The organism is Acinetobacter sp. AOR12_HL (genome assembly GCF_027855275.1).
GTDB lineage: Bacteria > Pseudomonadota > Gammaproteobacteria > Pseudomonadales > Moraxellaceae > Acinetobacter > Acinetobacter baumannii.
Window position 1 is genome coordinate 57,672 of the sequence record NZ_JAKTIJ010000005.1, and the last position, 57,671, is coordinate 115,342.

Annotated in this window: 46 protein-coding genes and 1 pseudogene (1 of these 47 only partly in view); 21 read left to right on the top strand and 26 right to left on the bottom strand. The window is 41.0% G+C overall.

Translation table 11 applies throughout. From position 1 onward, the window contains the following. Window positions 1-200 precede the first annotated feature (200 nt). Genes rimP through MKL36_RS01400 form a run of 4 tightly spaced genes read left to right on the top strand, consistent with a single transcriptional unit; the run spans window position 201 to window position 5,358 of the window. Window positions 201-725, top strand: coding sequence for a ribosome maturation factor RimP (gene rimP / locus MKL36_RS01385; protein WP_000777730.1), 525 nt, complete (start codon window positions 201-203; stop codon window positions 723-725). Between the two features lie 37 nt (window positions 726-762). Then, window positions 763-2,247 (top strand): transcription termination factor NusA, encoded by a 1,485-nt coding sequence (gene nusA / locus MKL36_RS01390; RefSeq protein ID WP_000532248.1) that lies wholly within the window; start codon window positions 763-765, stop codon window positions 2,245-2,247. A gap of 10 nt (window positions 2,248-2,257) precedes the next feature. Then, entirely contained in the window at window positions 2,258-4,957 is a 2,700-nt protein-coding gene (infB, locus tag MKL36_RS01395; protein WP_000130326.1) for a translation initiation factor IF-2, read from the top strand. Next, on the top strand, window positions 4,957-5,358 hold the full coding sequence (locus MKL36_RS01400; protein WP_000897046.1) for a ribosome-binding factor A: 402 nt from the start codon (window positions 4,957-4,959) through the stop codon (window positions 5,356-5,358). Before infB ends, MKL36_RS01400 begins: the two co-directional genes overlap by 1 nt. 56 nt (window positions 5,359-5,414) lie before the next feature. Here the strand turns inward: MKL36_RS01400 and MKL36_RS01405 are convergent, their stop codons facing one another. The 9 genes from MKL36_RS01405 to hisIE form a co-directional block, all read right to left on the bottom strand. After that, window positions 5,415-5,819, bottom strand: coding sequence for a Na+/H+ antiporter subunit G (locus tag MKL36_RS01405; protein WP_001167533.1), 405 nt, complete (start codon window positions 5,817-5,819; stop codon window positions 5,415-5,417). A gap of 12 nt (window positions 5,820-5,831) precedes the next feature. After that, on the bottom strand, window positions 5,832-6,107 hold the full coding sequence (locus tag MKL36_RS01410; RefSeq protein WP_000154076.1) for a monovalent cation/H+ antiporter subunit F: 276 nt from the start codon (window positions 6,105-6,107) through the stop codon (window positions 5,832-5,834). Continuing rightward, window positions 6,104-6,631 carry a Na+/H+ antiporter subunit E gene (locus MKL36_RS01415; protein WP_001177205.1) on the bottom strand — a complete coding sequence of 176 codons (528 nt, stop codon included), beginning with the start codon at window positions 6,629-6,631 and terminating at the stop codon, window positions 6,104-6,106. The genes MKL36_RS01410 and MKL36_RS01415 overlap by 4 nt, the downstream gene beginning before the upstream one ends. Window positions 6,632-6,633: 2 nt before the next feature. Next, on the bottom strand, window positions 6,634-8,445 hold the full coding sequence (locus tag MKL36_RS01420; protein WP_000459273.1) for a monovalent cation/H+ antiporter subunit D: 1,812 nt from the start codon (window positions 8,443-8,445) through the stop codon (window positions 6,634-6,636). Further along, window positions 8,445-8,813 (bottom strand): Na+/H+ antiporter subunit C, encoded by a 369-nt coding sequence (locus MKL36_RS01425; protein WP_000624229.1) that lies wholly within the window; start codon window positions 8,811-8,813, stop codon window positions 8,445-8,447. The genes MKL36_RS01420 and MKL36_RS01425 overlap by 1 nt, the downstream gene beginning before the upstream one ends. After that, window positions 8,810-11,659 carry a monovalent cation/H+ antiporter subunit A gene (locus MKL36_RS01430; protein ID WP_000381591.1) on the bottom strand — a complete coding sequence of 950 codons (2,850 nt, stop codon included), beginning with the start codon at window positions 11,657-11,659 and terminating at the stop codon, window positions 8,810-8,812. The genes MKL36_RS01425 and MKL36_RS01430 overlap by 4 nt, the downstream gene beginning before the upstream one ends. 314 nt (window positions 11,660-11,973) lie before the next feature. After that, a complete protein-coding gene (locus MKL36_RS01435) occupies window positions 11,974-13,356 on the bottom strand; it encodes an AAA family ATPase (RefSeq protein ID WP_021511381.1) in 1,383 nt (460 codons plus the stop codon). Between the two features lie 23 nt (window positions 13,357-13,379). Next, window positions 13,380-14,882 (bottom strand): UvrD-helicase domain-containing protein, encoded by a 1,503-nt coding sequence (locus tag MKL36_RS01440; RefSeq protein ID WP_021511380.1) that lies wholly within the window; start codon window positions 14,880-14,882, stop codon window positions 13,380-13,382. A gap of 9 nt (window positions 14,883-14,891) precedes the next feature. Then, a complete protein-coding gene (gene hisIE / locus MKL36_RS01445; RefSeq protein WP_000073504.1) occupies window positions 14,892-15,659 on the bottom strand; it encodes a bifunctional phosphoribosyl-AMP cyclohydrolase/phosphoribosyl-ATP diphosphatase HisIE in 768 nt (255 codons plus the stop codon). 213 nt (window positions 15,660-15,872) lie between these two features. On the opposite strand from hisIE, the gene MKL36_RS01450 reads away from it, so the two are divergent. Next, window positions 15,873-16,139, top strand: a complete 267-nt coding sequence (locus tag MKL36_RS01450) for a hypothetical protein (protein WP_000357680.1) — start codon at window positions 15,873-15,875, stop codon at window positions 16,137-16,139. Window position 16,140: 1 nt separating this feature from the next. Here MKL36_RS01450 and MKL36_RS01455 read toward each other — a convergent pair. From MKL36_RS01455 to MKL36_RS01480, 6 genes and pseudogenes are all read right to left on the bottom strand, one after another. After that, window positions 16,141-16,527, bottom strand: a pseudogene (locus tag MKL36_RS01455) (VOC family protein). Window positions 16,528-16,553: 26 nt separating this feature from the next. Then, entirely contained in the window at window positions 16,554-17,867 is a 1,314-nt protein-coding gene (locus tag MKL36_RS01460; RefSeq protein ID WP_021511378.1) for an FAD-dependent oxidoreductase, read from the bottom strand. 124 nt (window positions 17,868-17,991) lie between these two features. Next, window positions 17,992-19,611 (bottom strand): ABC1 kinase family protein, encoded by a 1,620-nt coding sequence (locus MKL36_RS01465; protein ID WP_000612218.1) that lies wholly within the window; start codon window positions 19,609-19,611, stop codon window positions 17,992-17,994. A 12-nt stretch (window positions 19,612-19,623) separates the two neighbouring features. Then, window positions 19,624-20,292: a ubiquinone biosynthesis accessory factor UbiJ gene (locus MKL36_RS01470; protein WP_000269705.1), complete on the bottom strand. Its 669-nt coding sequence runs from the start codon at window positions 20,290-20,292 to the stop codon at window positions 19,624-19,626. An 11-nt stretch (window positions 20,293-20,303) separates the two neighbouring features. Next, on the bottom strand, window positions 20,304-21,251 hold the full coding sequence (gene ubiE, locus MKL36_RS01475) for a bifunctional demethylmenaquinone methyltransferase/2-methoxy-6-polyprenyl-1,4-benzoquinol methylase UbiE (RefSeq protein WP_000064213.1): 948 nt from the start codon (window positions 21,249-21,251) through the stop codon (window positions 20,304-20,306). Between the two features lie 148 nt (window positions 21,252-21,399). Further along, the gene (locus tag MKL36_RS01480) at window positions 21,400-22,107 is read right to left on the bottom strand and encodes an FFLEELY motif protein (protein WP_000039802.1); all 708 of its coding nucleotides are present in this window, start codon (window positions 22,105-22,107) and stop codon (window positions 21,400-21,402) included. 207 nt (window positions 22,108-22,314) lie between these two features. On the opposite strand from MKL36_RS01480, the gene pap reads away from it, so the two are divergent. Continuing rightward, entirely contained in the window at window positions 22,315-23,733 is a 1,419-nt protein-coding gene (gene pap, locus MKL36_RS01485; RefSeq protein WP_021511377.1) for a polyphosphate:AMP phosphotransferase, read from the top strand. Between the two features lie 22 nt (window positions 23,734-23,755). On the opposite strand, the gene MKL36_RS01490 is transcribed toward pap, so the two are convergent. After that, a complete protein-coding gene (locus MKL36_RS01490; RefSeq protein WP_000687235.1) occupies window positions 23,756-24,262 on the bottom strand; it encodes a hypothetical protein in 507 nt (168 codons plus the stop codon). Between the two features lie 171 nt (window positions 24,263-24,433). Between MKL36_RS01490 and MKL36_RS01495 the strand changes: the two genes are divergently transcribed. The 3 genes from MKL36_RS01495 (at window position 24,434) to recD (ending at window position 33,631) form a co-directional block, all read left to right on the top strand. Continuing rightward, on the top strand, window positions 24,434-28,069 hold the full coding sequence (locus MKL36_RS01495) for an exodeoxyribonuclease V subunit gamma (protein WP_086374130.1): 3,636 nt from the start codon (window positions 24,434-24,436) through the stop codon (window positions 28,067-28,069). A 3-nt stretch (window positions 28,070-28,072) separates the two neighbouring features. Further along, window positions 28,073-31,771 (top strand): UvrD-helicase domain-containing protein, encoded by a 3,699-nt coding sequence (locus MKL36_RS01500; RefSeq protein ID WP_021511375.1) that lies wholly within the window; start codon window positions 28,073-28,075, stop codon window positions 31,769-31,771. Between the two features lie 108 nt (window positions 31,772-31,879). After that, window positions 31,880-33,631, top strand: a complete 1,752-nt coding sequence (gene recD / locus MKL36_RS01505) for an exodeoxyribonuclease V subunit alpha (protein WP_021511374.1) — start codon at window positions 31,880-31,882, stop codon at window positions 33,629-33,631. A 716-nt stretch (window positions 33,632-34,347) separates the two neighbouring features. Here the strand turns inward: recD and MKL36_RS01510 are convergent. Further along, the gene (locus MKL36_RS01510; RefSeq protein ID WP_021511373.1) at window positions 34,348-35,646 is read right to left on the bottom strand and encodes an EstA family serine hydrolase; all 1,299 of its coding nucleotides are present in this window, start codon (window positions 35,644-35,646) and stop codon (window positions 34,348-34,350) included. A gap of 212 nt (window positions 35,647-35,858) precedes the next feature. Here MKL36_RS01510 and rpsO point away from each other — a divergent pair, with 212 nt between their 5' ends. From rpsO to MKL36_RS01525, 3 genes are all read left to right on the top strand, one after another. After that, window positions 35,859-36,128, top strand: a complete 270-nt coding sequence (rpsO, locus tag MKL36_RS01515) for a 30S ribosomal protein S15 (RefSeq protein WP_001229357.1) — start codon at window positions 35,859-35,861, stop codon at window positions 36,126-36,128. Window positions 36,129-36,385: 257 nt separating this feature from the next. Continuing rightward, entirely contained in the window at window positions 36,386-38,473 is a 2,088-nt protein-coding gene (pnp, locus tag MKL36_RS01520) for a polyribonucleotide nucleotidyltransferase (RefSeq protein WP_001985790.1), read from the top strand. Between the two features lie 84 nt (window positions 38,474-38,557). Next, the gene (locus MKL36_RS01525) at window positions 38,558-39,769 is read left to right on the top strand and encodes a magnesium transporter CorA family protein (RefSeq protein ID WP_021511372.1); all 1,212 of its coding nucleotides are present in this window, start codon (window positions 38,558-38,560) and stop codon (window positions 39,767-39,769) included. Window positions 39,770-40,015: 246 nt separating this feature from the next. Here the strand turns inward: MKL36_RS01525 and MKL36_RS01530 are convergent, their stop codons facing one another. The 6 genes from MKL36_RS01530 to MKL36_RS01555 form a co-directional block, all read right to left on the bottom strand. Beyond that, window positions 40,016-40,345 (bottom strand): chaperone modulator CbpM, encoded by a 330-nt coding sequence (locus MKL36_RS01530; RefSeq protein WP_000207459.1) that lies wholly within the window; start codon window positions 40,343-40,345, stop codon window positions 40,016-40,018. 11 nt (window positions 40,346-40,356) lie between these two features. After that, the gene (locus tag MKL36_RS01535; RefSeq protein ID WP_005133265.1) at window positions 40,357-41,313 is read right to left on the bottom strand and encodes a DnaJ C-terminal domain-containing protein; all 957 of its coding nucleotides are present in this window, start codon (window positions 41,311-41,313) and stop codon (window positions 40,357-40,359) included. Window positions 41,314-41,462: 149 nt separating this feature from the next. Beyond that, window positions 41,463-42,074: a LysE family translocator gene (locus MKL36_RS01540; RefSeq protein WP_001105725.1), complete on the bottom strand. Its 612-nt coding sequence runs from the start codon at window positions 42,072-42,074 to the stop codon at window positions 41,463-41,465. A 137-nt stretch (window positions 42,075-42,211) separates the two neighbouring features. Beyond that, complete coding sequence (gene hslO / locus MKL36_RS01545) at window positions 42,212-43,087, bottom strand: Hsp33 family molecular chaperone HslO (protein WP_001281765.1); 876 nt, start codon at window positions 43,085-43,087, stop codon at window positions 42,212-42,214. A 165-nt stretch (window positions 43,088-43,252) separates the two neighbouring features. Next, window positions 43,253-45,094, bottom strand: a complete 1,842-nt coding sequence (locus MKL36_RS01550) for a monovalent cation:proton antiporter-2 (CPA2) family protein (RefSeq protein WP_021511371.1) — start codon at window positions 45,092-45,094, stop codon at window positions 43,253-43,255. A 76-nt stretch (window positions 45,095-45,170) separates the two neighbouring features. Continuing rightward, window positions 45,171-47,399, bottom strand: a complete 2,229-nt coding sequence (locus MKL36_RS01555; RefSeq protein ID WP_021511370.1) for a primosomal protein N' — start codon at window positions 47,397-47,399, stop codon at window positions 45,171-45,173. Window positions 47,400-47,547: 148 nt separating this feature from the next. Here MKL36_RS01555 and gspF point away from each other — a divergent pair, with 148 nt between their 5' ends. The 4 genes from gspF (at window position 47,548) to MKL36_RS01575 (ending at window position 50,452) form a co-directional block, all read left to right on the top strand. Then, a complete protein-coding gene (gspF, locus tag MKL36_RS01560; protein WP_001112089.1) occupies window positions 47,548-48,753 on the top strand; it encodes a type II secretion system inner membrane protein GspF in 1,206 nt (401 codons plus the stop codon). Between the two features lie 23 nt (window positions 48,754-48,776). Next, window positions 48,777-49,358, top strand: a complete 582-nt coding sequence (gene gspG, locus MKL36_RS01565) for a type II secretion system major pseudopilin GspG (protein ID WP_000865310.1) — start codon at window positions 48,777-48,779, stop codon at window positions 49,356-49,358. A gap of 266 nt (window positions 49,359-49,624) precedes the next feature. Further along, the gene (locus MKL36_RS01570; protein ID WP_000643174.1) at window positions 49,625-49,969 is read left to right on the top strand and encodes a hypothetical protein; all 345 of its coding nucleotides are present in this window, start codon (window positions 49,625-49,627) and stop codon (window positions 49,967-49,969) included. 144 nt (window positions 49,970-50,113) lie between these two features. Next, window positions 50,114-50,452: a tRNA-binding protein gene (locus MKL36_RS01575; protein ID WP_000434938.1), complete on the top strand. Its 339-nt coding sequence runs from the start codon at window positions 50,114-50,116 to the stop codon at window positions 50,450-50,452. Between the two features lies 1 nt (window position 50,453). Here the strand turns inward: MKL36_RS01575 and lnt are convergent, their stop codons facing one another. Both lnt and MKL36_RS01585 read right to left on the bottom strand, forming a co-directional pair. Then, window positions 50,454-52,013, bottom strand: a complete 1,560-nt coding sequence (gene lnt, locus MKL36_RS01580) for an apolipoprotein N-acyltransferase (protein WP_021511369.1) — start codon at window positions 52,011-52,013, stop codon at window positions 50,454-50,456. Beyond that, window positions 52,010-52,849 carry an HlyC/CorC family transporter gene (locus tag MKL36_RS01585; RefSeq protein WP_001154809.1) on the bottom strand — a complete coding sequence of 280 codons (840 nt, stop codon included), beginning with the start codon at window positions 52,847-52,849 and terminating at the stop codon, window positions 52,010-52,012. Before MKL36_RS01585 ends, lnt begins: the two co-directional genes overlap by 4 nt. A 184-nt stretch (window positions 52,850-53,033) precedes the next feature. On the opposite strand from MKL36_RS01585, the gene tusA reads away from it, so the two are divergent. Both tusA and MKL36_RS01595 read left to right on the top strand, forming a co-directional pair. Then, window positions 53,034-53,291, top strand: a complete 258-nt coding sequence (gene tusA, locus MKL36_RS01590) for a sulfurtransferase TusA (RefSeq protein ID WP_000003406.1) — start codon at window positions 53,034-53,036, stop codon at window positions 53,289-53,291. 144 nt (window positions 53,292-53,435) lie between these two features. After that, window positions 53,436-53,816, top strand: a complete 381-nt coding sequence (locus MKL36_RS01595; RefSeq protein ID WP_021511368.1) for a hypothetical protein — start codon at window positions 53,436-53,438, stop codon at window positions 53,814-53,816. A gap of 86 nt (window positions 53,817-53,902) precedes the next feature. Here the strand turns inward: MKL36_RS01595 and MKL36_RS01600 are convergent, their stop codons facing one another. Beyond that, window positions 53,903-55,615: an electron transfer flavoprotein-ubiquinone oxidoreductase gene (locus tag MKL36_RS01600; RefSeq protein ID WP_000400008.1), complete on the bottom strand. Its 1,713-nt coding sequence runs from the start codon at window positions 55,613-55,615 to the stop codon at window positions 53,903-53,905. 186 nt (window positions 55,616-55,801) lie between these two features. Here MKL36_RS01600 and MKL36_RS01605 point away from each other — a divergent pair, with 186 nt between their 5' ends. The 3 genes from MKL36_RS01605 to MKL36_RS01615 all read left to right on the top strand — a co-directional run. Then, entirely contained in the window at window positions 55,802-56,413 is a 612-nt protein-coding gene (locus tag MKL36_RS01605) for a DUF1285 domain-containing protein (RefSeq protein WP_000248028.1), read from the top strand. Between the two features lie 48 nt (window positions 56,414-56,461). Beyond that, the gene (gene murI / locus MKL36_RS01610) at window positions 56,462-57,328 is read left to right on the top strand and encodes a glutamate racemase (RefSeq protein WP_021511367.1); all 867 of its coding nucleotides are present in this window, start codon (window positions 56,462-56,464) and stop codon (window positions 57,326-57,328) included. A gap of 120 nt (window positions 57,329-57,448) precedes the next feature. Then, a protein-coding gene (locus tag MKL36_RS01615) for a DUF4062 domain-containing protein (RefSeq protein ID WP_021511366.1) crosses the window boundary here: on the top strand, window positions 57,449-57,671 show its 5' portion. 782 nt of this gene lie beyond the right edge of the window; the window shows 223 of its 1,005 coding nt (coding positions 1-223); the start codon lies at window positions 57,449-57,451; the stop codon falls past the right edge of the window.

Here is a 57,671-nt window from a genome sequence, read left to right on the forward strand (position 1 = left end):
CTCACAGACAAGGTGGGCCTTTTTGCACAGTGGACTATTGTTTTCTGTGCTATATAGGGGCGATTAACGCCCTTTTTTATTGGTTATCGTATCGCTATCGTGTAGTGTCGACATCAATTGGTCAAATAGTCATGCTTCACTATAGTAAGTCTGTGTCGGTTAAAACAACCGATTGAATCGCACGAGAATGACGAGAGTAAATGAAATTATCAAATAAATCCCAAGCATTGTATGACATGATTGCTCCAGCAGTGGAGGCATGTGGTGTCGACCTTTGGGGAATTGAATTCCTTCCACAAGGTAAGCGTTCATTATTGCGTATTTATATCGATAGACCGGTTGATGAAAATGCTGAACCAGTGATTAATGAAGATGGTGAAGTAGAGCAAGGCCGCGGTATTGGTGTAGAAGATTGTGTTCGTGTTACACAACAGGTCGGCGCAATGCTGGATGTCCATGATCCGATTTCAGGTGAATATGCATTAGAAGTTTCTTCACCAGGTTGGGATCGACCATTTTTTCAACTCGAACAGTTGCAAGGCTACATTGGACAACAGGTTGCTTTGCGTTTGATTGCTGCAGTAGAAAATCGTCGTAAATTTCAAGCAAAACTCCTTGCTGTAGACCTTGAAAATGAAGAGATTCAGGTTGAAGTTGAAGGAAAGCATGTGCTTGATATCGACAGCAACAATATCGATAAAGCAAACTTGATCTATCAAGATTAAATTTATTTAAATTATATAAGAAATCGGTAGGTGACTTATGGGCCGCGAAATTCTTACCGTTGTTGAAACGGTTAGTAATGAAAAAGGTGTTAGTCGTGAAGCGATCTTCGAAGCTTTAGAACAAGCTCTAGTTGCTGCAACGAAGAAAAAATTTTACGAGGGTACCAATTCTGAAGAAGCTCAGCTTCGTGTAGAAATTGATCGTAGAACTGGTGATTACCGTACATTCCGTCAATGGACTGTTGTGGCAGATGAAGATCATGAAATGCCAGCATGCCAAGACGCAATTTCTGATGTTGATCCTGCAAAATGGTCAATTGGCGACGTTCGTGAGCTTGAAGTAGAATCGATTGAGTTCGGTCGTATCGCTGCGCAGATTGCGAAACAGGTTATCGTACAAAAAATTCGTGAAGCAGAGCGTGCATTAGTTGCTGATGCTTATGAATCAAAAGTTGGCGAGCTAATTTACGGTGAAGTGAAAAAGCAAACTAAAGATGGTTTCATCATTGACTTAGGTGACAATGCTGAAGCTTATTTAGCTCGTGAAGAAATGATTCCTAAAGAGATTCTTCGTCCAAAACAACGTGTAAATGCTATTTTATATAGTGTAAACCGTGAAGGCCGTGGTGCTCAGCTTCTATTATCACGCGCTAAGCCTGAAATGCTTATTGCTTTGATGAAGAAAGAAATTCCTGAAATTTCTGAAGAAATTATTGAAATTAAAGCTGCGGCGCGTCAACCAGGTGTTCGTGCAAAAATCGCAGTAAAAACGAACGACCACCGTATTGACCCTGTTGGTGCATGTATTGGTATGCGTGGAACACGTATCCAGGCTGTACAGCAAGAGTTAAATGGTGAGCGTATTGATGTTGTAGTTTGGTCTGATGATCCAGCTCAATACATCGCAAGTGCATTAGAACCAGCTGATGTATCAGGCATTGTGCTTGATGAAGATGCAAAAAGTGCAGACATCATTTTTGCTACCAACGATCAATTGGCACGTGCGATTGGTTCGCAAGGTCAAAATGTTCGTTTAGCTTCTGATTTAACTGGCTACAAACTCGACATGATGCTTGAAGAAGAGTATCGTGCTCGTCAGCAGAATGAAGCTCAGCAATATCTCGACATGTTCGTATCACGTTTAGATATTGAAGAAGACTTGGCAATGGCGTTAGTAGAGATGGGCTTCACTTCTTTAGAAGAGATTGCTTATGTGCCAGCTGAAACTTTTGACGAAATTGAACTTGACGCTGAGTTAGTTGAGTTATTGCAAAGTCGTGCAAAAGAAGCTGCATTAACTGATGCATTGAAACAGCAAGAAAATATTCAAGAACCGAGTGCAGACCTTCTCAATATGGAAGGCATGACCTCTGAGATCGCTTACTCGCTAGCCGCTCGCGGTATTATTACTGTTGATGATTTGGCAGATCAAGCAACTGACGATATTTCTGATATTGAAGGTCTTGGTCATGAAAAAGCAGGTCAATTGATCATGAAAGCTCGCGAATCATGGTTTAACTAGGAGATGAAATATGACGGACAAGTCGATTAAAGAGTTAGCTCTCAGCGTAGGACGTCCTGTTGAGAAGCTCCTAGAACAGGCTCGTGAAGCAGGTTTGCCTCAACGTACAGCAGACGACATTATTACCACTGAACAACAGGACACTTTAGTCAATTATTTGAAAAAGGTGCATGGTCAGGAAAGTGGTAACACAGGAAAAATTGCGTTGAAACGTAAAACAACCAGTACCGCTAAAGTTGCAAGTACTTCGGGTAAAGCAAAAACTATTAACGTAGAAGTACGTAAAAAACAGGTTTTTGCTAAACCAAACCCAGAACAAATTGCAGCAGAAGCTAAAGCGCGTGCAGAAGCAGAAGCTAAAGCGCGTGCAGAACAACAAGCGCGTGAAGCTGCAGAGCAAAAAGCGCGTCTTCAAACAGAGCAAAAAGCAAAAGCAACTTTAGATGCAATGCGTGCTGCTCATCAACAAGATAGCGCTGCACAGTCAGCTCCTAAAGCTGCTGTTGTAGTGAAAAAACGTGGTGGTGGTACAGTAAAACCTGCACCAAAACCAGCAGAAACATTAGAGCAAAAGAAAGCGCGTGAAGCACAAACAGCTCAGTTGAAAGCAACTGAAGAAGCTGCACGTCGTAAAGCGGCTGAGGAAGCTCAGCAGCGTACGCTTGAACAAATGCGTAAGATGGCATCTAAATATTCAAATGATGATGCTACTGCAACTATTCGTGTGATTGATGATTCTCCTCTTGCTTCAGGTCTTGTTGGCCAAGCTTATGAAGATTCATTTAATCAAGAAGACCGTGAAATTAAACGTGGTGGTGCTACAACTAACCCTCGCGCTGGTAAGAAAGGCGGTCGTCGTGGTCAAGAAGAGCAAAGCTTCGTTAACCATAACAAACGTGGTTTAAAATCAAGCCAAGCGAACAAGCATGGTTTTGAAAAGCCAGTTAAAAAGCAAGTCTATGATGTAGAAATCGGTTCAAGCATTGTTGTTGCCGATCTTGCTCAGAAGATGGCGATTAAAGTACGTGAAGTTATCAAGACACTTATGAAAATGGGTGAATTGGTTAACCAGAACCAGACAATTGACCAAGATACAGCTGCACTTGTTGTAGAAGAAATGGGCCATAACCCTGTTCTAGTTTCTGATACACAAGCAGAAGATAACTTACTTGAAGCAGCTGAAGAAGCACGTGGTGAACAAACTACCCGTCCTCCAGTTGTTACAATCATGGGTCACGTTGACCATGGTAAAACATCATTGCTTGACCGTATCCGTCGTTCTAAAGTGGCGGCAGGTGAAGCAGGTGGCATTACCCAGCACATTGGTGCATATCACGTTGAAACAGACAAAGGGATTATTACATTCCTTGATACACCGGGACACGCAGCATTTACCTCAATGCGTGCACGTGGTGCTAAAGCAACGGATATCGTGGTATTGGTTGTTGCAGCAGATGACGGTGTAATGCCGCAAACTGCAGAAGCGATTGACCATGCACGTGCAGCAGGAACTCCAATTATTGTTGCTATCAACAAAATGGATAAAGAATCTGCTGATCCAGACCGTGTGTTAAATGAATTAACAACCAAAGAAATCGTTCCAGAAGAATGGGGCGGTGATGTTCCGGTTGCTAAGGTTTCAGCACATACTGGCCAAGGTATTGATGAACTCCTTGATTTAATTCTGATTCAATCTGAATTGATGGAATTAAAAGCATCTGCTGAAGGTGCTGCACAAGGTGTTGTTATTGAAGCACGTGTTGATAAAGGCCGTGGTGCAGTAACTTCGATTCTTGTTCAAAACGGTACATTAAATATTGGTGACCTTGTTCTTGCTGGTTCATCATATGGCCGTGTTCGTGCGATGTCTGATGAAAACGGTAAGCCGATTAAGTCAGCAGGACCATCTATTCCAGTGGAAATTTTGGGTCTACCAGAAGCTCCAATGGCGGGTGATGAAGTTCTTGTCGTAAATGACGAGAAGAAGGCACGTGAAGTTGCTGATGCTCGTGCAGACCGTGAACGTGAAAAACGTATCGAACGTCAAAGCGCAATGCGTCTTGAAAACATCATGGCATCTATGGGCAAAAAAGACGTTCCTACAGTGAACGTTGTTTTAAGAACAGATGTTCGTGGTACTTTAGAAGCATTGAATGCTGCATTACATGAACTCTCTACTGATGAAGTAAAAGTTCGCGTAATTAGTTCTGGTGTTGGTGCGATCACTGAGTCTGACGTAATTCTTGCCGAGTCTTCAGAAGCTGTATTGTTAGGCTTCAACGTTCGTGCTGATACAGCTGCTCGTCAGAAGAGTGACCAAGACGGTATCGATATTCGTTACTACAGCATCATCTATGAATTGATTGATGATGTAAAAGATGCCATGAGCGGTAAACTTGCTCCTGAACACCGTGAAACTATCTTGGGTGTTGCTCAAGTACGTGAAGTGTTCCGTTCTAGTAAGTTTGGTGCTGCTGCGGGCTGTATGGTTATGGAAGGCGTGATTCACCGTAACAAACCAATCCGTGTCTTACGTGATGATGTTGTGATTTTCCAAGGTGAACTTGAATCATTACGTCGTTATAAAGATGTCGTTGATGAAGTTCGTGCTGGTATGGAATGTGGTCTTGCCGTGAAAGGTTATAACGACATCAAACCTCTTGATAAGATTGAGGTTTATGATGTTCAAATGGTTAAACGGAGTCTTTAATGGCGGGTGGACAGCGCTTAAAGCGAATGGCGGATTCAGTACAGCGCGAGCTTTCTGAACTTATCCGTCAGGAGTTGAAAGATCCGCGTCTGGGTGGTCTTGTGACCATCTCAGGCGTTAAAGTCAGTCCGGACTTAGGTTATGCCGATGTCTATGTGACCGTGATGGGTCGTGAATTAAGCGATGACCAAAACGAAGTGGCTCACCGTGAAACACTAGATATTTTGAATAAAGCATCTGGTTTTTTACGTCAGGAGTTGAGTCGTCGTATTAAAACGCGCATCACGCCTCGCTTGCGTTTCCATTACGATAAAACCAATGCATATGGTAACTATATGTTTGGTCTTATCGAAAAAGCGGTACAAGATTTACCGAAACGTGAGTCAGATGACGAAGAGTAATGAATACTCAAAATAAAAAAGCCACCTTGGGGTGGCTTTTTTATGTGTTCAAGTTTTTATTCTTGAGGAGGTTCCATGGGTGGTTTGTTTTGTGAAAAACGTTGCCCAATTTTATAACGATCCCACGGTAGAGGACGTTCAATAGCTTCAGGAACTTCACCACTCAATGAGCGTAAACGTAAATGTAGCGCGGCTTGAGCAATTAAGTTGGCTGATACAGGTGCAGTAATAAAAGCCAACAGTGTAATAAGTAACTCGGCAAAGCCAAATCGGCCTTGAAAAGCAAAAAAGATCATTGAAGCAATTAAAAAGCTACCTAAGCCTAATGTACTCGACTTGGTAGGTGCATGTAGTCGCATGAATAAATCGGGTAGACGTACCATACCGATAGATCCGACTAACATAAAAAAAGCACCGAAAACCAGAAAGATCGAAACAATAATTTCCATTGTAATTTGCATTTTGACCTTCCCCTAATCGATTACATGACCGGTTGTAAAATAACGAGCTAAAGCAGCCGTTGAAACAAACCCTAGCATAGCGACTAACAACGCCCCTTCGAATAAAGAGGTGGTTGTCCAATAAATGCCTAACACAATAATGAGACAGGTCGCATTTAAAAATAGGGTATCAAGCGCTAGTAGGCGGTCAACAATAGATGGTCCCATCACCATTCGAAATAAGCAAAGCAACATAGAGATTGTGATAGCAATCAAGCTAATGCCAAGAGCATAAGGTAGGATGGTCATGCGTTGTCCTCCGATTTGCTTTTCACATCAAAAATTTCCATGAGTGGAGCCTCATAGCGTTGTTTGATGTCTTGCACATCACTTTCAGTATTTTCTGTGCTAAGAGAGTGGACCAAAATATCACCACGCTCTTGATCAATACCGGCAGAGACCGTGCCAGGCGTTGTGGTAATAATCATTGCCAGTAAAGAGTTTACTTGTTCATGTTCTGTTTCTAATGGAACACGGTACCATTTAGGATGTAATTTTTTCGGTGACCCTAATACCAGTTTAGCAACCCGAAAATTGGAAACAATAATATCCCACAAGACAACAAAACACAGTTTTATGGCAGGTTTCCAATGGATATGCGGAGTTCTGGTAATAAAAGGACGAACTAGACGAGGAATAACAAGCCCCAAAATTACAGCCATAAGCAGGTCGCTCGCATCAAGACTATGCGCGAGCATTAACCAGAAGATGATAATCAAAAAAGAAACAAATGGATGCGGAAACCAGCGGTCAAGCAATTTAGATAGCTGCATTGTTATGGCTCCATAGGTTTCAGTTGACTTTCATCAGCAATGGTTGGGGTTTGCAATTTTTCTTGCTGCTGAATTTGGCGGTGTTTATATTCAGAAATATGCTCACCGTTGAAAGTATCTTTCGAAATAATGTTAGGAATAAGATAGGCATTATGATCTTCAACTTCACCACCATATTTTGTTTCTGGTAAATAAGTTGAGTCATATGGCTGAACGCTAATAACTTCGCCATTTTGATCAGTTTTAAGAATAGATTGCTGATACAGGGCATGATCTTGAATTTGCTGTGCGGTATTTGTGGTGTAGTGCAATACAGGTGAAGCAAATACTACATAAGCCACTAAACCGGCAAGCAAGATATAGATGACTGTATCGTTACGTGGCGGTGCTTTTTCAGGTAAAGCACGATAAATAATATAAGCAGGATTGATCGGGTCTTCTTCTGGTGGTGATGCACGCCAGAATAAAATAAAGCCGACACGTGTTAATGCAATAATACTTAATAGGCTCACCAAAAGAACAATACCAATAACCCAGCCTTGATATGCAGTTTCAACAGTAGCCTGCAAAATAAATACTTTTCCAAAGAAGCCACTAAAAGGTGGTAAGCCTGCGAGCATCATGGCAATCAGGAAATAAGTCAGCATGGCTGCTTTTTCTTGTTTAATTCTCGGTGCAATCTTTAAATGATCTTTAAAATCACCGCGCTGTGAAGTCATCCAGCCACAGAACAGGTAAAATGCTGCACCAATCAATGTACTGTGGACTAAATAGAATAATGCTCCAGACCACGCTTGTGTATTTGACATGGCAATTGCAATCAATAAAGTACCAATTGAAGACAGCACCATAAAGCCAACAAAACGTCTGAGGCGATCTGCACCAATTGCGCCAATCACGCCATATAAAGAAGTCACTAAACCAATTGGAAGCAACCAGCTTTTAAAGATTTCTTGGCTGAGTACATCATTAAATACAGTTCCATTGACACGCAAAATGGCATAGATCCCCACTTTGGTCATGATGGTAAAAATTGCTGCGACAGGTGTACTTGCAACGGCATAAGTTTTTGGTAGCCAAAAACCAACTGGTAGCATGGCCGCTTTAATACCAAACACGACAAATAAGAGTAAGGCACCTGCAACTGCTAATTTATGTTGATCTGCATCTAAAGTCGGTAGCAAACGTGAAACGTCAGCCATATTGAGGCTACCTACACTGCCATAGATCATGCCAAGACCAATTAAGAACAGGGCAGAGGCTAAAAGGTTGATAATGACGTAGTGTACACCAAGCTGAAATCTCGGTTTTCCTTGTCCATGTAATAAGAGGACGTAGGATGCCATGAGCAAGATTTCAAAGAAAACGAACAGGTTAAATAAGTCGCCTGTGAGAAATGCGCCACATAGCCCCATTAAAAGAAAATGGAATATGGCGTGGAAATAGCGACCTCTCGTATCCCAGTTTTCACTGGCATACCATAAAACTGGAACTGCTAAGGCATAAGTTAAAACCAGCATAAAAGCTGAAAGGCGGTCGAGTACCAGCACAATACCAAAGGGAGCTGACCACTCGCTCAACTGATAAACCGTAATTTGGCCAGTGTTTGCAACAAGCAGATAACTAACAGCAGTGATTAACCCAGCTATTGCTGAGATCAAACTAATGCCACGGCGCCAAGGTTGTCGCCAATCTTCTTTTAATGCACCAGCGCCAGGGTTACCTAGAAGCAATAGGATAAAACCAGTAAATGCCGGGATGAGGATACTGAAAATTGGTGTATTAGCTTGCCAAAAAGATAAAAAATCAAACATCACGGCTCATCCTCACGTGGGTCGTATGTTGGAGAAATATCTTCTTTGGCATCAACATGGTCACTACCGGATTCATAACGGCTACGTAATGCGAGCTGCACAATAAAAGCGGTAGTGGCAAAACCGATCACGATTGCTGTTAAAACAAGTGCTTGTGGAAGTGGATCTGTAATATTGGTGGTTTCGGTTAGGATGGCTGGTGAGCTGACTTGCAAACGACCCATCGCAAACAAAAATAAGTTAACCGCATAGCCCAGCACTGCTAAGCCCAACACAACAGGGAAGGTACGCGCACGTAAAATTAGATAAATGCCTGTCGCAACAAGTAGCCCAATGGCAGAGGCCAGTAAGAATTCTAAACTGATCATGATGATTTCTCCCCATGAGGTACAGGACCAGACATACTCGAGTGGCGAGAGTCCCCTAATACAGAAATGAGTAGCATGGTAGCGCCTACTACGGTGATATACACACCCAGATCAAAGCTCGCTGCTGAAGCCAGATGCAACTTACCTAAAACTGGTAATTCAACATAGACGTGCGCACTGGTTAAGAATGGACGTGCCCAGAACCATGCGGCAATGCCAGTAAGGCCTGCAATTGTTAATCCGGAGCCAATCCAGATTTCGTAAAGACGACCGGATTGGGCTTTTAACATTTGTTCTGCTTGATCTTGACCTAAAGCAATGTACTGAATAATCAGTGCCATTGAGGTAATTAGACCTGCAATAAAGCCACCACCCGGGTAGTTGTGTCCACGCATAAAGATATAGACACTTACGACCAATGCTAAAGGTAACACCCAAGAGGCCGTAATACGGAACATAAGCGGAGATGGGTTAAAGCGGTAGGTGAGGCCTTGTGTCATGGTGGTGCCATGTACGCGCATGCCATCCATGAGACATAGTGCACCAATCGCAGCAATGCCTAGTACTGTAATTTCACCAAAGGTATCAAAGCCACGGAAGTCCACTAAAATAACATTTACAATGTTTGAACCGCCGCCAAGTGGTAAGGATTGCTGAGCAAAGAACCATGAAATCGAATTATGATCACGCGTTAAAATAAGCCATGTAATCCAACCAATTCCTAAACCGCCAATAATTGCTAAAGCGGCATCTCTCCAACGTCTTGAGCGACGAGATTCATATGGCGTAAGTTGTGGGAGTAACGATAGGCTCATCAACAACAGAACAGTCGTAACTACATCTACCGTAATTTGAGTGAGTGCTAAGTCAGGTGCCGACATGGTGACAAATACCATGGTAACCACAAGACCAATTGCACCGCTAATGAGTACAGCCTTGATACGTTCATGGTGGAACCAAAGCATCATCCAGCAACCTGAGAATAAGGTCAGCCAAAGAACTACTGCAATCCATGGTGCGTGAGTCAGCTCACGTGTACCTGTGGTAAGGCCCTGATTGAACAAAGGCAGAGTAACCATGACGATGCTAAAAGCAATGATTAAGAACAGATAACTTTGCAAAGAACCATTTTCGGTTTTTTGTTTAATTTTTCGGCTTGTTAATAATAAATGCTTTAAGAATAAGTCAAATAAAATACGGCCTTGTAAGCGCCCTAAACGTGGGTCAAGGTCGATCTTACGAATCATGCCATCTTTTGCTAGGGCAAAATAGAAAAGCGTACCGCCAACCAGAGCAATAATACTCATGATTAATGGCGCATTAAATCCATGCCAAATTGCAAGATGAGTACCTGCAAAATCAGGTTGCATAAGACTTGCACGTGTCACACTGTTAACTAGAGGCTCGACCAGTAGGGCAGGGAAAATACCGACCAAAATACATAATGTCGCAAGCAATATAGCTGGTGCTCGCATGCCGATAGGTGGCTCATGGGCATTTTTATTTGGAACTTGTTTACCTACGGGGCCATCAAAAAATACGCCGTGTACTAAGCGAATTGAATAACTGACTGCAAAAATACCGGCAAGCGTCGCAATAATACTGGCAAAAATAACAGTTGATCCTGAAAGGCTCGCTAATAGCTCGGTAAAGAACATTTCCTTAGAAATAAAGCCATTGGTGAGAGGAACACCTGCCATGGATGCCGCTGTAATCATAGTCAGTGTTGCGGTAAACGGTAATAGTTGCCAAATCCCACTTAATTTTCTAAGGTCACGTGTACCTGTTTCATGGTCAATGATCCCGGCAATCATAAACAGGGCAGCTTTAAAGGTTGCGTGGTTAATAATATGGAAAATTGCCGCAGCAACAGCTAAAGGTGAACCGATACCAAGCAGGCAAACGATAAGACCTAAATGACTAATTGTAGAATAGGCTAGCAGTCCTTTTAGATCTTCTTTAAAAATTGCGAAGCATGCGGCCATACAAAGTGTAAATAGGCCGACAAACGTGACAATGTTGTGATAAAGCGCAGCGCCAATAAAAATAGGTGCAAGACGAGCTAATAAGAAAATCCCAGCTTTTACCATGGTGGCAGAGTGCAAATAGGCCGACACGGGAGTGGGCGCTGCCATTGCATTGGGTAACCAAAAATGGAACGGGAACTGAGCACTTTTAGTAAATGCACCCAGTAAAATAAGCAAAAGCGTCGGAACAAACAGATAGTGACTTTGAATGAGGTCTTTCATTCCGACAATATCATTAATTTCGTAGGTTCCTGTGATTTGTCCTAATAAGACAAATCCACCTAGCATGGCGAGTCCACCCATACCTGTAATGGTAAGTGCCATACGCGAGCCACGTTGAGCAGCTTCGTAATGACTCCAGTAACCGACTAATAGGAAGGATGAAATACTGGTAAGTTCCCAAAAGACTAATAAAATAATTAAATTGTTAGAAAGAGAAATACCGAGCATTGCTGCCATAAACAGCATGAGTAATAAATATAATTTACTTAATGAATTTTTAGGGCCTAAATAATAATAGGCATAAATATAAATGAGTGTACCGATACCGGTAATAAGAAGAGAAAATAATAAACCAAGGGCATCAAGTCTAAAGCTCAGATTAATTCCTAATTGTGGTAACCAATCCCAACTTTGTTGAATGCTTGCACCACCAAGCACAGTTTTAGCCTGAGTCAGTAATAAACCAAAACTGGTTAAACTGACTCCGATCGCCCCTAAAGCCGTTACTCCACGTGAAAACCGTTGAAGCAATGAAACAAGGGTGGTGCCTAATATTAACGGTAATAAGATAATTATCGGTAGCACACTCGTATCCATATATAATTTAGACCGAAGCCTAAAGGTGAAATTTTCATTTCAGAATAGATAGGAATTCAAAGAGATTTCCAAAGCTTATATTCTGAAAACCCGACCAAATTAGAAAAATAAAGCGAGAAACAAGTTGTATTGCACAACTTGAATAATAAAAACGCAAAATGAAATTTATTGTACACTAAAAAATCATTAAAAATCTGATGTTATTACATGTGGTAACAACATCTAGTGATTTTCCCGCTCAAAAAACCAGATTTCATCATATATTTAGCGAATTCGGTTTTATTATAAAAATTGAGCGAAATGGATAATAAATTTTAAAGAGAGGAGGTTTCTTCCGAGGTGTCTCCTGCATGAATCATACGTAATAATTCATTTTTTTGCTGTTCATTTAGATTTTGGATTTGTTGGTACAAACTATCAATTTGAGCTGTTGCCGGCTCGGTATCAAGCGGTAGGGGATCCATATGTGGTGTTAACGCTTCATCTCGTTGTAATAACGTATAAAGATGTTCGAGTTGCTGCTGAGTGGTATTTAAATCAAGTGGACTTATTTTTCCATGCTCTAATTTAAAACATTGATATGCGGCTGCATGTTCAAGCAATTCTTCACGGCTTCCGGTCACAATAATTTGTAAGCGTGGGAATGCGCGATGAAGACGATTTAAAATTTCTGAGCAATGTGCTGCATCTAGTTGTGAATCGATCTGGTCAATTAACAAAACGCCTTCACCTTCAAGACAAGGGTCTAAGCTCAACGGATTGAGCAAACAAAGCCTGCGAACCACATCGCCTACGAGTGCAATCCATGTTTTAGTGGTGTTGGAAAGTTGTTGAAAGGCCAAGACTTCACCCTTGTAATGTGCCATAAGTTGAAGTTTTGGGTGATATTGCAAATAAAAGTCTTCAAGCTCAGGAAAAATAGTCTTTAACGCCGATTTTAATGCGTACAAATTAGGTGAAGGAAGCTGTTTAGGATGTCCTGCCAATTCAAGTTGTAGCTGACGTAAAATTTCTTCCTGATCTTGTGAATTGGATTGTTTCGAAATAATTCGCTGCACAACATGAGCCGCTTGCGCATTTTCAATATCACTAATTTCACGTAACCACTCAAAAAAGCGGGCGAAGGTAGTAAACGGAATGAAGCTAATGTCATAAGCAGAAATAGACTGAGTAATACCCGGTAAATTTTTATTCAGTAAATTTATATCGTTAACAAATCGCTCTGACGGATAATAAGCGAGTAAGGGAAGACCTTGAAGTGGGTCTTTTCTTGTGACTTGATGATAAAGGGTAATGGTTTGATCGAGCTGCTGAGTTTCAACTTGACTAATCCCTACGCCACTTGAATTTAAGGTCTTGAACAGTTTCCAGCTACACAGAGATGTGTCGGTTTGCTGGGTTGAAGTGGTTTCAGGGAGCTGTCCAAATTCCGGTGGAATCTGGATGCTGACCTCTATTTTAGACTGCAAACGAGAATGGCTAATGTCCTGATCTGGCATGACAATGCCTGGGGTGCGTGCATCTTTAAGGCGCGCAGGAAACCACGTTAAAGCATGATAAATATGCTTGAGTAGCATACTTTTGCCAGTCGCCTGCTCGCCTAAAATTAAAGTAATCGGTTGTTTGTCATATTGGAACTGTATTTTTAGGTCATGAAACAGAGCAATATGTTTAAATTGGATAGATTCAAGTTTCATAGGCTCACCTAATTATGAGCGCTTCAACCAACCGACTGACGAAGACTTAAAGGCGCCCTTAGTTTTAATTGTTGTATCAGATCATAAAGATGATGGATATTTAGACTTACTTTAGCACGAGTACAGGCCACGTACAGTAATCTTAACTCTTCATCTGTAATCTTATGCTCTAATCCATTAATTTTAAATTGATAGTCGTCTTCAATATGGACACGGTTCCATTCCAGCCCTTTCGCTTTATGGGCAGTCGAGATGACATAGTCAGCTTGCTCAAGGGGAGTAATCTTTGCAAGTGCTTTTTTTAATGGGTCAGTGCCGTGATCATCTACCAGCTTAACCAATGGTTTAATATCGCTTCCTTCATTGGTTTCGCAGTACTCATGAACATCATGCCATGAGTTAAACCATGCCAACTCAGGAACGTCAGTAACTCGTTTTCCTTGCTTTAAGAGGCTTGCAGCATCTACAAAACGGTTTAGTTTTTGATGGTCAGCTTGCAAACTCACTTTATCGCCGTGAACTAAGCCTGCCAATAACAGCTCCATTGCGCGAGCATTGGTACGACACAAAATCGCATCACGCATTTTTGTATGCGGTTTATTGACTACACTTGATTTCTGGTTCGGATTACCAAGCAAAGGAACTGTCTCATTTAAGCCACCTAACAACGCATTGGCGACATCGGCAATTGCCTCTCCAAAACGAAAAGAGGTTGTTAGACGAGACTCTGGCAAAGGCAGTTGTTGCATGGCATTTACTGCACCACGCCACGCGTAGATTTGCTGGTGGGCATCGCCTACATAAATAACCTGCGTACTTTTTTGACGAAGTAATATACCCAGCATTAAAGGGTCAGCATCTTGTGCTTCATCAAATAAGACATAATCGGCCGGAATATTAGGCTCAGACAATGCCCAAAGTTTGAGGTAAATATCGTGACCAATTCCGGCTTGATGGTTTGGATCGATGGACTCTAACCAGCGGCGTTCTACTGCCGGGTAAAGGTGAGTTTGAAGTGCAGTAATATCGTCTGGATGTAACCAGTTTGGTGCCTGAATATGTCGAGGCGCTGGATATTGAGAACTCGTTGAACAAAAATAGCTCACCGCATTGGCGACAAGACTCGCTAGGCGACTTGGCATTAAGACGTATTTTTCATAACGTCCACCCATCATGCGCCTTAGGGTAATCGGTTCTAGTCGATATTCTTTTGCAATAAAGCTTGGGCTTAAGCGAGGTAAACGTAATTTATCAGTTACGCCACGTGGCACACTGCGAAAGGCGAGTGAGTGAAAAGTACGGCAGTCTACATTGCGATGAAATTTGTTTTGAGCTTCACCAGCAATGGCTTTATTAAAAGCCAAATACATACCATGCCGTTCAGGCATGGCATCACTAATCATTTGCAACGTAGTAGTTTTACCTGTGCCCGCATAGGCAATCACTTTAAATGATTGCCCAAGACGTGCGTTATCTATGGCAATTGCTTGCTCATAGGTGGCTTTAGGTTTTTCGATATTCGACACTGAGTGATTTTAAACCTTATTGCGGTTAGCTTTTTCAACTAAACCAGATAAACCCTGACGACGACCTAACTCGTCAATAATAAGTTGTGGATTAAGATCGAAATAACCCAACATGACAATACTATGGAACCACAAATCAGCAGTTTCATAAATCAAGTCATTTAAATTGCTTTCTGTATTTTGAGCAGCGTAGTCTTTCGCAGCAATAATGGTTTCTACGCCTTCTTCGCCGACTTTTTCTAAAATTTTATTGATACCTTTTTTGTAGAGGCTTGCAACATATGAAGTGTCTGCTTCTGCTTGCTTACGCTCTTGCATCAATTGCCCTAAGTGAGCAAGTACATCCACTTGTTCAGTAGTATGAGCATGATCGTGACTTTCAGCTTTGGCTTTGTCGCCATAAATTGCAGTAGGGTCTTTTAACTGTGCATCGACAATTTCCCAGCCCTGTGGGGTGAGTTTACGGTAGAAACAAGACTCACGACCTGTATGACATGCGATACCGCCATGTTGCTCAACCTGTAATACAATCACGTCGCCATCGCAGTCCAGACGAATTTCATATACCGTTTGGAAATGACCTGATTCTTCACCCTTGTGCCAAAGTTTTTGGCGAGAACGGGAGAAATACACAGCCTGATTTTTTTCTGCTGTGAGTGCGAGTGATTCACGGTTCATCCACGCCACCATCAAAATACGTCCGGTTTGATGATGTTGAGCAATGGCAGGGATAAGACCATTGGAATCAAATTTAACTTCATCTAACCAGTTTGACATGAGCGGAAATCCATTCAGTGGAAATGAGCTAGTGTAGCGCTTGTGCTTAGGGTTGGCTATGCTTGTCGTATAAAAAATCGGTTATATGATTTGTCTATAAGATGGACACTAGTAAATTGTAGTTTAAGAGTTGTTTAAATTAATTTTGATTTGTGAAGCCATAGCTATTGTAAAATTATCTAAGCATATTGTTATAACTTAGGAAAATAAGTCTTGGACAAAATAGAAAATTTTGCTTGTCGAGTATGTGGTCTTATACAAGATGAAGAGCCGTGGGGGGAAAGTGGCGAAGACCCAAACTTTAATATTTGTGATTGTTGTGGTGTTGAATTTGGATATGAGGATTATACTAAAGAATCTGTAAAAGCGTACCGCAATAAATGGTTAGAGGTAGGTGCTAATTGGTGGAAATTAAAAGAGAAACCCAAAGATTGGGATATTAAAAAACAATTACAAAATATCCCTGTAAATTTTAAATAACTTATAACCTTATGTTGTTTGAAATCTCAATCAAATTTTGATCTGGATCGCGAATATAAACTGAAAGAATAGGATGCATTGCACCAGTACGCTCAATCGGACCTTCTTCAATTTAAATATTTAATTGATTAAGGTGTGCAACCACTTCTGAAATGGGAGTGTCTGAAATAAAACACAAGTCAGCAGATCCGGGAGTCGGCTGTAATGCCTTCGGTTCAAACCCGTTGCCTTGCTGGTGTAAATTTATCTTTTGATTTCCAAACTTTAGAGCCTTTCTATCACCTTTAAACGTGATGACTTCAAACCCCAATACGGTTTGATAGAAATGACAGGTAGATTCAATATTTGAGACAGTTAAAACAAGATGATCAAGATGGCTGATTTTCATGTGTTAATCACTATTATTTGGTGGGGTTAATAGTCAGACAAAGATTGGCTTTCTAAATGAAATGCACTGTTTTCTTTAGGCAATTGAGCTACCTGATCATAATCAAGTTGCTTGAATGGCCCTGTTTTTAAGCCTGAAATTGTAATTGCCATTTCTTTTCGAAAATAAGGAATTTGATACATCCACGGAAAAACTAAATCTCTTAAACTTCCCGCCCACCAATGATCAGACTGGTAAAGTGGTGTTAATAGGCGACTAAGAAATTGATAAAACTGGGTGGATGAACGGCGAAGCTGGTGGTAGTGTTGCCAGAGCAGGGGCCAATCAATATTTTGGTTTTTTTGAGCATGTTGCAATGATTGAGAAAAAGCCCAAGCATCTAATAATGCCATATTAGCCCCTTGTCCTAACTGTGGGCTCATCGCATGAGCTGCATCTCCAATTACCCCAATTCGACCTTGACCAAATTGGGTCATGACGACATCACGATAGTTTGCAGATAGCCATTGGGGCTGAGTTTGACTGTTATACAAAATTTCTTTGAGCCACTCTGCAACTTTGGGCCAACGTTCTGAGACTTGCTTTAACCAAGCTTGTTTAGCCTGCTCATCTTGCAAAAAACTTTGTAATTGTGGCGTAGGTAAGCTCCAAAAAACACTTGAAAGGCGCTGTTGAGGTTCGGTTGGAATCGCTCCCGTAGGAAGAATTCCCATCATAATTTTCGAGCGATCATAAAATTGATGCAGAATTTCAGAATCGAGGACTTGGCACTCGGGCACGATACTCCACGCAGCCCCCCAAGGATAAGCTTTGTCAACCTTTACCCATGCTTTAGGGCGTAATTGACTACGAGCACCATTGGCAATGAGTAGGCCATCAAAGCAAGCATCAAACTTTTGGTTTTGATGACTGCCGAATATCCGAACTTCATCGTTATGTTCTACAAAACTTTCAACGGAATGATTTATGCACCAAGTAATCTGGCTTGAATATTCGCTAACTTTTTGAGTGAGAACGTGACATAAAGTGGCTCGGTGTATACCTAGACCATAAAGATTTGCTGATGCTTCGCGATAGTGACTGTTAACTAAAAGACGCTTGTCTGGAAGTTGTCCTTCTAAGCCTGTGACTTTCGCACCTAAGGTTAGGGCTTTGTCGAGCACACCTAAGTGCTCAAATACGGCTAAGCCCGCAGGTTGTAGCAGTAAACCTGCACCTACCGGAGATAACTCATCAACTTGTTCAAAAATAGTAACGTGGTTGCCTTCACGGGCGAGCAAAATCGCAGTGGCTAAACCTGCCGTGCCTGCACCAATAATGGCAAAATGAGGTGTTTTCATTGTTTGTTCTTTTCAAGCATTCATAAAACTAAATTTAGCAATGAACGGATAATCGATCTATATTTTTTTAAATTATAAGTTTTACCCATAAAAAAATCCCTTGCATGGGCAAGGGACTTGGAAGTTATTTCAATACACGCCAAAGCGCCAATAAGCTGCTCAACACAATCAAAATAATAGATACAAACCAAGGGCTAATAATCGCAATAGTTAGCAAAATCAGCATAGTGCTGCCAAACATCCAGCTACGACGTTGTTGGTGTTCCATTTGTAAACGAAGCTGTTGAATTTCGCGTAACTGTCGATCTTGCCAAGCGGACTGATTTTTTAAACCATTTAAGCTATCAATAATTAAACTTGGGAAATCTTGAGCGCCTAAAAGTAGGTCTGGTAATTGCTGACCAAGCTCTTTTACATTTTTGACTGGGTTCATATTAGATTTGACCCATTCTGTCAAAATTGGTTTCGCCAATTTCCAGATGTCGAGTTGCGGATAAAGGTCCGTACCTAAGCCTTCTACATGCACCAAAGTTTTGAGTAGTAGCATGAGCTGTGGCGGGATTTCTAAATGGAAGCGACGGGCAATATCCATCACTTGAATTAAGATACCCGCAAAATCAAGCTGGTCCATTGGTTTAGACACCATTGGCCCAACAGTGCGGCGCATTTCACGTGCTAACGCGTCTTGATCTGTACCCGGTGGAATCCAGCCAGCTTGATGCACAATTTGAATAAGCTGCATAAAGTTGCTGTTCATGACAGCAAGCAACATACGGGCAACTGTCATTTGGTCGTGCTTAGAAAGCTCACCCATAATTGCACAGTCCAGTGCAATAAAGCGTGGATTGCTTGGATTGATGGTTTCTACAAAGACATTGCCGGGGTGCATGTCGGCATGGAAAAAATTATCGCGGAATACTTGCGTAAAGAAAATGGTTAACCCTTTTTCTGCAAGTTGTGCGCGGTCCATACCTAAACGGTCAAAGGTTGCCGTATCTGAAATAGGGACACCGGTAATACGCTCAGCCACCATGACATCTTTGGTGTCCATGTAGACTTCTGGCACATACATCATGGTTGAACCAGTGAAGTAATGGCGCATACGACGGGTGTTATCTGCCTCAATACTCAAGTCCAGCTCATTTAAAATGATTTGGCGGTAGTCTTGAATAATTTCAGATAAATGTAATGCACGGGCAGCTTCAAGACGACTTTCTAAGGTGTTGCCTAGCCAAGCCAGAATTTCAAAGTCTTGTAAAATCTGGCTACGAATGTCTGGACGAGTCACTTTAACAACAACTTCACGTCCATCATGTAGCGCCGCTGTATGGACTTGTGCAATTGAGGCTGCTGCAAGTGGTTGATCATCAAATCGGGCGAACAGTGTATTTACGTCTGCCTTTAAAGAATCTTGAATACGTTGTTTGGCAACTTCTCCATCAAAAGGTTTGACCTGATCTTGAAGTAAAACCAGTTGGGCGAGTATTTCAGGTGGAATCAAATCACGGCGAGTTGACAGGAGTTGTCCAAGCTTAATTGCAAGCGGTCCCATATCTTCTAAAGCTTCTTTAAGCTTTAAAGGGTTTTTACGTTCACGACTAGACCATGCTGCCGGATGCATTTTTATAATGTTCAATGCATGCTTAGCTTTAACAGGTAATTCATCCGCAGGGAACAACGTATCGAGTCTATAGTGCGCTGCAATACGCCAAAGTTCGAGTAAACGTGAAACGTGCGGAATCATATAAAGTCTTACCTAGTCTTGAGTGGGTTGTAGTTGTGCATTGAGCTGCTGCAATTTAGCTTCTAGACGATCAATGTCTTGATTAAGCTTACGCGTAGCCTGATTTAAATCGTCCATTTCCCAACGTGGGGCAAATAAACCGCTGTCTTCTTTTAAAGCATCTTCAGCAAAAAATAGATGACTTTGAAGAGAGCGTTTTAAATGTTTTGGTGCAAGTTGAATCTTACCGATTTCGTGAGCGAGTTGAGGACCAACCCATTTTGATAGATGCGCAGCTAAATCAGGTTCAGCTTGCTGCATAATTTTTTGAATATCCTGTAAGAGGTGATAATCACCTTGAAGCGGGATATTACCAATTTGGTCTGGATCGCTTAATAATAATTTGATCAGTTCAACGACATCTTTGACATGCAAAGTTGCAGTGGCTTCAGAAATTTTAAATTGTGGATCAAAAGGGCGCTGCTCAAAAATAGATGGCTTTTCACTGTGCCCTGTAACGGTAGGTTCAAGACGTACTTTTTCTTGGTCAAAGAATACATCAACAGAAAGTTGCGGGCTATCGATGATAACACGCAACATTTTGCCCTGTAGCTGATTGAGCTGAATGCGGGTTAATGCATCCAGATCGATCAGATGATGAATGATACGTTCGACTGCACCGAGTGCCAGAATCGACCACATATCGTTATCCCTTACAGTTTAAAACCGCGGTGAACAGCAACAATACCGCCAGTCAGGTTGTGATAGTCACAGTTCTGGAAGCCAGCATTTTCCATCATACCTTTTAAGGTGCGTTGGTCTGGGTGCATACGAATTGATTCAGCCAAGTACTTATAACTTTCTGAGTCATTGGCAACCAATTTACCCATAATCGGTAAAGCAGTGAATGAGTAGAGGTCATAAAGTTTTGAGAATGGCTCAAATACTGGTTTAGAGAACTCAAGAACAAGTAAACGGCCACCTGGCTTAAGTACACGGAACATAGAAGCAAGCGCTGCGTCTTTATCTGTCACGTTACGTAAACCAAAGCTAATGGTTACAAGGTCAAAGCTGTTGTCTGCAAAAGGTTCTAAAGTTTCTGCATTGGCAAGTACAAAATCGACATTGGTACAGCCTGCATCAATTAGACGATCACGGCCAACATTGAGCATAGATTCGTTAATGTCTGAAAGTACCACATGACCCTGCGGGCCAACTTCACGGCTAAATACTTTTGCTAAGTCGCCTGTACCACCAGCAATGTCTAACACATGTTGACCACGGCGAACACCAGACATGTTAATTGCAAAGCGTTTCCATAAACGGTGAATACCAAATGACATCAAGTCATTCATAAGGTCATATTTGCTTGCAACTGAGTGGAAAACTTCAGCAACTTTTTGTGCTTTGTCTTCAGTTCGAACTGTTGAATAACCAAAGTGTGTTGTTTCACCAACGTTGCCAGTGTTGCCTGCACCACGTGGTAAATTGTATTTCGGCACAGAACCGCTAACAGGTGTATCTGTTAAGGTTTGCTGTAAAGATTGTTGTTGCCCTTGAGGTGTACCTTGCGGTAAAGGTGAGCTTAGGAATGGGCTAACTTTGTCTGAACTTTGTGCCTGCTCAGTTGGAGATGTTGGCTTTTGGTTTTCGTTAGACATATTGTCTCTCCTAGACTCAAACTCAAGTGAAACGGAATAAGTTCTGCATGATGACAGATTTTGTCTATTTTTACAGGCATCATCATGCAAATATAATGAATAAAATCTCAACTTCGTGAGGTTGAGTTTTTTCTATGTGCCGACCTTATCACACTCTAAACGGATTCGGATGTCCTGAATGTACTTTTTCAACAATCTGGCGTTCTTTTTCCGTAAAAGTTTTAATAAAGACCTCAGCCGATTTTAAAGGTTTCATTGCGCTAAAACCATCTTGAATAAAATCATACATCAATTCGAAGTGATATTTTTGTGCAATACCTTTACACATTTTAAAAGCAGTAAACATCATAAATGAACGCATGTATTTATCGAGTGCTGCTCCTAAATCGTCAAGAAGGGCAAGCTGTTGGTAACGGGCTTCAGCCTGATCAAGCTTGATTAAGGTTAAGCGCATGATCTCGTCGGTAAGGACAGTATCTGCCGGATAGTCTTCAAGAAGCTGCATTGCTACTTGTTCATCAAGTTGAGTGGCAAGTACAGCCAAACTTACCGACTTTGTACCTGTCTTAATTGCGTTTTCAGGTAAAACCTTTTCTGCTTTATGTGCATATTTCAATAAACGTTCAATTTGTGCTGCAAGTGCATCGAACTCTGGTCCACCATATAAACGGTTTAAAAAGTACTGAGCCATCAGTTTGTGTTCTGGCAAATTAAAAAAGTCGTGATGCGTCTCTTTCATCCGTTCTTTTAGCCATGTTTGTACATCTTGCAAACGTTGGGCAAGCACTGGGTTGTCGTGATAATTAAATGTTTTATATTGTTGTAAAAGTTCATCAAAAGCAGCGAGTTTAGACATGTAAGGCTCTAATATTGGGCTATTTACAAAAAATCATAAGAGGCATTGTAACCTTCTACTATGGCGAGTAGATGTAAAAAAAATGATTTATGCGTCAATTTTCAGGTTAAATCATGTTGCAATGACATAATTTGTATAGCAATTCATCACCCAAGCGCATAAGTTAAATAATGGCGAAATTAAATAAAAAGATTAGAGCAGTGGACCATGAGTGAACAACAACCAAAATTTGAAATACGAGACGAAGAACAGCTTTCAGTTGATTTAATTGAAGCACAATATGCTTTAAAAGAAAGCCGAGGGAAACGCAATGCCAAAAGCACACTCATTTTAATGAGTGGTATCGAGTTAGCTGGAAAAGGGGAAGCGGTTAAACAGCTTCGTGAGTGGCTAGATCCAAGATATCTACGGGTGAAAGCAGATGCACCACGTGTGCTGACAGACTCTGAAGCATTCTGGCAGTCTTATTCAGCATTTATTCCGACTGAAGGCCAAATTGTGGTGATGTTTGGCAACTGGTATAGCGATTTGTTGGTTACGGCAACTCATGTGTCAGAACCTTTGGATGATGCGCGTTTTGATGCCTATGTTGAAAATATGCGGGCGTTTGAACAGGACCTAAAAAATAACTATGTCGATGTCATTAAGGTTTGGTTTGATCTTTCGTGGAAATCACTCCAAAAACGGTTAGATAAAATAGACCCATCTGAACAGCATTGGCATAAGCTTCACGGCCTAGACTGGCGTAATAAAAAACAATATGACACTTTGCAAAAGCTACGCCGTCGCTTTACCGACGATTGGTACATTATTGATGGGGAAGATGAAAAACAGCGCGATCAATTTTTTGCTCAGTATCTTTTACAACACATGCGTCAGCTGCCTGAACATGAAACTGAAGTCAAAGGTAAATGGCAACAGGCAAAAATTCCCGAGAGTTTATTAAAACCTGCTCAGGAAAAAATGGATAAAGCCGAATATAAAAAAGAGCTCGATAAACTCAGTAAAAAAATTGCCGATACCATGCGCTTTGATAAACGTAATGTGGTGATTGCATTTGAAGGGATGGATGCTGCCGGTAAAGGGGGAGCCATCAAGCGAATTGTTAAAAATTTAGACCCGCGTGAATATGATATTCACTGTATTGGGGCGCCTGAACGTTTCGAAGCAAGACACCCGTATTTGTGGCGTTTTTGGAATCGTATTAATGAAGCTGAAAAAATTACCATTTTTGACCGTACCTGGTATGGCCGTGTGCTGGTTGAGCGTGTTGAAGGATTTGCTTCACCTATCGAATGGCAAAGGGCATATGATGAAATCAATCGCTTTGAAAAAGACTTATTTGATAGCCAAACGATTGTGGTAAAAATTTGGCTAGCAATTAGTAAAGATGAGCAAGAGCAACGTTTTAAAGCCAGAGAAGAGACACCGCACAAACGCTTTAAAATTACTGCCGAAGATTGGCGTAACCGTGATAAGTGGGATGATTATTTAAAGGCGGCCGCAGATATGTTTGAGCGGACCAGTACCGAATATGCGCCTTGGTATATTGTCGCAACAGACGATAAATATACTGCACGCTTGGAAGTGTTAAGAGCTATTTTAAAACAGCTGAGAGCAGATTAAACTCTCAGCCGTAAGTTGGATTTTAGTTTACAACCGCGCCACGACTTTTTTGTTGAATACGTTTAGCAAGGTTGTAGCTGTCATTTAGATGAGTTTGGGCTATTTTTTTCATCATAAAATAGCCTAAACTTGCTGCGACAAGTTGCCCACCTAGTGGAACGAATTTTGTCACTTGTTTGGTAACAATCTTTCCAAAGAAACCGTTAAAGGTTTTTTTAACGGTAGTGCGAGCGACCACAAAGCCTGAAAATTGAAAGCCGCGTTTTCGTAATTCATCCCAGTGAATTGTTTTTGTTTTTGGATCATAGACACTGACATGTTCAGGCGCTAAACCAAAACGGGAATTAATATCGGGAATAAGCTGTGACAAAATTCCCAAATCTACTACCACGTCAAAAAAAGGAATGGGTACAATTGCTGCACCAGCAGAGACGTAAGCTCTTTTCTGAATGAGTTCTTGGCACTCATCGCGAATTTGTTCCAGATTTAGGCTAGGATCAATATAGTCAGGAATGTTATCAATTTTCATAATGTTTTACCTGTAATGTGTTCCTTGAAGGTGCCTTGCCAACACAAGGTAAGTGACACCTAAAATGAGATTATGCTGTGTTTAAACCAACGTGACATAGTCAGATTCAGTTGTATAGTAATGAATGTTTATGATTTTGTGCATAAATTATGCGAGTAGGATATGAAATAAATGGGTATCCATGTTATTCAAAGTCAACGTATTGATGTGTTGTTGCAGGGCGTACTGGCATCTACGTCCCAGCCGTCAACGCATCCATTACAGGTTTTGAAAGCCCAGCATTTCATTGTGCCAAGTCCTGCCATCGAGCAGTGGCTGATACAAAAACTTGCAGAACAGCAAGGAATGAGCGCCAATTACCAGTTCCACCAACGTGTGCGCGGGTTTCAGTGGTATGCCTATCAACAGGTCCTCACGGCGCATAAGGAGCAGGTTCGTAAAGCCAATATTCCACGCTTGATTTTTAAATGGCGTGTACATCAAGCCTTACAGGAATTTATTCAGCCTGATGTCATGAGCATAGATAGCTCTCATCCACTGCATTCTATTGTTCAACGTATTTATGACAGCGCAGATCGGCTTGAACAAGGTATTGAGAAGCAGCTAAAAAAGCAAAAAATGTTGTATTGGGTTGCCGAGCAGGTTGCCGATTTATTTAGTAACTACATGGTCTATCGGGGACAGTGCCAGCGTGGTTGTGAAAATATGTGTACTTGTCCAAATAACTGGTTAGCAGCATGGGGACAAGGACGATCACTCGATATCGAAAAGTATATTGCCCATAAAGATAAAGAAGTTTCGGCATTTACTTTGCAGCAAACCCAAGAGTTAGAACGTTGGCAGCGCTGGTTATGGCAGCAGCATTTTCATGATGATTTTATGCAAATGCAGCAAATTGACGAATTATTCTGGCAGGAATTAGAACATCCTGAGCGCCAGAAGAAAGCACTGTCTCGTTTGCCACAGCAAATTGTCATTTTTACTTTACTGGATTTACCGCCCAGCCAGCTTCAGTTTTTACGTCGTTTAGGGCAATACATTGATGTTTTGATTTTGCACTATAACCCTTCGCAAGAATATTGGGCTGATAGTGTCGACCCCCTCTGGAAACAGCGCTATGACTTAGGGGTAAAAGAGCGTTTTATAGCGAAGAACCCCCAAGCGACCGATGCGGAAATTGCCGATTTCTTTAATAAATTTACGCTTAATTTTAATGCTGAGGCGCGTGAGTCAAGACATCCGCTGTTAACAAGATTGGGCAAACAAGCCCGCGACCACTTCTCATTACTCTCAAACTTGTCTACAGGTGAGGAAGGTAAGTGGGTGGATGCTTTTGTCGATGATTTTCCTGAAAGTTTACTTGGCAAAGTTCAGTCAGATATTTTGCACTTGGTGGAGCCCCAAGCAAAGCAATATGAACTTGCCCCTAACGATGACTCAATTCAGATTCATGTCTGCCACTCGACATTACGGCAACTTGAAGTATTGAAAGAACAATTGATTGGCTGGTTGGCAAAACCGCACGAACAGCCGCGTCGTCCAAATGATATTTTGGTTTTAGTTCCTAATTTGGCAGAAGTAGAGCCTTTAATACGAAGTGTTTTTCCTGCTACAGCGACTGAGCAAGGCGTGCATTTGCCTGTCAAAATAGCAGGAATTGCCTCACTCGATGCACTTAATGCATGGCGTGCCGTGATTGGGCGTATTCACCTTATGCAAGGGCGATTTAGCTTTGATGAGTTTGCTGACTGGCTTGGTTTACACGCGACTCAACAGCGTTATGCACTTGAATATGCTCAAGTAGAGCGAATTTTAAATTTACTTGCCGATGCAGGGTTTAAACGTGGGCTTGATGCAGAACATCTGAAACGTAGTTTATGTGACGGCGATGATGACTACCGATATAGCTTTAAATTTGCTTTAGAGCGGTTAGCGCTCGGCATAGCCATTCCTGAACATGCTACATTTAATCAGGTGCTGAGTTACGCTAAGGTTCAACCGGGCGATTTTGAGCTTATTGGTACACTCATTCAAATTTATCAAGATTTAAATGAACGCCGTGACTGGCTCATTATGCATGAGCAGAAAAAGAGTCATACGGTGGAATACTGGTTGCAAACACTCTCGCAAGATATTATCGAGTTTGAGCAGGCCGGTGTGGCTGCTTTAAAAACTGCGCGGGAAATTGTAAAAAAACAAGAGCGTATGTTAACGCTCGCAAGCTACTATGCCGAGACAGAAACAGGCACCTTACGTAAAATCACCTTGCCTTTGCCTTATATTTTGGATGAGATTCAGCGAACTTTAGAAAATCAGACGGCTCAAGCTGAACCGACAGGACAGATTACCTTTGCCCAGATTGGACAAATTCGTCCTTTGCCTTATCGTTTAATTGTGATGTTGAACCTTGATGCAGGGCAGTTTCCAAATCGAGACACCCATGTGCCATTTGATTTGATGGATGCCTTACGTCAACAATTAGGTGATCGTTCCCGTCTTGAGGATGATCAAGGCGCTTTCTTAGACGCCCTACTTTTAGCTCAAGAAAACTTATGGCTGTTTTATAACGGCTTTGATGTCAATGACGGTGAGGTGAGAGATCCTTCTAGTATTCTTCAAGAGTTCCGTGAGCATCTTGCACTTATTGTAAAGCCAGAACCAAATGCACCCGATCGAGAAGTGATTGAAGGTATTGAAATTCCCTCTCAATTAAAACAGCTCTATCACTTACATTATTTACAGCCGTTTGACCCTAAAGGTTTTATGGCCGAGAACCGCTATATTCGTTATCAAGATCACTGGTTTAACGTGGCGATGCAAATTCAGCAAGCTTCCGGTGTTCTTAAGCCTTGGGCAAATATATCTTATCCTTTAGAAATACCTGACATGTTGGTTTTAGACAGCCATCAGTGGATACAGGATGTGACTTTTCCTGCACGCTTATATTTAAAAACTTTGGGCGTAGAAAACTTAGGAAATGTAGGCGTATTAGATCAGAATGAACCTTTGCTTTTAGATGGTTTGGGCCGTTATACCATTCGGCATTTTTTACAGCAAAACGAACAGCAGGCACAGCCTGAAGTTCTACTTGATCAGTTGCCTGTAGGCAAAGTTCAATACAGCGCATGGCAACAGGGCATTTTTGAACAGGAATGTTTGCTTGAGCGCCTTCATCATTACGCGCCAGCCGTGACACAAACGACTCAGCGTGTGTGGCGAATTGCCAAACAGCTACATATGAATATTACGGTGCCAAAATCTGAAACTCAGGATTGGGTTAGCATGGAAGCATCAAGTGCTCGGGCAAAAAGACGTGCAAAAGTCTGGTTAGAGTACCTGCTTTGGTTGGCCTATTTAAATGAAGGAAGTGCAGGAACTGAAAGACGCCGTATTGTGGTTTTTAGTGACCAAACTGTCATCTGTAAAGGTATTAGTTCGGAGCAAGCTCGGCAGTATTTACAACCGTGGTTTAAAATCTGGCGTTATGCTCAACAGCAGCCACTCGTGTTACCAGCAGCTTTATTATTAAAGCCACTTGAAAAAGCCAAGGCATATCAGTGGGAAACAACAAATCCGACAGAAAAAATAAAACTGGATGAGAAGAGCTATGCGGAGCTGTTAAAATACTGGAATGAAACGGGGACATTTACCTCTATTGATATGACACAAAATGAAGCGTGTAAGTTACATCAAGACTGGCGTTTCATTTTGCAAGAACAAGATGCACAAGCATTACTTCAACATGCTTGTGATGAGTTTGCCTATGACCTGTATCATCCGGTTTTTCAATTTCAACATTCGGAGTAAGGCATGAACTCAAGAGTACAGGTGTCTTATCAACCTATTATTGATATTGAATTTAGTGGACTGCATTTAATTGAGGCTTCGGCGGGTACCGGAAAAACCTATACACTGTCGAGTTTAATGGTCCGTATTTTTCTTGAGAAATATTTACCGGGCCAAGTCATTGCGACCACCTTCACCCGTGCTGCTGCGGCTGAGTTAAAAAGCCGAATTCGTGCGCGTTTGGTCGAAACCCACCGTTACTTAGATGCCAAGCGGAGCTTGACTGAAAAAGAGATCCTTTTGCAGGCCGAGCAAGAATCTGACTTATTACTGCAACATATTCTCAAGCATTTTGCGACACGTATTGCCTATGCCTGTGAGCGTTTAAAGCTCGTTATCGATCAGTTAGATGAGCTGTTTGTCGGAACACTTGATAGCTTTAGCCAAAAGCTATTACGTGAGTTTGCCTTTGAAAGTGGCAAAATTGAACGTGCTCAAATTACCGATGATGCTAAAACCTATAGCCGACAACTGATTCATGATGTTTTACGTGAATGGATACAGTCTCAGCCTCAAACCGTGATTGATGCGTTGTATCTGGCAGGTGAGTTAAAAAGTGTCGACAGTTTTGTCAAACTGGTCGAAGACTCACTGAATTTTAGTTCGGCTCACTTTAAACTTCCCGAAAAGCCTACCATTCAGTTTGAACAGCTTGCTCAGCTCAAAAAGCTGGCAGCAGAAATTGATATCAGTCTTCTAGAACCATATTACTCGCTTGATGGCGAACACTATAAACATGTAAGCGGTACAATATTTCGTAATGGGGCATTTAATAAGTTATTTAGTGAATGTTTGCCACAGTTATTACAAGTTTTAAAGCAAAGCGACAGTATTTTAGTTTTTGATGGGTCTTTGGCAGTACATCGGGAACTCGTTTTTAAGTTTTTAGGCCAGCTTGCCGATCAGAAAGTTTTCAAGAAATGTCCTGCCGAAATTTCGGATGGATTTTATCAGCATCCTTGTATTCAGCAGATTCAGCAGTTGTTTGGTGTGCTGAAAAACTATGCTGAACAGTTCGATCAGCTTCATATTTATTTAAAAGCCTATTTATGTGTAGAGGTTAAAAAACGTTTACCACAGGTTTTACAAAACAAGGGCGAGACGACTTTTTCTCAGCAAATTCGCACTTTGTCAGAAGCTTTAAAGGGCGAGCAGGGACAACGTTTCGCCGTATTTGTGCAGGCTCGATACCCCTTAATTTTGGTTGATGAGTTTCAAGACACCAATCAAGACCAAGATGACATGCTCGCCAGCATTTGGCGTCATCCAGAACGTTACCAAAAAGGTTGCATGATTATGGTGGGTGACCGTAAGCAGGCAATTTACGGTTTCCGTGGTGGGGATATGCTCACCTTCTTGAATGCCTATAAAGATATTCAGGCAAAGCATGGTCGCGAATATAAATTAATTCATAACCACCGTTCAGTCGCTGACTTGGTTGAAGTGGTTGATGCGTTATTTCAAAGACAAATCGACTTTGGTGAACAGGTTCAATATGACCCGATTCGGGCAGGGACTCGACCTCATCCGGTTTTAATTGATCAAAACCAGTCTAATCCGTACCCTTTACGTTGGCTCATGCTAAAAGACAAGGAAACGGAAGCACAGCAAGTCGCGTGGAAAATACGTGATTTACTTAATCAGTCACATGCAGGACAACTTTATTTTCAAAAAGATGCTCAGACTCAAACCTTAAATGAAGATGATATTGCGGTCTTGTCGCGTAATCATGATGGTCTTGATAAAGTTCAATTTGAATTAGAACGTTTAGGAATACGAGTTAATCGGCCATCAAAACGAAGTGTTTTTGATTGCACAATTGCTCAGGATGTTGGGGCCTTACTCACTGCGATTCTTCATCCTTACGATGAGGCCAAAGTGAAACGAGCTTTGATTAGCCGTTTATTTGCTATGGACCTTAAACAGCTGTTGCAACTCGAGCAAACGGCCGAAGGTTTAAGCCATTTTATGACGGGTTTTGATGCTATTCGGGAATTGTGGTCAGCTCAGGGCTTTTTAGTAGCATGGCAGCAATGTTTAAACCAATTTGGCATTTGGAAAAATCTGGTTGCTGTCCAGAGTAAAGATAATGAGCGGGTTGTGGTGAACTTGCGTCATTTGACCGAAATTTTGAGCCAACATAGCGAGAAATATCAGGGCGCGCAAAATCTTTATCACTGGTATCTCAAGCAATTACAATCACCGCTTGATCGTGAATGGGAGTTAGAGCGTAGGTTGTCGAGTGAAGCTGGCGTACAGCTCATGACCATTCACCAGTCAAAAGGTCTTGAGTTTAAAATTGTCTTTTTGCTCGGGGCCGACAAGCCATTTCGGGAAAATAACAAAACACTTAACTTCTCGACCCAAGATATAACGGTTCCGGAGTCGACTCAAACTCTAACACAACGTGTTGTTGCGATTGCCGATAAGACATATTTAAACGAAACCGAGCTGAAGCAGCATGAAGAACGGGCTTTGGCGGAACAAAACCGTCTATGGTACGTTGCCTTAACTCGGGCAAGTCATCGTGTTTATGCGCTCTTACAAGATACGGATGGCAAGTCTGTTTCAGGTTTGGCATTTTGGAAAAACAGAGCTGAACCATTCCAGCACCGTTGTTGTACCGATGAAATAATTTTGGAGCAACCACCTGCTGCAAGACATTTAAATCAACACATCAATATTATTGAGATACAGGCACAGCATTTTCCTGATCAGCGCTTTTATTCGAGAGGCAAAACCAGTTTTAGTTATCTGGCACAGCATTTAAGACATAAAGTAGGTACAGATTTACTCGCGAGTCAGAGCCATGAAGCTGTTTTAGCCGAAGATGAACTCGATCAGGTTATTTCTGTTGAGGCGCCCGCAGCACAGCCCATTAGCTGGATCAAAAGCAATTTTCCGAGAGGGACGCTCGCAGGTAATTTCTTACATGAAATCTTTGAGCATATTGATTTTCAATGTTCAGATGAGTGGGTAAGCGAAATACGCCGTCGTTTTAAAAATGACTACAGTAGTTTGTGGCAAGATTTATTAATCAAATACCAAGAAAGCTTTCCCGAAGAACAAGAAGCGGAATACTCGCTTTATCACGCTGTGGCCGAATGGTTGCAAGAGATTTTAAGCACGCCGTTATATCAAGGTTTTCGCCTAAATCGGTTACAGCCAGAGCACTATTTATCAGAGTGTCCTTTTTATTTGGCACTGTCAGATCGTGTGTTAGCCATGAAACGTATTCAGCAGTTGTTTGCTGAATATGGTATGGAAATGCCTGAGTTATTAGAGGCACGTTCTGCACGCTATTTAAATGGTTCGATAGACTTAGTTTATTTTGATGGACAGCGTTATCACATTGCTGACTATAAGAGTAACTACTTGGGTGAAAACCTTGCTGATTACAGTGTAGAAAGTATTGCACAAAGTATGTCTTTAGCCAGCTATTGGCTACAAGCAGGCCTGTATTTGGTTGCGTTACATCGTTATTTAAAAGTCAAAATGCAGAATTATGATATTGAACAACACTTAGGTGGGGCGACTTATCTTTACTTGCGCGGTATGAATGGCGAAGCTGAGCAGGGTTATTATTATTGGCAGCCAAGTACAGAATTTGTTCTACGACTCGATGCTATTTTAGGGTACTTTGCTGAGGATAAAATTGCATAAAAAATGCTGATAAAAGATCTAATTTTAGAATTAACAATTACTTGGGGTGTGGATAAGCCTGTCTATAACCATGTGGACAAGCGTGTGGAAAACTAGGTGGATAAGTGTGTGGACAATCTAAATAGCCCTGAACAAAGCGATTTAAGCTGGTTAATGACTTGGAGTACCTTTCTAAATCAAGCCCCGTTTACTGCACAGACACAAGCTCCAGAGGCAGCTTGTTTTTTGCAGCAGCTGATTGAAGCGAGCTTGCAGGGTGACAGTTGTATTGAGATTAGCCCAGAGCAAATAGAAACACTTGGCCAACTGGTGATATCTGCTGAACAAGCAAAGTCTCAAGTTGCCCCTTGTGTCCACGACGGGCAGGGGTTGGCATTATACCGATATTGGAACCTAGAGCAACGTCTAGCTGAGCAAATTCGCCGATTAAAGCAACAACCAATTCAACCTGTTTCATGTGAAGAGCATTTAGACTTATTAACAGATCCTCATCAGCAAGCTGCTTTGCAAATGGTGACTCGGCAGAGCTTAAGTATTATTACAGGTGGGCCGGGTACAGGTAAGACCTATACGCTCGCTCGTATTATTGCTGTGCTTAGTCAGGCAATTCCACATATTCGTGTGGCGATGGCTGCTCCGACGGGTAAAGCTGCACAGCGTATGCAAGAAGCCTTACAAAACTCGTTTAATGATCCCAAACTGCTTGAGTCGGGGCTAATGAGTGATGAGCTAAGAAACCAAAGTACCCAAACTATCCATCGATTATTAGGTATGGGGCATAGTCAAACTCCACGCTTTAATCAAAAACAGCCTTTGCCTTATGACGTTATTGTGGTGGATGAGGCCTCTATGCTGGATTTAAATCTGGCAACTTTATTATTTGAAGCGGTTCCTGAGTCTTGTCGAATTATTTTATTAGGCGATGCCAACCAGCTTGCTTCCGTAGACGTTGGAGCGGTACTTGCAGATTTACAGCAAATCGAGGCGTTGTCTGAAAACCATGTTCACCTTCAAACCAGCCGTCGTTTTGCAGAGGGTGCTTTGATTGGTCAGGTTGCTCGATTTATTCAAATGCAAACCAGTCAAATCAACCATGAGCAAGTTTTACAACAGTTTGAAATTGATATTGTTCAGGTTTCAGAGCTACGTTCAATACCTTTAGAAGCTGATATGCCCGATGTGGTTCAGCTTGAATACTTACCCGAAGAGTCACCTATAGCGCTAGAAACTTACTACCAAAAATTGATGGTGGGTTTTCAAGGCTATGTGCAAAGCTTAAAAGCTTATATACAAGATGATCGTTCACTTGAACATATTGAAAATATCGTTAAGTCATTCGATGACTACCGTATTTTAACTGCCGTACGTCATGGGCCATTTGGTTTACAGCAACTTAATCAATATGCCGAACGCTGGTTACAACAACAGCTAGGTATTGTGACTTTAGGAGGATGGTATGTTGGCCGTCCGGTTATGATGACTTATAACGATTACCAACTCGGCATTTCAAATGGTGACATTGGTTTATGTTTTGAACATAGAACCCAGCCGCAACAGTTTGAAGTGTATTTCCCAAGTTTAAATAAGTGGGTTGCTGCAAATCGGCTACCTAAAAGTATTCAAAGTGCATTTGCCTTAACAATTCACAAATCACAAGGTTCTGAATTTACCCATACAGCTGTTGTTCTTGATCAGGCTGCCAAGAATTTGTTAAGCCAAGAGTTGATCTACACTGCGATTACACGAGCCAAAAAAGTAGTGAGTTTATTGGTCGATCCAGAGGCGTTACTTCAATCTTTTACAGTTCGCACGACAAGAAAAAGCGGTTTAGTTGAAAAAGTTAATCGGTTAGTTCGTTAAGCCAAACTTAATATTTTTACCCTTGTAAGAAAAAGCTTACATGGATTCGAGATATTTGCTGCTAGAGAACCCACCCTGTTTTTGAGATTATAAACGCACAACGAGCTTGGCAAGGAATGTCGGGCAAAATCGCACAATAATAATAACTTAAGTCGAGAGACTGCGAACTTACAATGATGTAGGTGAATAAAGAGGAAACTTACAGCCGCTAAGCCTTGTAGTTTTGGGAGAGACTACAGGGCTTTTTTATATTTAAGTCTTAACCCCACCAAAATATCTGCATAAATCTTTAGATGGCTTACCCTATTTCTTGCTTATATTATCAATTATTTAACTCAATAATTTTTAATATATTTATTTGTAATATGATTCTTAAATAAGCATTTTTTGCGTGAATTGTTAAGTTAAATGTTATACAGAACCGTATGTTATTTAGCATTTACAGATAAACGATAAATATTAGACAGACCTGTACGTTTTCGCTTACATGATGATAAGAAAAATACTACTTTTCTTCATAATTGGATATGACAAAATACATCCCATAAGGAAATAGAACTAAAACAACGGAAGTGAGTAAAACGAGAAGAAGGATGTGGAAAGCATCTCACACATAACAATAAGAACAGCGATAAACACGATAAACAACAACTACAGCGCCAAAAACCCAAGCAGAAATGCTTGGGTTTTTTATTTTGTCGCTGGGTTGATTTTAGCTATACCAGATCGGTTTCATGCGAATCACTACCAAATAGTGAACGGCGTTGATCTCTAGGAATTCGTGGACATTGAGTCGAAATTTGATAAAGCAGATTAGCTAGGGCAGGAAGGTGGGTACCGACCACAGATTTGCCAGTAGTTAACAAAGAAACGCTGATATCACGTTCTGGGTCGGCCCAACACAAAATATTGGAAAAACCGAGGTGACCAAAAGCTTGTCCAGTCATTGGACCAAATAAGCCTACCGGATTACTGCCTAGCATTGGTCCTAAGGCATAGCGCATCGGTATTAATAAAGTTCGGTCAATGTTAACTCCTGTGGTAGGGAGTGTTGCTCTAAAAATTGTTTTCTCGCTTAAAATTTGTTTGCCTTGGTAGCTTCCCCCACTTAAAAGCATTTCAAAGAAGCGTCCAGCTTGTTCTGCACTGGTATAAATATTACCGGCGGGACAGATGGTATCCATAAAACGGCTATCATTAGTGACATCTACAGCGAGTTGTAAGCCTCCACCTAGTACATGATTGAGATAATGATCCGTTCCTAAACGAGGATGCAAACCTGTTGCACAATTAAGAGCAACTTCAGCACGATATTCTGGTTTTAAGCCATAGTTAAAATAGGGCATATCCATCGGTTTCTCGATAGTCTCATGCACAAATTGGCGAAGGTCTTGTCCTGTAACGCGTTCAATAATTTCTCCTAAGATATAACCTGCCGTTACTGCATGATAGGCAAGGTGATTTCCCGCTGGAGAAACAGGTCTTGCTGCGTATAAGCGCCTTAAAATTTCATCTTTATCAAAAAGCAGTTCAGGTGTGACATCTCCATCAACATAAGGAATGCCTCCACGATGAGATAATAAATGAAAGATTGTCGCACGGCGCTTTCCGTTCACCCCATACTCGGGAATATAATAGCTCACGGGGTCAAGTAAGTTGATTTCGCCCTTTTCATCTAAAAGATGAATTAACATGGCAGTAATCATTTTGGATGCTGAAAATAGACAAACGGGAGTATCCGGCGTTGCGATGAGGGCATCCTTTTGCAAACCAGCCGGCGAGTTTCCTTGAGCATAGCCAATGCTTCGATTTAATAAAATTTTCCCCTGTCGACGTAAGCAAAAAGTAATGAGCGGATAGTTTCCGGTTTTATAGAGTGACTCAATACTTTTCCAGATTTTTTGAACTTGCTGTTCACTCATTCCACCTAGTTCGGCAGGTACTTCATCTTCGTGATGAATGACCGATTCAAGGTCATTCGGTACCGGACAGGTATTGGTCGAAAATATTTTCACACGTCCCTCGCGTTTCTTTCTTTTTATTCAAGGCCAAGTGTGCAGGGTTAAGAAGCTGATGTCAGTGTCTAAAATGACAGGTAACAGAAAACAATTTTGCAATCCATATATAGATACCTTAAAATAGGCAACTTGCTGTAGTGATGCACGGCAGTCAGTTGCGCTCAACTGATTCATATCATTTTATTTTTTAAGCATCTCGGAGAAATCGAATGGCTTTAACTAATGCAGACCGCGCAGAGATCATTGCTAAATTTGCTCGCGCTGAAAACGACACTGGTTCACCAGAAGTACAAGTAGCTTTATTGACTGCTCAAATCAATGATTTACAAGGTCACTTCAAAGCTCACAAACACGACCACCACAGCCGTCGCGGTTTGATCCGTATGGTTAACCAACGTCGTAAATTGCTTGACTACTTAAATGGTAAAGACCACGAGCGTTACACTGCTTTGATCGGTGCTTTAGGTCTACGTCGTTAATTCGATTTTGCTTTGTTTTCGGTTTATCGCATGTTGCTATGCTTTGTTTCTGAAAAGAAAGTTTCGTCTAATAAACCATTAGGCGATTTATAGAAGGGGCGCTTGTGCGCTCCTTCTTTGCGTTTAATATTATTTAAAATTTTTGGTCTAGTGTGATGGCTTCTAAGCTTTGTCATTTACCTACCGATAGTTGTAGCCTGAATGCCAAACCTTAGGGGTCTCACTAGAATAAAATTAGGAAAATACAATACATGTCAATGTTTAACATCGTTCGTAAAGAATTCCAATTCGGTCAGCATCAAGTCGTTTTAGAAACGGGTCGCGTTGCACGTCAAGCAAATACAGTTTTAATCACAATGGGTGGTGTAACTGTATTGGTAGCAGTAGTTGCTGCTCCAACAGCAAAAGCTGGTCAGGATTTCTTCCCTTTAACAGTTAACTATCAAGAAAAACAATATGCAGCAGGTCGTATCCCTGGTGGATATGGTAAGCGTGAAGGTCGTGCTTCAGAAGCTGAAACTTTAATTTCACGTCTTATTGACCGTCCAATTCGTCCATTGTTCCCAGAAGGTTACTACAACGAAATTCAGGTAACTGCAACTGTGGTTTCTTCTGACAAAACGATGGAAGCTGATATTGCAGCAATGTTAGGTACTTCTGCTGCGTTGGCAATTGCAGGTACTCCATTCCGTGGTCCAATCGGTGCAGCACGTGTTGGTTTAATCAACGGCGAATATGTTTTAAACCCGAATTTTGAGCAAATGGCTCAGTCTGACCTTGACCTTGTGGTTGCTGGTACAGAGTCTGCTGTATTGATGGTTGAGTCTGAAGCAAAAGAACTTTCAGAAGACCAAATGTTAGGTGCGGTTCTTTTTGGTCATGACGAAATGCAAATTGCAATTCAAGCGATCAATGAATTTGCAGCTGCTGCTGGTGCGAAACCATCTGACTGGGTTGCTCCTGCACACAACGAAGAATTACGTGCAAAATTAAAAGAAGCATTTGAAGCAAAAATTTCAGAAGCTTATACCATTGCAGTAAAACAAGATCGTTATGCAGCATTAGATGCACTTCATGCTGAAGCTGTTGCTCAATTCGTTCCTGAAGAAGATGTAGACGGTATTGCTGACGAAGTAGACTACTTATTTGAAGATCTTAAATACCGTACTGTACGTGACAACATTTTATCTGGTAAACCACGTATTGATGGCCGTGACACCAAAACTGTTCGTGCGTTAGACGTACAAGTGGGCGTACTTGAGCGTGCACATGGTTCTGCATTATTTACACGTGGTGAAACTCAGGCGTTGGTAACAACGACTTTGGGTAATACTCGTGATGCATTAATGGTTGATACTCTTGCTGGTACTAAAACTGACAACTTCATGTTGCACTACAACTTCCCTGCTTACTCAGTAGGTGAAACAGGCCGTGAATCTGGTCCTAAGCGTCGTGAAATTGGTCATGGTCGTTTAGCGCGTCGTGGTGTTCAAGCAGTTCTTCCTGCAGCTGACCGCTTCCCGTACGTTATTCGTATTGTATCTGACATTACTGAATCTAACGGTTCATCTTCAATGGCTTCTGTGTGTGGTGCGTCATTATCACTTATGGATGCAGGTGTTCCACTTAAAGCACCAGTTGCTGGTATCGCAATGGGCTTAGTGAAGGAAGGCGAGCGTTTCGCAGTACTTTCTGACATTTTAGGTGACGAAGACCACCTTGGTGACATGGACTTTAAAGTAGCAGGTTCTGCAAACGGTATTACTGCACTTCAAATGGACATCAAGATTGAAGGTATTACTGAAGAAATTATGGAAGTTGCATTAAACCAAGCATTTGCTGGCCGTATGCATATCCTTAATGAAATGAACAAAGTAATTTCACGTGCTCGTCCTGAAATTTCAATGCACGCTCCAACATTCGAAGTGATTACAATTAATCCGGATAAAATCCGTGATGTTATTGGTAAAGGTGGTGCAACAATCCGTCAAATCACTGAAGAAACTAAAGCTGCTATCGATATTGAAGATAACGGTACAGTTCGCGTATTTGGTGAAACTAAAGCTGCTGCTAAAGCTGCAATTGCGAAAATTCAAGCGATTACTGCTGAAGTTGAACCAGGTAAGATCTACGACGGTAAAGTAATTCGTATTGTAGAATTCGGTGCATTTGTAAACATCATGCCGGGTACTGATGGTCTTCTTCATATTTCGCAAATCTCTAATGAGCGTATTGCGAACGTAACTGATGTTCTTAAAGAAGGTCAGGAAGTAAAAGTACAGGTTCAAGACGTTGATAACCGTGGTCGTATCAAATTGACTATGAAAGATATTGAGCAAGCATAATTGCTTAACACACTAAAAAAGTCCGCTTGATGCGGGCTTTTTTTATGGCATGATGCAAGTAATACACCAATAGATCGACATGGTATGCAGGTTTATTATTTTTATCGTCATCAAAATGACGGCTATGTTTTTTTAAGCCGTGAAAAGCACACTGAACATATTCTCGAGTTTTTCTGGATTGATAGTGTGAGATCGGATGTTGTGAGCCAGAATGAAGAATGGCAACAAAAAATTCAGCAACTTGCAGATGTATCCATTAATGAGTTTCATATGCGAGATATTGCGAATATTGAACATCCTTGTGCATTTGATACGCTTGAAGAATACGACCTGCTTATTTTTAGAAAACTCGTAACGCCGGATGATGAAATTAAAAATGGCGAATCACATGAGAGTGTATTTGGTTTAGCCACCACACCAATCACTTTTATTTTTACGCCTAAAGTACTCATTAGCGTACGTGAGCAGGGCAACAAGTCGATTGAAAATTATATTCAGCGACTTGAAAATATTTTATGTAAAACTCTCGAAGAGCAAAATAAAACCCGTAAGCTGCCTAATTCACCTGTAGATCTGTGTTTACGTCTGCTCAATAGTATGGTGGATGGTTACCTTGATATTCGTTCACCTTTGACCAGAAGGGTCGAACATTGGCAACAACAGCTATTACAAGGGAATCGGCGGTTTAAACAGTGGCATCAATTGTTTCATGAAAATATGGCCTTTCAGCAGGTCGAAAATTTATGTGAAGAACAAATTGAAACCTTACAAGAGTTTCGTGATGAAATTGTAGAAAACTATCATCATGTTATTGGTGAGAAGACGCATAGTTCTCAAGACCTTTTATTAGTGCGTCTAAATGATTTAATGAGTCATGTTGAACGTATTCAAAAACATACCTTGCGTTTACGTAGTGCGATTCAATCGGCAATAGATTTGCATTTCTCGGCAATTGCTAACCAGACCAATGAGAACATGCGTATTCTTGCCATTATTACTGCTGTGTTTGCGCCTCTCACACTTTTAACGGGTATTTATGGAATGAACTTTGAATTTATTCCGGGGCTTAAATCACCAGTAGGTTTTTGGATTATGCTCGGGGTTATGCTGCTAAGTACCATTTTATTGCTCTACTATTTTTATAGACAGCATTTGGTGGGGCGTGGTGAAAAAAGTGTGATTGATTTACTGGCGCAGCAGCATCGCCAAGATCGTATGAATTTGTTTTGGTTTTTGGAATATGAACCGATTAAGCAGACTTTGAAGGAAGTGGAGAAGATTACTCGGTTGAAGTAAATTTTTATTTCTGCACGACGGGGTCTTGCTGACTTGTTATTTAATATAGTCATGAACCTTCGGTTCGACCTACTTTTGTTTCGGCAAAAGTAGGCAAAACCATTACCATCTGCAAAACCTGTTCAATACCTATTTTTAAATAACAGTATTACAAAACCATTATCTGATTGATACCACGCAGGTTGCAGATGGCTTTCCCGACTATCAGATTTCAACTAGGGTTTTATGCTGTATTAATGCTATTCATCAATGAAAATGCTTCAACTGTTTTCTAAGTTGTTGCACTTCATCAATCAAATCTAACATCACCGCAACAGCTGCAAGGCTTGCATCAAAGTCACGTTGCAAACGATATGCTTTACGAGCGCGGATAACATCTTCACCCATAAACTGATGTTTTTCAGGTGGTGTATCAATCGCTAAAATATCGTACTCAATGAGCTGGAGAATCCAGTCTGGGCTTTGACCACAGGCTTGAGCAAACTGTTGCAAGTCAAATGTACATTGTTCATCAACGACTTCAGCACTAAAGGTGTGGCCGTCACATACAATTTCTCGATAATGGATGGTTGTCATGATCTTGCTCCCTAATGAGATGAACGAGGTTCGAATGAAGCAAAGGCTTCTGCCAATTGCTGATAGGCTTCTTTTTCTTTTTCAGAATGCGCCGGTGGGAATACAATATTTAAAATTAAATAAAGATGGCCTGGCGTTTTATTTGGTATCCCTTTGTCTTTTAAACGTAGCTGTTGTCCTTGTTTTGCATTTTTAGGTAAATTGACGTGTAAAGGTCCCGCAGGCGTTTTTACTTCAATGCCTTGCCCTAATACGGCTTCCCATGGGGCTACGTCTACAGTCAAATATACATCACTGCCTTCGACATGCACACGATCTGTATCTTTATATTGAATCTCGATATAAAGATCGCCGTTGGCACCACCATTAATACCACTTTGTCCTTGTCCACTTAGGCGAATTTGCTGACCTTCTTTCATGCCTTTAGGTATTTTTACCTGTAAGGTTTTTCGTTGAACCTCTGGCTCACCATAGGCATTAATGGTTGGAATTTGCAGGGTGATGTGTTGTGTTGATCCATGGTAAGCAATATCAAGATCGACCTCTATGCTGGCATGCTGGTCTTCACCTCGATAACTACGTTGTTGTCTTTGATATTGCTGTTGTCCACCGCCAAAGCCTGCACCAAAGCGTCCAAATAAGTCTTCAAAGCCACTAAAGTCTGCTTGCTCACCGCCCGTAAAACCTTGACGATAAAATCTGGCACCATCGAAACCACCTTGAGCTGCCCCTTGACCAAAACCATTAAAACCTTGTGGGTGGTCTAACATTTGGTCGTATTCAGCTTTTTTCTCAGGGTTGCTTAGGGTGTCGTAGGCAACATTAATTGCCTGCATCTTTTCTTCTGCATCTTTTTCTTTGCTGATGTCGGGATGATATTTACGAGCTAATTTCCGATACGCTTTTTTAATTTCATCAGCTGAGGCTTCTCGTTTAACCCCTAATTCTTCATAATAATTTTTGGCCATAATGTTTTATCACGATGGTGTTGTTTATTTCATTATGAAACGATTTTTAAAGCTTTCAATGAGCTAGATTGTATAAGAGTTGTTCTCGTGCGAAATAGGGCGAGCAAAATAAAAGAGACATAGAGAGGTGAGGGCTATCCTCTCATTGTTTAAATGAATGTCTGATATAAACCGTAAACGGCAATAACTAACAGTAATAGACCACATAAACCGAGGATCTTCGGGTATAAATGGCTGTTCGAGAGGCGGCGGAAAAATATATAGACTAGAGATAGCGTTAAAAAGTCTAAAACTATCCATGTCAGCGTAAGAATAGTTAGACTTAAATCTAGATGAGGTGAAATAGAAACAAATTGCGGAAAGAAAGCTGAAAAGAAAATAATATCTTTAGGGTTTGAAATACCCACTAAAAAGCCTTTTTTAAAACCGCCATTTTGAGCAGAAACGGTTTGAATTGCTTCAGGATGAGGAGCTTGAATGACTTCTTTGAGAATACTAAAACCCAAATAACCAATATATAGGCAGCCTAAAACACGAATAATATTTAAATAATTTTCATTAATACCCAATACGCCTTTAAGTACGAGTACTGAAATAAAAATTAAAACGAGAGAGGCAAGGTTTGTACCAAAAATGGTTTCCAGTGCTTTTTTATAACCACCTTTAAGTCCGGCACTTGCCACTAAAATCATGACAGGACCAGGAGTCGCAATCATAATAATGACACTAAAAATAAAGAGAAAATAATCAAAATAATTCATGAGATATAAGCATCTTATTTATTGGGTTATCAAGTAAGCTCATATTAACTGATTTAAAATAACATGCTGAAAATTATCATCAAAAAATTATAGATAAATAAAAAGGCGGATTGCCCGCCTTTTTATGAAGTAGGTGATTAACTCAAATGTTCACCAAACAGACCCAGTGCCTCTTCAGCAGTGAACTCATAACGGGTGTTACAGAACTGGCAATCCATTTGAATCGGGTTTTGTGCTTCCAATGTTTCATGAACAGCATCAACACCAATTTGAATGAGGGCTTTGGCACAGCGTTCTTTAGAACAAGTACAACCAAATTTTAAGTGTTCAACTTCTGGTAAACGTACTTCTTCTTCGTTATAAAGACGATACAAAATCTCATTTGCTGAAAGCTCTGTCAGTTCTTCTGACTTAAGCGTTTCAGTTAGCATGGTTAAACGTGGCCATAAATCTTCATCAACCAGTTTTTGCTCTTCCTCATCATGACGAGGTAATAACTGAATGAGCAAACCACCTGAGCGCTGTGCGGTGCTTGCCAGTACAATTCGGGTTGGAATTTGTGCAGACAAGTCATAGTACTGCATTAAACAGCCTGCTAAATTTGCTTGATCAAGAGGTACAATCCCTTGATAACGCTCACCATGCTCAGGTTCGATGTTAATAAATAAAACAGGGTTAACCAAAGCCGCTAAAACAGTGCTGCTATCTGTTGCTTCACCAAAACGTGGATCTGTTTCGTAGTCTGCTAAAGCACGAACTTCGCCTAAATGGTTACATTCTGCCATAGCCCATTTGAAAGAGCCGTTAGCCTGGATTTGCAAGCTGATACGACCTTTGATTTTTAAAGTACTCGCAAGTAATGCTGTAGCGCTCAACATCTCGCCTAATAGAATTTGAACCGCAGGCATGTAGTCGCGTTGAGCTAAAATAGTTTTTAATGCTTCTTCTAGATGAACCACTTCACCGCGAACAGGAAAGTCCTCTATATAAAAGCGTTGGCGTAAATCAGACATAATATTCTCCAGGGCCCTAAGCAGATTATAACAATTTCGGTTTAATCAGGCTTAGGGAATGCAGCGAAGCTGCAAGCAGGACAACGGCAACTCTTGTACCGATTGTCGCAATCATTTAGGCAATGTGAATAAGTCCTTAATATAGCCATTTTGCGAAATCTCAAGTTATTCTTCGTGATCTCGTGTAATGTCGATACGATTTGGTTGTAAATGACGCTTTAAGTTAACGTCGTGCTTCGATGTGGCTTGTTGTGCATCGCTTTCAAATAGGTGTTCAAGCTCTGCCAGAGCATTACGATGGGTTTCAAAAACCTTTTGTTCATCGGTATAAATGCTTTGCTGCTGTATGAGTAATTTCTCATCATAATCCCGAAAGATTTCGATATTGTTATAAGCTTGTTCATCGGAAATACCGAGTTCGCGTAAAGCACGATAAGCCATACCTAATGATGATAAATAGGTTTCACGCCAAATATGTTCAACACCTAAGTCTCTTAATAGGTGCACATGGTGGCGGTCACGGGCACGAGCCAGTAATTTTAGGTTTGGATAGTTCAATCTAAGATGACGTGCGACATTCATAGAGTCTTCGACATCATCAATTGCTAAAATAAATACTTTCGCTTTTTCAATCCCTGCTGAGCGAAGTAAGTCAGGCTGGGTGACATCACCATAATAGAGCTTACCGCCGTAACGTCGAACAAAGTCCACTTGATGAAGATTGTTATCGATAGCAGTAAATCCTAAGTGCTGTAAGCGGGCAATACGCGCAATAATTTGTCCAAAGCGCCCAAAACCAGCAATGATAATTGGGTTATCTTGCTGAGGAATCTCATCATATTCAGGTGGCAATTCTTTATGAAAAAGGGGAATGATCTTACAGGCCATGATCCAGTAAATCACTGGGGTAAGGACCATTGATAAGGTCACAATCAACGTGACAGGCTCTAATAAGGCATCCGTTAAAATCTTTTCACTTTTTGCTAGGCTCAAAATTACAAAAGCGAATTCACCGCCTTGAGCCAAGCAAGTCCCGAGTAACAAGCTATTGTTCCAACTGTACTTTTTATAGCGGGCAATGGCAGTTAAAACGAGGGTTTTGATGACGAGTAGGCCGATTGCTCCACCAATAATGAGCCAAGGCATTTCAATCAGTAACGACAATTGTGTCGTCATGCCTACGGTCATAAAGAATAAGCCAAGTAATAGCCCTTTAAACGGGGCAATACTCGCTTCAAGCTCATGACGGAATTCTGAGTCGGCTAAAAGAACCCCGGTAAGGAAAGCACCTAATGTTGTGCTAATGCCTAAAGTGTCCATCAGTAACACAACGGCAAGAATAATAAATAACCCTACAGCCGTAATCAGTTCAGTCGCACCACTCTTGGCGACAAAACGGAAAAATGGGCGCATGACATAACGGCTAAATAGGAACAAACCAGTAAACGTCGCGATGATGGCTGCAAAATAAGCAATACCATGATGGGTAGATTCGGTTCCTGCCAGAAGAGGAATCACCGCAAGTAATGGAATTGCTGCAATGTCTTGGAAAAGCAAGATTGAAAAAGATTGCTGACCATAGGTGGTATTGAGCTGTTGTTTCTCAGTCAGAAGCTGTAATACAAAGGCCGTAGAAGACAGCGCAAGCGCAAAACCAATCACAAAGCTGGCAGCAAGGTGTTGTTGAAATAGCAGCAATACGGTGAGCATAAGAATTATACCCGTAATCACGACCTGTAAACTTCCCATCACAAATATAGAGTCACGCATTTCCCACAAACGTTGTGGGCGGAGCTCTAGACCAATCAGGAACATAAGTAAAATGACCCCAAATTCAGCCAACTCCATAATGGCCTCAGGGTCATGGGCAATATTTAACACACTCGGGCCAAGAATTATGCCCGTAAATAAATAACCTAAAACTGTTGCAATCCCTAGGCGTTTGCCCAAAGGGACTAAAATCAGAGATGCTCCAAGAAAAATAGTTGCTTGCAGTAGGAATGACATTCATTGCCCCGAATGTATTGATCTTTTTTAAGTGTAAAGGGAAAAAGTGTTCTTCACACCATGATATTCAAATCATCTAACTAAATTCTTGCGGGTCAACATCAATTGAGAGTCTGAGTTGATGCTGTCTAGGCGCATGAACCAATTGAGCCCACCATTGTCTTAAGTAAAAATGCAGACGAGCGCGGTCAGCAGACAAAATCACCATATGTGCGCGGTAACGTCCCGCTTTACGTTCCATTGGTGCTGGAATTGGCCCCCAGATATCAACAATACCACCTGCTATTTGGCGAAGTTGCTCGGCAGCTTCATTTAAAAAATGCAAGGTATAGTCACGATCTTTCGATTCAGCGCGTATAAGTACGGCATAGCGATAAGGCGGCAGTAATGCAACTTTACGCTCAGCCAATGTTTGTTTCGCGACTGCCCGATAATCTTTTTCGATGAGTGTGGTGAGTAAAGGATGATCTGGCCTTAAGGTTTGTAAATAAACATGACCTTTATGTTCTCCACGACCTGCACGACCAGCCACTTGTACAATCAATTGAGCAGTACGCTCTGGCGCTCGAATATCGACACTCAATAAACCTGCATCAATGTCTAAAATAGCAACCAAGGTCACATGCGGAAAATGGTGACCTTTTGCCAACATTTGCGTACCGAGCAAAATCGAAGGTTTATTTTGCTGAATGCGATCATAAATTTTTTGCCAGCTACCGACTCGGCTGGTACTGTCACGATCGACCCGAATCACATCATGATCTGGAAATAATTCTTGTAAATGCTCTTCAACCTTGGCTGTGCCAGCACCTAAAGTTTTGAGGCTCTTTTGCTCACACTTAGGGCAGTGGTCTGGCAAGCGATGAACTGTGCCACAGTGGTGACAATGTAAGTAAGAGTAGGGCTGAGTGTGCAACGTAAAATGTGCATCACAATGAGGACAATTCGCTTGCCAACCACAACTTTCACAGACTAGAACAGGTGCATAACCACGTCGATTTAAAAAAATTAAAACTTGTTCTTTTCTTGCTAAGGTATTTTTAATCTGTTCGATTAAAGGCTGACTAATACCATGCTGTTTTTTGACAATTTTAAGATCAATCAAATGCATTTTTGGTAAAAGCGCATGGCCTGCACGTTGGTTCAGCTGAAGCGCAGTTAACTTGCCAGTTTCGACTAAGTAATAACTGTCAATGCTTGGGGTTGCCGAACCTAAAAGAACAGGACAGCCTTGTAAATGTCCTCGATAAAGCGCGACATCACGAGCATGGTAACGGAAACCTTCTTGTTGTTTATAAGACAGGTCGTGTTCTTCATCTAAAATGATCAGGCCCAAACGTGGCAGCGGGGTATAAATGGCTGAACGTGTTCCTAAAATAATAGAGGCCTTTCCAGTCTGTGCTTGTTGCCAGGCTTGTAGGCGTTTAGAGTCATTTAACCCCGAATGTAATAAAGCAATGTCGCAGTTAAAACGAGACTTAAAGCGCGAAATAGTTTGAGGGGTTAAACCAATTTCAGGAACTAACACCAGTACTTGCTTACCTTGCTTTAGCACTTCGTGCATGATGTGCAGGTAAACTTCAGTTTTACCACTTCCTGTTAAACCATCTAATAAAAAGGCTTGATATTGATGCTGCGCATTAAGGACGTGCTGGGTGGCCTTCTTTTGGTCTTCATTGAGCGTGAGTGGCATTTGCGCCAATTGCACAGGGGCTGGGCTAAAGTCATGAGGCTCAAGCGTACAGTCTACGAGACCTTTCTTTTGCAATGCTTTAAGTGTGGCAGTTTCTACACCACTTAAATTGAGAATATTTTCAGTGGTTCCGGCAGGATGTAATTTTAAAATTTGATAAGCGTCTTGCTGTTTGATTGAACGTTTTAGTAAAGCTTCGGCATTATCACATGGAATGATTTTCCATAGATGAAATAAAACATCCATGGGTTTGCCCTGACGCAATAACGCAGGTAAAGCAGTCTGCATCACCTCACCAATCGGGAATTGGTAATATTGTGCTGACCATGTCAATAAATTTAAAACTTGTTCATCTAAAATAGGCTCATCATCTAAAAGTTCAGAAATGGCCTTAAGCTGAAAGTGACCTGTAAATGATTCTTGTAGGTCAACTTTTTCAGTAATGATACCAATCAGGTTTTGCCGTCCAAATGAAATTGCGACGCGTGAACCTACTTGAGCCCGTTCATATTGTGCTTTGGTGAGTGTATAGTCAAAAGTGTCGTACAGATGCACAGGTACGGCAACACGCACACGATAAACAACTGAATCAGGCTTTGGCGTTATGGTCATAGAGGCTCATTTCGTCAATTTTAAAAAACGGCATAGCGTCGTGAAGAGGACTTGGGTATTCTACACAGGCTATAGAATGAATATGAATGATTGCGTAGCATAGATGCAACAGCAGCGACTATTATTTTTGGAAAATTAGAACATTACCATGCCTGCATATCAATTTACTGCTATTGATGCTTCAGGGAAGCAGCAAAAGGGGGTGCTTGAAGGAGACTCGGCACGTCAGATTCGCCAACAATTACGCGATAAAGCATGGACTCCGATTAGCGTTGACCCGGTTGAACAAAAAGATAAGCATCAAAGCCACGGATTATTCCAAAAAAAGTTTAGTGCTTACGATTTGGCGCTCATGACCAGACAGCTTTCGGTTTTGGTTGCTGCTGCAATTCCTTTAGAAGAAGCTCTCCGCGCCGTGAGCAGACAAAGTGAAAAAGCACATGTGCAAAATCTTTTACTCTCAGTTCGTTCAAAAGTATTGGAAGGACATTCACTTGCACAAGGGATGCAACAGTCCGGGCGTTTTCCTGACCTTTATATTGCTACTGTTGCCGCAGGTGAGCGTTCGGGGCATTTAGATCTCATTTTAGATCAGCTATCAGACTACACCGAGAACCGTTTTGCCATGCAAAAGAAAGTTCAAGGTGCCATGATTTACCCAATCATTTTAATGCTGATGTCTTTCGGTATTGTGATGGGATTAATGACTTATGTGGTCCCAGAGATTGTAAAAACCTTCGATCAAAGCAAAGATGCCTTACCATGGATTACAGTTGCTTTAATGAAAGCGAGTGATTTTATCCGTCATGCATGGGTATTTATTATTCTTTTTGCAATTGTAGGGGTGGTAGCTTTTGTCCGTTTTTTAAAAACTACTGCGGGACATTATGCTTTTGATCGATTAACACTCAAATTGCCATTATTCGGTAAACTATCACGTGGTATTAATGCTGCGCGCTTTGCCAGTACTTTATCTATTTTGACTCGTTCAGGCGTGCCATTGGTAGATGCCTTAAAGATTGGTGCTGCTGTGACCAATAACTGGGTCATCCGTGATTCAATTTCCCAAGCGGCTGAACGTGTTACCGAAGGCGGTAACCTCGGTACGCAACTGGAGCGCAGTGGTTATTTCCCACCAATGATGGTACAAATGATTCGAAGTGGTGAGGCATCAGGTGAGCTTGACCGTATGCTTGAACGTGCGTCGACCATGCAAGACCGCGAGGTGACGACATTTATTTCAACCTTATTGGCATTACTTGAACCGCTAATGCTAGTTTTAATGGCAAGCATCGTACTGGTTATTGTAATTGCGGTTATGCTGCCAATCGTAAATATGAACAATATGATTTAATAACTTTGATATTAGAGATAATGATGAAAGTAAAAAATATTCAAAGCGAAACAGCGATGAAACAACATAGTGAATCTGTGGTTTCAAATCAGTTTGAACCAACGTGCCATTCCGAGCATAGCTCTGTATCAGATGTTTGCTCTTCAAGTGCTTTCGGACTTGCGACACGTTCGAGCCGTGCTCGAATGAAACGTGCCTCAGGCTTTACCCTTATTGAAGTTATGGTCGTGATTGTAATCTTAGGCGTGTTGGCTGCTTTAATCGTACCGAACGTCATGGGCCGTAGTGAAAAAGCTAAAATTGATACGACTCAAATTACTTTGAAAGGGGTAGCGGGTGCCTTAGATCAATACAAGCTCGATAATGGGCATTTCCCAACCATGCAAGAAGGTGGTTTAGATGCGCTTATTAATCAACCTGCTACAGCAAAAAACTGGATGCCGGGTGGTTATGTGAAAGGTGGTTATCCTAAAGATAGCTGGAAAAATGATATCCAATATGTCGTACCTGGAAAAGACGGCCATCCTTTTGATCTATATTCATTTGGCGCAGATGGTAAAGAAGGTGGTGAAGGTAACGATGCCGATATTTATTATCAGCCTTAATTAAAATGTAAGAGAGATTATCGATTCGGTTAATAAGATAAAACAATAATCCGAATTGATAATCTTTCTTAATCATAAAAATATAATAATGCATTGAAAATAAAGTAAAAAAGTTAATATCTAGATTTGAGATTTAAAATAAGAATTATTCCCATATTTAATAGTTACAAGAAAGTTAAAATATAAGAGAAAATAAGCTATATATTTAAATAAAAGCTTTGCATAATAAATAAAAAGCACTTTATTCAATGAATGGGAGAGATTAAATGAAAGCATTTCTCGTACTTGATGAGCTGAATCAGTTTCATTGGGCGATGCTTAAATCTGTCCTATTGATTTTAGCATTATTACCTATTGCTGAAGTTTCATTAAAGCTATGGTTGAGTACTGAGGGAAGTAGCCAAATCATGATTGGTTTCTTTGCCTTAAGTATTGTAAGCGCTTGGTTAATGGTGAGCTTCTTTACCGCATTAAAAACGAGTGTATGGCAAACTAAACAGATGGCTTCTAAATACGAACAATTGCTTTTTAAAGCTTATCGTTATGTGCCGATGGTTTTTTTATCCAGTTTAGTTGCTTATTTATCTTTGCAATTATCGATTGCTTTTTAATCTTATTTTAAAACAGAATTTTTAAATAAAACGTAGACTCAACATCTACGTTTTATTTTTTAACTGGACTTAAAACAGGGTGTTTCTTCATTTGTACATATTATATGCTTCAAATCAGCAATTTAAGAAGATGAGAAATATGAAATGGAACAAATCGAGTGGAATGACTTTTTAAAAGTAGAACTGCGCGTTGGTAAAATTATTCAAGCTGAGGTTTTTGAAAAGGCGCGAAAACCTGCCTATATTTTGCATGTAGATTTTGGTGAAGAATTGGGTGTACGTAAATCGAGTGCACAGATTACTAAACTTTATCAACCGCAGGATTTGATTGGTAAATTAGTTGTTGCGGTAGTGAATTTCCCTAAGAAACAAATTGGTCCTATCCAATCGGAATGTTTGGTAACAGGGTTTCATAATGCAGATGGGGATGTAGCACTTTGTATCCCAGAGTTTGAAGTGCCTCTGGGTACAAAGTTATTATAATTTAGCGACGTGATTTGTAAGACACATCTACTTTACGTGGACGATAAATCCAACCTAAAACCAGCAGTAATACTGCAAATCCTAAAATTGGATAATCACCTAGACGGTTATAGAGAGTTTGACCTTGCATGGCTGGTAAATCGCCTCTCAAGACAAACTCTTTATCAATCGGTGCTTGTTCGGTGATATGACCATTTTGATCAATAAACGCTGTTACACCTGTGTTGGTTGCACGAATAAACCAGCGACCATTTTCTTTCGCACGCATCTGCACCATTTGTAAATGTTGCCATGGGCCAGCTGTTCCAGTAAACCAAGCATCGTTAGATACAGTCACCAAAAAGTCGCTGTCTTCTGCATTACGACGTGTCAGGTTCGGATATGCCACTTCATAACAAATTGCAGCCGCAAGCGCGTGCCCTTTAATTAAAAGTGGTTTCTGATCACTCTCACCACGTGTAAAACCGCTCATGCTAATATCATTTTGCATGGCTGGTAAAACCCAAGAAAGCAAACCTGACAGCGGAATATATTCACCAAAAGGAACAAGGCGCTGCTTTTTATAAAGGCCGCTTGAATCGCTGCCAGAGGCCATAATACTGTTGTAATACAGCGGGCTACTAACTTGATGCGATTTCGCTACATCCCAATAAGGTATGCCGGTTACCCAAGCGGTATGGTTCTTTTTAGCTTGTGCATCCATTGCATCCAAAAACGGTTCAATGTCGGTTTGGAAGAGTGGAATTGAAGACTCAGGCCATACAATGAGGTCACGGCCCCATTCAGATTGAGTCAAACCAGCATAAATTTCTAATGTTCTAACTTGATATTCGGTTAGCCATTTTAAATCTTGTGGAATGTTACCTTGAATGAGCGAAACGCTAAGCGGTTTAGCCGCTTTAGGTTGTACAAACTGAATATATGATGCTCCCCATGCACCTAAAACTAACAGGGCAGCAGGGATAACCCAGAAAATACGCTTACGTAGAACTTCAACTAAAGCACATGCTAATACAATGACTACAAAGGAAATTGCATAAATACCAAATAGCGGCGCATAACCATCGAGTAAACGTTCAGTAAAAGCATAACCTACAAACAGCCAAGGGAAACCGGTAAATACCCAAGTTTTAGCCCACTCAAAAATAATCCAGAGAGGGGCGAAAGTCAGCGGTGTTTCAGGGAAGAAGCGTCGATAAACCCATGTCTGAAATGCTGTAAATAAGCCCATTACAAGGGCCATAACAGCAATCATACATACGCTTAGAAAAGCATTGGTATCGCCATATACATGGATCGACGTATAGAGCCAGAAAGCCCCTACAAACCATAAACCAAAACCATAACTCCAGCCAATTGCAAATGCTTGTTTGGCTGAGCGGTTATGCAATGTCGCATAGAGTAGGGCTGGAGACAAAATTGCCAGCCACCACCAATAATAAGGTGCCAGTGCAAAACTGAACACGGCACCTGAAAATAAAGCAATGAGCAATGGAAAAATTAAAGGAAGCTGTTTTTGTTGTTGCGAAGAATCTAACAGCTTTTCAAAGTATGCTCTCATTGACGTACAGCTCGAATCAGATGAATAGTGCGGGCATCTGCTTCAACAATCGTAAATAACCAATTTCCAAGCTCAACAGTCTGACCTTGTAAATCACTAACTAGACCAATTTCTTGAAGCAATAAACCACCGACAGTTTCTACTTCATCGTCAGAAAAATCAGCATCTAAAACAGTGTTGAAGTGTTCAATTGGTGTAAGTGCCTGCACCATCCATGCATTCGCTATTGTATGGTCGTTATCTGGAACAATGTACTGTGCATCTTCATCCGCAGTATCATGTTCGTCTTCAATTTCACCAACGATCTCTTCAAGAATATCTTCAAGCGTGACCAGTCCCGCTGTTGATCCATATTCATCAATCACAATCGCGATATGGGTCTGGGTATGCTTAAGCATACGAAGAACTTGATCTGAACGTGCGCTTTCAGGCACAAATAATGGCTGACGCATGAGCGAGCCAATATCTAATTTAGTATTTGGTTCAGTCAAAAATGGTAGTAAATCTTTTGCCAGTAAAATACCAACAACATTATCAGGCTGGTCAGCTGAGAAAACTGGAAAACGTGAGTGAGCAGACTCAACCAATACGTGAAGAATATCAAGTAACTGATCATCTTCTTGCATACTGATCATTGCTGTTCGTGGCGTCATGACTTCACGAATTTTTGTAGCAGGAAGGTCAAGAACACCTTCAAGCATGGCAACAGTATCAGGTTCTAAAAAACGACGTGAATTTTGGACTAGTTTTAATAATTCATCTCGGGTTTCTGGCGCTGTACCTAACCACTTTCGTAAGCCTCGCATTCCCCACGACGGACTCGGTTCCTCTTGCATGATCTTTCCTAAAGACTCAATGTATCAAATGAATACACTGATCATACCGAAGAAAAAGCCCTTATGCATCTATAAAACAAAGTAAAAGACAAAACACATATTGTTATGTAAACGCCAGTTACAGTTCATAAGACAGTGATGGGTTTATGCTAAAATGTGAAAATTCTATTTGTTCGAGTTTGTTATGTCAGAACAACCTATTTCACCTACTGTACAACTTAATACGCGTGGTTTACGTTGTCCGGAACCTGTCATGATGCTGCATCAGGCGATTCGCAAAGCAAAATCAGGAGATGTTGTTGAAGTGTTGGCGACTGACCCTTCGACTTCTTGGGATATCCCTAAGTTTTGTATGCATTTGGGACATGAACTCCTATTAAAAGAAGAAGTTCTAGATGAGCAGAACCATAAAGAATACCGTTATCTGGTACAAAAAGGATAGAACAACAAAAAATAGAATAGAGCTTCTACCCACACATATTAGAAGCTCTATTAGAAATTAATTTTTAATTTAAAATGATAATATTTTTCAAATAAGAATCGTTATATAATTCTAAAAACTAAATATTTAGATGCCTTTATAAAAATGAATGATTATTTTGTGAAACGAAGCTTATTTATTTTTCTTTGGTTTTTCTTAATAGCTGGTTTATTACATCTAGAAACTCCTTGGCTATCTGAAACTGTTACTATCATTATTATATTTATTCTTATAATTTTGGGTTCCATTCTACTAGGCTATAGAAATACATATTTTGCTCCTCAACCTAAATTTAAAATGAGTCTGATTTTACATACAAGTTTCATGGGGCTTATGTTAATTATTGATTTATTATTTGGTAAATCAGTTTGGTACTTCGATTTAGCGCGAAACTTTGGTTTTCTCGGTTTATTTTTATTAGGCACATTTATTTTCTACAAAAGGAATCTTAATTTAAACGTAGCGAAAATACCTCCTTTTGAATAAGCGGATTCCAATAAAAAAAGCCCCGAATAATCGGGGCTTTTTGTTACATCTTAGGATATGAGCCGCAGCTAAAGCGGCGCAAGGAATTACATGTTAGGGTAATTCGGACCACCACCACCCTCAGGTGTTACCCAAGTAATATTTTGAGATGGGTCTTTAATATCACAGGTCTTACAGTGAACACAGTTTGCTGCGTTAATCTGGAAGCGTTTAGAGCCGTCATCATTTTCCATGATTTCGTAAACACCTGCAGGGCAATAGCGCTGAGCAGGCTCATCCCATTTCGGTAAGTTCACATTTACTGGAATTGAAGGATCAGTAAGCTTCAAGTGAGCTGGCTGGTTTTCTTCGTGTACAGTGTTTGAAATAAACACAGAAGATAAACGGTCAAATGTCAGTTTGCCATCTGGTTTTGGATAAGTTGGCTTGAAGCTCGTTGCATCAACAGTTTTCAATACAGCGAAGTCTTGTTTCAAGTCATGTAAAGTGAATGGCACTTTAAAGACGTTTTGGTCAATAAAGTTAAATGCACCACCAATCCATTGCCCAAATTTATGCATTGCAGGGCCAAAGTTACGAGCATTATAAAGCTCTTCTTTTAACCAGCTGTTGTTAAATTTGTCTGTGTAAGAAGTTAATTCTTTAACGAATAAATCTTCGCCTTCGGTTACACGAGCAACCGCAAGATCACCACCTTTTTCAACTCCGGCAGCAATTGCTTCAAATACAGCTTCACCACATAACATGCCTGATTTCATGGCAGTGTGTGAGCCTTTGATTTTCGCAAAGTTTAAGAAGCCTGCATCATCACCAATTAAGCAACCACCCGGGAAAGTCAATTTAGGCAAAGAGTTGAAACCGCCTTTCACTACAGCACGTGCGCCGTAAGAAATACGTTTACCACCTTCTAAATACTGTTTGATGAGTGGGTGAGTTTTCCAGCGCTGCATTTCCATGAATGGATACATGTGTGGATTTTCATAAGATAAGTCCACAATCATACCCAAAGTCACTTGATTGTTTTCAGCGTGGTATAACCACCAACCACCAGAAGAACCAGTTTCAGACAATGGCCAACCAGCACCGTGCATCACTAGACCAGGTTTATGTTTTGCTGGGTCAATTTCCCAAAGTTCTTTAATCCCGATCCCGTAATGTTGTGGATCTGCATCTTTATCAAGATTATATTTTGCAATTAGGCGTTTACCTAAGTGGCCACGGCAGCCTTCAGCAAAGAGAGTGTATTTAGCGTGAAGTTCATAACCCGGAGTAAAGTTATGTGTAGGCTCGCCATCTTTACCAATACCCATGTCACCAGTTTGAATACCTTTTACAGTACCATCTTCATGGTAAAGCACTTCAGACGCAGCAAAGCCAGGGAAGATAGAAACTTCTAATTCTTCAGCTTTTTGACCTAACCAGCGAACAACGTTACCTAGCGAGATAACATAGTTCCCGTCATTGTGCATGGTTTTAGGAACCATCCAGTGAGGTGCTTCTTTAGAGGTAGTTTCTGAAAGCAAAAAGAATGTTTTGTCTTCAGTTACAGGTACGTTAAGAGGCGCGCCTTCTTCTTTCCAGTTCGGGAAAAGTTCATTAATAGCACGCGGTTCAAGTACAGCACCAGATAAGATATGCGCACCTACTTCAGAGCCTTTTTCAACTACACAAACTGAAAGATCGGGTAAGTTATTTTCAATCGCTAATTGACGGATCTTAATCGCAGCAGATAGACCTGCAGGTCCTGCACCTACGATGACAACGTCAAACTCCATCGATTCACGTTCGATGTGTTCCATGTAGGACTCCTCAATACTTAAAGGTGGCAACCGTAATGTCAGATCATCCGGTGCTGCCGTGAGTGTTTTAATCCATAGGCGCAAATATGCTATTGTGCCTTTTATCGTTTGGGCTAGTATAGTTTTAAACCATGATCTAGCCAATTGGCTGAGTCGTCATATTTTTTCGTCAGCAAGGCATAAACTATGGTAAATCAAAATAATTCCCCATCGGATATGGGAAAAATACCGTTATCTGATGATAAAAACTTAATGAACATTGCACAATACTTAAAAGGTGTACAGCAAAGTCACAAAAGGTCAATCCCACCTTTAGAGCAATGGCATCCAAAGCATTGCGGTAAAATGGATTTAACGGTGAAAGCCAATGGAGAATGGTGGCACGAAGGTCAATTAATCAAGCGCCAAGCCCTATTGGATTTGTTTACCAAAGTCCTATGGAAAGAAGAGGGTAAATTCTACCTGAAAACCCCTGTAGAACAAATTGAAATCGAAGTTGAAGATGAACCTTTATTAGTCAATCAGGTAGATCAGATTGAAATTTCAGGTGATGAGTTTCTACAACTGACGACGACTAATCAGGATGTGATTTTAGTTGATGCAGAACACCCGATTTTTATGCGGGAATATGCAGGGGAGTTGCGCCCTTATGTCCATGTTCGATTTGGTATTAATGCGCTTATTCAACGTCAGGCTTTCTATCATCTCGTGAACTATGGAACACTGGTCGAAAATGATAAAGGCGAAACCATTTTGCAGTTAAAAAGTGGTAATTTGCACTTGCAATTAGGCACTTGAGGTTTAAGCTTTATAGAGTGAAATTTTCCGACACTCTCTAGTACTGCCATGACAGCCATACAGCCTTTATTTACTGAATTAGAACCTATGCCTAAAGCATTAGCAGATGCCCCAATTGGTATTTTTGATTCAGGTATTGGAGGTATGTCGGTTGCAGCAGAAATTGCCAAATATTTGCCAAACGAACGTATTGTGTATTATGCAGATACAGCCTATGTTCCGTATGGTCCTCGCTCTGATGAAGAAATCAGAGAGCTAACGGCTCGTGCCGTCGACTGGTTATATCGTCAGGGTTGTAAAATTGCGGTCGTAGCTTGTAATACGGCTTCCGCATTTAGCCTTGATCATTTACGAGAACATTATGGCGAACACTTCCCGATTGTTGGCTTGGTACCGGCACTAAAACCTGCAGTATTACAAACTCGTTCTAAAGTGGTTGCAGTATTGGCGACACCAGCTACTTTTCGTGGACAACTCATTAAGGATGTTGTCGAAAAGTTTGCTGTTCCAGCGGGTGTTAAAGTGATGACTCTAACGAGTTTAGAGCTTGTCCCTTGTGTAGAAGCAGGGCAGCAAATGAGCCCTGCTTGTTTAAATGCATTAAGAGAAGTTTTACAACCTGCAGTTGAGCAAGGCGCGGACTATTTGGTACTTGGTTGTACGCACTATCCTTTTTTAAATGAAGCCATTCATTATCTTTTTGATAACCAATTCACACTGGTTGATTCGGGATTGGCAGTTGCCCGACAAACAGCCCGTATTTTAATAAAAAATGAGTTATTATGTGACCAAACGCGTCAGAATGTTGCACGTATTGAATGTTATGTAAGTGGTAATAATGCAGATGCATTACAACCTGTTTTACAAAATATGATTCCACAAGAATTGACATGGACGCTGCACAATCTGAGTTGAGCTCTACTGTAAGCATTCAGAAGAAAGCGTTTTTTTATATTTATTTTTCTTATTTGGGGCGGTTCATAATCTTGGCTGATTCAGGCCATATCAAGATTATGGGACGATAAGGGTATTGCTATGCTCGATACACGCTATCAGATTTTTATTTCAACCTCAGGTCGCGAGATGCAACCTGAGCGTATGGTTCTTTCCCAAACTTTAGTCAATATGGGATTTTTTGCTTGGGGGTTAGAATATAGAAATCCTCTAACAACGACGCTTGCCCGTCGGCAAATTGATGAGTCGGATTATGTTGTTTTGCTGCTGGGTAGTCAGTATGGGGAGCAATCAATTTCAGGGG

Excerpts from the sequence above, each read along its gene's own strand:
- rimP (WP_000777730.1), top strand. The coding sequence starts at position 201 with ATGAAATTATCAAATAAATCCCAAGCATTGTATGACATGATTGCTCCA.
- nusA (WP_000532248.1), top strand. The coding sequence starts at position 763 with ATGGGCCGCGAAATTCTTACCGTTGTTGAAACGGTTAGTAATGAAAAA.
- infB (WP_000130326.1), top strand. The coding sequence starts at position 2,258 with ATGACGGACAAGTCGATTAAAGAGTTAGCTCTCAGCGTAGGACGTCCT.
- MKL36_RS01400 (WP_000897046.1), top strand. The coding sequence starts at position 4,957 with ATGGCGGGTGGACAGCGCTTAAAGCGAATGGCGGATTCAGTACAGCGC.
- MKL36_RS01405 (WP_001167533.1), bottom strand. The coding sequence starts at position 5,819 with ATGCAAATTACAATGGAAATTATTGTTTCGATCTTTCTGGTTTTCGGT.
- MKL36_RS01410 (WP_000154076.1), bottom strand. The coding sequence starts at position 6,107 with ATGACCATCCTACCTTATGCTCTTGGCATTAGCTTGATTGCTATCACA.
- MKL36_RS01415 (WP_001177205.1), bottom strand. The coding sequence starts at position 6,631 with ATGCAGCTATCTAAATTGCTTGACCGCTGGTTTCCGCATCCATTTGTT.
- MKL36_RS01420 (WP_000459273.1), bottom strand. The coding sequence starts at position 8,445 with ATGTTTGATTTTTTATCTTTTTGGCAAGCTAATACACCAATTTTCAGT.
- MKL36_RS01425 (WP_000624229.1), bottom strand. The coding sequence starts at position 8,813 with ATGATCAGTTTAGAATTCTTACTGGCCTCTGCCATTGGGCTACTTGTT.
- MKL36_RS01430 (WP_000381591.1), bottom strand. The coding sequence starts at position 11,659 with ATGGATACGAGTGTGCTACCGATAATTATCTTATTACCGTTAATATTA.
- MKL36_RS01435 (WP_021511381.1), bottom strand. The coding sequence starts at position 13,356 with ATGAAACTTGAATCTATCCAATTTAAACATATTGCTCTGTTTCATGAC.
- hisIE (WP_000073504.1), bottom strand. The coding sequence starts at position 15,659 with ATGTCAAACTGGTTAGATGAAGTTAAATTTGATTCCAATGGTCTTATC.
- MKL36_RS01460 (WP_021511378.1), bottom strand. The coding sequence starts at position 17,867 with ATGAAAACACCTCATTTTGCCATTATTGGTGCAGGCACGGCAGGTTTA.
- MKL36_RS01465 (WP_000612218.1), bottom strand. The coding sequence starts at position 19,611 with ATGATTCCGCACGTTTCACGTTTACTCGAACTTTGGCGTATTGCAGCG.
- MKL36_RS01470 (WP_000269705.1), bottom strand. The coding sequence starts at position 20,292 with ATGTGGTCGATTCTGGCACTCGGTGCAGTCGAACGTATCATTCATCAT.
- ubiE (WP_000064213.1), bottom strand. The coding sequence starts at position 21,251 with ATGTCTAACGAAAACCAAAAGCCAACATCTCCAACTGAGCAGGCACAA.
- MKL36_RS01480 (WP_000039802.1), bottom strand. The coding sequence starts at position 22,107 with ATGTCTAAACTCGCTGCTTTTGATGAACTTTTACAACAATATAAAACA.
- pap (WP_021511377.1), top strand. The coding sequence starts at position 22,315 with ATGAGTGAACAACAACCAAAATTTGAAATACGAGACGAAGAACAGCTT.
- MKL36_RS01490 (WP_000687235.1), bottom strand. The coding sequence starts at position 24,262 with ATGAAAATTGATAACATTCCTGACTATATTGATCCTAGCCTAAATCTG.
- MKL36_RS01495 (WP_086374130.1), top strand. The coding sequence starts at position 24,434 with ATGGGTATCCATGTTATTCAAAGTCAACGTATTGATGTGTTGTTGCAG.
- MKL36_RS01500 (WP_021511375.1), top strand. The coding sequence starts at position 28,073 with ATGAACTCAAGAGTACAGGTGTCTTATCAACCTATTATTGATATTGAA.
- rpsO (WP_001229357.1), top strand. The coding sequence starts at position 35,859 with ATGGCTTTAACTAATGCAGACCGCGCAGAGATCATTGCTAAATTTGCT.
- pnp (WP_001985790.1), top strand. The coding sequence starts at position 36,386 with ATGTTTAACATCGTTCGTAAAGAATTCCAATTCGGTCAGCATCAAGTC.
- MKL36_RS01525 (WP_021511372.1), top strand. The coding sequence starts at position 38,558 with ATGCAGGTTTATTATTTTTATCGTCATCAAAATGACGGCTATGTTTTT.
- MKL36_RS01530 (WP_000207459.1), bottom strand. The coding sequence starts at position 40,345 with ATGACAACCATCCATTATCGAGAAATTGTATGTGACGGCCACACCTTT.
- MKL36_RS01535 (WP_005133265.1), bottom strand. The coding sequence starts at position 41,313 with ATGGCCAAAAATTATTATGAAGAATTAGGGGTTAAACGAGAAGCCTCA.
- MKL36_RS01540 (WP_001105725.1), bottom strand. The coding sequence starts at position 42,074 with ATGAATTATTTTGATTATTTTCTCTTTATTTTTAGTGTCATTATTATG.
- hslO (WP_001281765.1), bottom strand. The coding sequence starts at position 43,087 with ATGTCTGATTTACGCCAACGCTTTTATATAGAGGACTTTCCTGTTCGC.
- MKL36_RS01550 (WP_021511371.1), bottom strand. The coding sequence starts at position 45,094 with ATGTCATTCCTACTGCAAGCAACTATTTTTCTTGGAGCATCTCTGATT.
- MKL36_RS01555 (WP_021511370.1), bottom strand. The coding sequence starts at position 47,399 with ATGACCATAACGCCAAAGCCTGATTCAGTTGTTTATCGTGTGCGTGTT.
- gspF (WP_001112089.1), top strand. The coding sequence starts at position 47,548 with ATGCCTGCATATCAATTTACTGCTATTGATGCTTCAGGGAAGCAGCAA.
- gspG (WP_000865310.1), top strand. The coding sequence starts at position 48,777 with ATGAAAGTAAAAAATATTCAAAGCGAAACAGCGATGAAACAACATAGT.
- MKL36_RS01570 (WP_000643174.1), top strand. The coding sequence starts at position 49,625 with ATGAAAGCATTTCTCGTACTTGATGAGCTGAATCAGTTTCATTGGGCG.
- MKL36_RS01575 (WP_000434938.1), top strand. The coding sequence starts at position 50,114 with ATGGAACAAATCGAGTGGAATGACTTTTTAAAAGTAGAACTGCGCGTT.
- lnt (WP_021511369.1), bottom strand. The coding sequence starts at position 52,013 with ATGAGAGCATACTTTGAAAAGCTGTTAGATTCTTCGCAACAACAAAAA.
- MKL36_RS01585 (WP_001154809.1), bottom strand. The coding sequence starts at position 52,849 with ATGCAAGAGGAACCGAGTCCGTCGTGGGGAATGCGAGGCTTACGAAAG.
- tusA (WP_000003406.1), top strand. The coding sequence starts at position 53,034 with ATGTCAGAACAACCTATTTCACCTACTGTACAACTTAATACGCGTGGT.
- MKL36_RS01595 (WP_021511368.1), top strand. The coding sequence starts at position 53,436 with ATGAATGATTATTTTGTGAAACGAAGCTTATTTATTTTTCTTTGGTTT.
- MKL36_RS01600 (WP_000400008.1), bottom strand. The coding sequence starts at position 55,615 with ATGGAACACATCGAACGTGAATCGATGGAGTTTGACGTTGTCATCGTA.
- MKL36_RS01605 (WP_000248028.1), top strand. The coding sequence starts at position 55,802 with ATGGTAAATCAAAATAATTCCCCATCGGATATGGGAAAAATACCGTTA.
- murI (WP_021511367.1), top strand. The coding sequence starts at position 56,462 with ATGACAGCCATACAGCCTTTATTTACTGAATTAGAACCTATGCCTAAA.